57 protein-coding genes and 1 tRNA gene (1 of these 58 running past the window's edge) are annotated in these 55,103 nt (G+C 62.7%); 25 read left to right on the top strand and 33 right to left on the bottom strand.

All coding sequences use genetic code 11. From position 1 onward, the window contains the following. The 5 genes from IAE40_RS20790 to acs all read right to left on the bottom strand — a co-directional run. Positions 1-407: the 5' portion of an ABC transporter ATP-binding protein gene (locus IAE40_RS20790; protein WP_054891932.1), read on the bottom strand. 358 nt of this gene lie to the left of the window's left edge; 407 of the gene's 765 nt are visible here — the first part of the coding sequence; the start codon lies at positions 405-407; its stop codon lies beyond the left edge, outside the window. Positions 408-429: 22 nt separating this feature from the next. Beyond that, positions 430-1,128 carry an ABC transporter permease gene (locus tag IAE40_RS20785; protein WP_054891933.1) on the bottom strand — a complete coding sequence of 233 codons (699 nt, stop codon included), beginning with the start codon at positions 1,126-1,128 and terminating at the stop codon, positions 430-432. After that, positions 1,125-1,814 (bottom strand): ABC transporter permease, encoded by a 690-nt coding sequence (locus tag IAE40_RS20780; protein WP_054891934.1) that lies wholly within the window; start codon positions 1,812-1,814, stop codon positions 1,125-1,127. The genes IAE40_RS20785 and IAE40_RS20780 overlap by 4 nt, the downstream gene beginning before the upstream one ends. Before the next feature lie 91 nt (positions 1,815-1,905). Then, positions 1,906-2,691, bottom strand: a complete 786-nt coding sequence (locus IAE40_RS20775; protein WP_054891935.1) for an ABC transporter substrate-binding protein — start codon at positions 2,689-2,691, stop codon at positions 1,906-1,908. Between the two features lie 507 nt (positions 2,692-3,198). Then, the gene (gene acs / locus IAE40_RS20770; RefSeq protein WP_054891936.1) at positions 3,199-5,160 is read right to left on the bottom strand and encodes an acetate--CoA ligase; all 1,962 of its coding nucleotides are present in this window, start codon (positions 5,158-5,160) and stop codon (positions 3,199-3,201) included. A gap of 415 nt (positions 5,161-5,575) precedes the next feature. Here acs and IAE40_RS20765 point away from each other — a divergent pair, with 415 nt between their 5' ends. After that, positions 5,576-5,833: a DUF2790 domain-containing protein gene (locus IAE40_RS20765; protein WP_054891937.1), complete on the top strand. Its 258-nt coding sequence runs from the start codon at positions 5,576-5,578 to the stop codon at positions 5,831-5,833. Positions 5,834-5,935: 102 nt separating this feature from the next. Here the strand turns inward: IAE40_RS20765 and IAE40_RS20760 are convergent, their stop codons facing one another. After that, the gene (locus IAE40_RS20760; protein ID WP_151925555.1) at positions 5,936-7,495 is read right to left on the bottom strand and encodes a sigma-54-dependent transcriptional regulator; all 1,560 of its coding nucleotides are present in this window, start codon (positions 7,493-7,495) and stop codon (positions 5,936-5,938) included. A gap of 254 nt (positions 7,496-7,749) precedes the next feature. Here IAE40_RS20760 and phhA point away from each other — a divergent pair, with 254 nt between their 5' ends. The 4 genes from phhA (at position 7,750) to IAE40_RS20745 (ending at position 10,638) form a co-directional block, all read left to right on the top strand. After that, the gene (gene phhA / locus IAE40_RS20755) at positions 7,750-8,535 is read left to right on the top strand and encodes a phenylalanine 4-monooxygenase (RefSeq protein WP_054891939.1); all 786 of its coding nucleotides are present in this window, start codon (positions 7,750-7,752) and stop codon (positions 8,533-8,535) included. 39 nt (positions 8,536-8,574) lie between these two features. After that, positions 8,575-8,931 (top strand): 4a-hydroxytetrahydrobiopterin dehydratase, encoded by a 357-nt coding sequence (locus tag IAE40_RS20750; RefSeq protein WP_054891940.1) that lies wholly within the window; start codon positions 8,575-8,577, stop codon positions 8,929-8,931. 292 nt (positions 8,932-9,223) lie between these two features. After that, entirely contained in the window at positions 9,224-9,352 is a 129-nt protein-coding gene (locus IAE40_RS25840) for a hypothetical protein (protein ID WP_256216352.1), read from the top strand. A gap of 92 nt (positions 9,353-9,444) precedes the next feature. Then, a complete protein-coding gene (locus tag IAE40_RS20745; RefSeq protein WP_197892939.1) occupies positions 9,445-10,638 on the top strand; it encodes an MFS transporter in 1,194 nt (397 codons plus the stop codon). A gap of 48 nt (positions 10,639-10,686) precedes the next feature. Here the strand turns inward: IAE40_RS20745 and ydiJ are convergent, their stop codons facing one another. Then, entirely contained in the window at positions 10,687-13,707 is a 3,021-nt protein-coding gene (gene ydiJ, locus IAE40_RS20740) for a D-2-hydroxyglutarate dehydrogenase YdiJ (RefSeq protein WP_200603782.1), read from the bottom strand. Between the two features lie 173 nt (positions 13,708-13,880). On the opposite strand from ydiJ, the gene IAE40_RS20735 reads away from it, so the two are divergent. Next, entirely contained in the window at positions 13,881-14,765 is an 885-nt protein-coding gene (locus tag IAE40_RS20735; protein ID WP_197892935.1) for a LysR substrate-binding domain-containing protein, read from the top strand. Between the two features lie 114 nt (positions 14,766-14,879). On the opposite strand, the gene IAE40_RS20730 is transcribed toward IAE40_RS20735, so the two are convergent. From IAE40_RS20730 to IAE40_RS20705, 6 genes are all read right to left on the bottom strand, one after another. Beyond that, positions 14,880-16,301, bottom strand: coding sequence for an amino acid permease (locus IAE40_RS20730; RefSeq protein WP_054891944.1), 1,422 nt, complete (start codon positions 16,299-16,301; stop codon positions 14,880-14,882). A gap of 648 nt (positions 16,302-16,949) precedes the next feature. Continuing rightward, positions 16,950-18,032 (bottom strand): 23S rRNA pseudouridine(2605) synthase RluB, encoded by a 1,083-nt coding sequence (gene rluB, locus IAE40_RS20725; RefSeq protein WP_065862088.1) that lies wholly within the window; start codon positions 18,030-18,032, stop codon positions 16,950-16,952. Positions 18,033-18,183: 151 nt separating this feature from the next. Next, the gene (gene scpB / locus IAE40_RS20720) at positions 18,184-18,951 is read right to left on the bottom strand and encodes an SMC-Scp complex subunit ScpB (RefSeq protein ID WP_153774616.1); all 768 of its coding nucleotides are present in this window, start codon (positions 18,949-18,951) and stop codon (positions 18,184-18,186) included. 15 nt (positions 18,952-18,966) lie between these two features. Then, positions 18,967-19,665 carry a segregation and condensation protein A gene (locus tag IAE40_RS20715; RefSeq protein ID WP_200603786.1) on the bottom strand — a complete coding sequence of 233 codons (699 nt, stop codon included), beginning with the start codon at positions 19,663-19,665 and terminating at the stop codon, positions 18,967-18,969. 125 nt (positions 19,666-19,790) lie between these two features. Beyond that, positions 19,791-20,420 carry an L-threonylcarbamoyladenylate synthase gene (locus IAE40_RS20710; protein WP_081255296.1) on the bottom strand — a complete coding sequence of 210 codons (630 nt, stop codon included), beginning with the start codon at positions 20,418-20,420 and terminating at the stop codon, positions 19,791-19,793. A 13-nt stretch (positions 20,421-20,433) separates the two neighbouring features. Then, complete coding sequence (locus IAE40_RS20705; protein ID WP_153774618.1) at positions 20,434-21,294, bottom strand: PHP domain-containing protein; 861 nt, start codon at positions 21,292-21,294, stop codon at positions 20,434-20,436. Between the two features lie 67 nt (positions 21,295-21,361). On the opposite strand from IAE40_RS20705, the gene IAE40_RS20700 reads away from it, so the two are divergent. The 4 genes from IAE40_RS20700 to IAE40_RS20685 all read left to right on the top strand — a co-directional run bounded on the left by IAE40_RS20700 (position 21,362) and on the right by IAE40_RS20685 (position 23,466). Then, positions 21,362-21,958, top strand: a complete 597-nt coding sequence (locus IAE40_RS20700; protein WP_200603781.1) for a septation protein A — start codon at positions 21,362-21,364, stop codon at positions 21,956-21,958. A gap of 1 nt (position 21,959) precedes the next feature. Beyond that, positions 21,960-22,259, top strand: a complete 300-nt coding sequence (locus IAE40_RS20695) for a YciI family protein (protein WP_050706755.1) — start codon at positions 21,960-21,962, stop codon at positions 22,257-22,259. Positions 22,260-22,391: 132 nt separating this feature from the next. After that, a complete protein-coding gene (locus IAE40_RS20690) occupies positions 22,392-22,781 on the top strand; it encodes a translation initiation factor 2 (RefSeq protein WP_153774619.1) in 390 nt (129 codons plus the stop codon). Between the two features lie 7 nt (positions 22,782-22,788). Then, entirely contained in the window at positions 22,789-23,466 is a 678-nt protein-coding gene (locus IAE40_RS20685; RefSeq protein ID WP_054891952.1) for a response regulator transcription factor, read from the top strand. 35 nt (positions 23,467-23,501) lie between these two features. Here IAE40_RS20685 and IAE40_RS20680 read toward each other — a convergent pair whose 3' ends face one another. Then, positions 23,502-23,717, bottom strand: coding sequence for a DUF1127 domain-containing protein (locus tag IAE40_RS20680; RefSeq protein WP_054891953.1), 216 nt, complete (start codon positions 23,715-23,717; stop codon positions 23,502-23,504). Positions 23,718-23,813: 96 nt separating this feature from the next. On the opposite strand from IAE40_RS20680, the gene IAE40_RS20675 reads away from it, so the two are divergent. Further along, positions 23,814-24,665: a LysR substrate-binding domain-containing protein gene (locus tag IAE40_RS20675; protein ID WP_153774620.1), complete on the top strand. Its 852-nt coding sequence runs from the start codon at positions 23,814-23,816 to the stop codon at positions 24,663-24,665. A gap of 6 nt (positions 24,666-24,671) precedes the next feature. Here IAE40_RS20675 and IAE40_RS20670 read toward each other — a convergent pair whose 3' ends face one another. Then, positions 24,672-25,421: a sulfite exporter TauE/SafE family protein gene (locus tag IAE40_RS20670; protein WP_063546849.1), complete on the bottom strand. Its 750-nt coding sequence runs from the start codon at positions 25,419-25,421 to the stop codon at positions 24,672-24,674. 116 nt (positions 25,422-25,537) lie between these two features. Between IAE40_RS20670 and IAE40_RS20665 the strand changes: the two genes are divergently transcribed. The 3 genes from IAE40_RS20665 (at position 25,538) to IAE40_RS20655 (ending at position 27,560) form a co-directional block, all read left to right on the top strand. After that, a complete protein-coding gene (locus IAE40_RS20665) occupies positions 25,538-26,491 on the top strand; it encodes a LysR family transcriptional regulator (RefSeq protein ID WP_054891955.1) in 954 nt (317 codons plus the stop codon). Between the two features lie 57 nt (positions 26,492-26,548). Then, the gene (locus tag IAE40_RS20660) at positions 26,549-27,004 is read left to right on the top strand and encodes a MarR family winged helix-turn-helix transcriptional regulator (protein ID WP_125931696.1); all 456 of its coding nucleotides are present in this window, start codon (positions 26,549-26,551) and stop codon (positions 27,002-27,004) included. A gap of 127 nt (positions 27,005-27,131) precedes the next feature. Next, on the top strand, positions 27,132-27,560 hold the full coding sequence (locus IAE40_RS20655; RefSeq protein ID WP_011532840.1) for an organic hydroperoxide resistance protein: 429 nt from the start codon (positions 27,132-27,134) through the stop codon (positions 27,558-27,560). Positions 27,561-27,620: 60 nt separating this feature from the next. Here IAE40_RS20655 and efp read toward each other — a convergent pair whose 3' ends face one another. Then, entirely contained in the window at positions 27,621-28,190 is a 570-nt protein-coding gene (gene efp, locus IAE40_RS20650) for an elongation factor P (RefSeq protein ID WP_054891957.1), read from the bottom strand. A 48-nt stretch (positions 28,191-28,238) separates the two neighbouring features. After that, positions 28,239-29,369: an elongation factor P maturation arginine rhamnosyltransferase EarP gene (gene earP, locus IAE40_RS20645; RefSeq protein ID WP_200603780.1), complete on the bottom strand. Its 1,131-nt coding sequence runs from the start codon at positions 29,367-29,369 to the stop codon at positions 28,239-28,241. Between the two features lie 143 nt (positions 29,370-29,512). On the opposite strand from earP, the gene IAE40_RS20640 reads away from it, so the two are divergent. Then, a complete protein-coding gene (locus tag IAE40_RS20640; RefSeq protein ID WP_200603779.1) occupies positions 29,513-29,899 on the top strand; it encodes a hypothetical protein in 387 nt (128 codons plus the stop codon). Between the two features lie 2 nt (positions 29,900-29,901). After that, positions 29,902-30,384, top strand: coding sequence for a GreA/GreB family elongation factor (locus tag IAE40_RS20635; protein WP_200603778.1), 483 nt, complete (start codon positions 29,902-29,904; stop codon positions 30,382-30,384). Between the two features lie 9 nt (positions 30,385-30,393). On the opposite strand, the gene IAE40_RS20630 is transcribed toward IAE40_RS20635, so the two are convergent. Then, entirely contained in the window at positions 30,394-31,332 is a 939-nt protein-coding gene (locus IAE40_RS20630; RefSeq protein ID WP_200603777.1) for a LysR family transcriptional regulator, read from the bottom strand. 116 nt (positions 31,333-31,448) lie between these two features. Here IAE40_RS20630 and IAE40_RS20625 point away from each other — a divergent pair, with 116 nt between their 5' ends. Beyond that, positions 31,449-32,198 carry a 3-oxoacyl-ACP reductase family protein gene (locus IAE40_RS20625; protein ID WP_200603776.1) on the top strand — a complete coding sequence of 250 codons (750 nt, stop codon included), beginning with the start codon at positions 31,449-31,451 and terminating at the stop codon, positions 32,196-32,198. Positions 32,199-32,232: 34 nt separating this feature from the next. Here IAE40_RS20625 and IAE40_RS20620 read toward each other — a convergent pair whose 3' ends face one another. From IAE40_RS20620 to IAE40_RS20600, 5 genes are all read right to left on the bottom strand, one after another. After that, positions 32,233-33,579 (bottom strand): TolC family outer membrane protein, encoded by a 1,347-nt coding sequence (locus IAE40_RS20620; RefSeq protein ID WP_200603775.1) that lies wholly within the window; start codon positions 33,577-33,579, stop codon positions 32,233-32,235. Between the two features lie 10 nt (positions 33,580-33,589). Continuing rightward, positions 33,590-34,882 (bottom strand): HlyD family type I secretion periplasmic adaptor subunit, encoded by a 1,293-nt coding sequence (locus tag IAE40_RS20615; protein ID WP_197892907.1) that lies wholly within the window; start codon positions 34,880-34,882, stop codon positions 33,590-33,592. Then, positions 34,879-36,600, bottom strand: a complete 1,722-nt coding sequence (locus tag IAE40_RS20610) for a type I secretion system permease/ATPase (protein ID WP_200603774.1) — start codon at positions 36,598-36,600, stop codon at positions 34,879-34,881. The genes IAE40_RS20615 and IAE40_RS20610 overlap by 4 nt, the downstream gene beginning before the upstream one ends. Positions 36,601-36,780: 180 nt before the next feature. Continuing rightward, positions 36,781-37,092 carry an AprI/Inh family metalloprotease inhibitor gene (locus IAE40_RS20605; protein ID WP_234465198.1) on the bottom strand — a complete coding sequence of 104 codons (312 nt, stop codon included), beginning with the start codon at positions 37,090-37,092 and terminating at the stop codon, positions 36,781-36,783. A gap of 136 nt (positions 37,093-37,228) precedes the next feature. Beyond that, positions 37,229-38,686 (bottom strand): serralysin family metalloprotease, encoded by a 1,458-nt coding sequence (locus IAE40_RS20600; RefSeq protein WP_054891967.1) that lies wholly within the window; start codon positions 38,684-38,686, stop codon positions 37,229-37,231. A 442-nt stretch (positions 38,687-39,128) separates the two neighbouring features. On the opposite strand from IAE40_RS20600, the gene IAE40_RS20595 reads away from it, so the two are divergent. Beyond that, on the top strand, positions 39,129-39,503 hold the full coding sequence (locus IAE40_RS20595; protein ID WP_054891968.1) for a hypothetical protein: 375 nt from the start codon (positions 39,129-39,131) through the stop codon (positions 39,501-39,503). Positions 39,504-39,738: 235 nt separating this feature from the next. Continuing rightward, positions 39,739-41,871, top strand: coding sequence for a TonB-dependent siderophore receptor (locus tag IAE40_RS20590; RefSeq protein WP_200603773.1), 2,133 nt, complete (start codon positions 39,739-39,741; stop codon positions 41,869-41,871). Between the two features lie 120 nt (positions 41,872-41,991). Here IAE40_RS20590 and IAE40_RS20585 read toward each other — a convergent pair. Next, positions 41,992-42,081: transfer RNA gene (locus IAE40_RS20585), tRNA-Ser, on the bottom strand. Positions 42,082-42,370: 289 nt separating this feature from the next. Here IAE40_RS20585 and IAE40_RS20580 point away from each other — a divergent pair. The 3 genes from IAE40_RS20580 to IAE40_RS20570 all read left to right on the top strand — a co-directional run bounded on the left by IAE40_RS20580 (position 42,371) and on the right by IAE40_RS20570 (position 44,951). Continuing rightward, positions 42,371-43,060 (top strand): crotonase/enoyl-CoA hydratase family protein, encoded by a 690-nt coding sequence (locus IAE40_RS20580; RefSeq protein ID WP_200603772.1) that lies wholly within the window; start codon positions 42,371-42,373, stop codon positions 43,058-43,060. Positions 43,061-43,189: 129 nt separating this feature from the next. After that, the gene (locus tag IAE40_RS20575; protein WP_200603771.1) at positions 43,190-43,909 is read left to right on the top strand and encodes a lysophospholipid acyltransferase family protein; all 720 of its coding nucleotides are present in this window, start codon (positions 43,190-43,192) and stop codon (positions 43,907-43,909) included. Between the two features lie 70 nt (positions 43,910-43,979). Next, positions 43,980-44,951 (top strand): magnesium and cobalt transport protein CorA, encoded by a 972-nt coding sequence (locus IAE40_RS20570; RefSeq protein ID WP_153774630.1) that lies wholly within the window; start codon positions 43,980-43,982, stop codon positions 44,949-44,951. A 74-nt stretch (positions 44,952-45,025) separates the two neighbouring features. Here the strand turns inward: IAE40_RS20570 and IAE40_RS20565 are convergent, their stop codons facing one another. After that, positions 45,026-45,760, bottom strand: coding sequence for an amidotransferase (locus IAE40_RS20565; RefSeq protein ID WP_200603770.1), 735 nt, complete (start codon positions 45,758-45,760; stop codon positions 45,026-45,028). Positions 45,761-46,286: 526 nt separating this feature from the next. Here IAE40_RS20565 and IAE40_RS20560 point away from each other — a divergent pair. Then, positions 46,287-47,087 carry a cytochrome c gene (locus IAE40_RS20560; protein WP_200603769.1) on the top strand — a complete coding sequence of 267 codons (801 nt, stop codon included), beginning with the start codon at positions 46,287-46,289 and terminating at the stop codon, positions 47,085-47,087. A 37-nt stretch (positions 47,088-47,124) separates the two neighbouring features. Here the strand turns inward: IAE40_RS20560 and IAE40_RS20555 are convergent, their stop codons facing one another. From IAE40_RS20555 to IAE40_RS20540, 4 genes are all read right to left on the bottom strand, one after another. Next, the gene (locus IAE40_RS20555; RefSeq protein ID WP_151925532.1) at positions 47,125-47,457 is read right to left on the bottom strand and encodes a ribonuclease E inhibitor RraB; all 333 of its coding nucleotides are present in this window, start codon (positions 47,455-47,457) and stop codon (positions 47,125-47,127) included. 183 nt (positions 47,458-47,640) lie between these two features. Then, positions 47,641-47,877, bottom strand: coding sequence for a hypothetical protein (locus tag IAE40_RS20550; RefSeq protein WP_125931685.1), 237 nt, complete (start codon positions 47,875-47,877; stop codon positions 47,641-47,643). Between the two features lie 178 nt (positions 47,878-48,055). Beyond that, positions 48,056-50,134 carry an LTA synthase family protein gene (locus IAE40_RS20545; protein WP_112898903.1) on the bottom strand — a complete coding sequence of 693 codons (2,079 nt, stop codon included), beginning with the start codon at positions 50,132-50,134 and terminating at the stop codon, positions 48,056-48,058. Positions 50,135-50,285: 151 nt separating this feature from the next. Continuing rightward, on the bottom strand, positions 50,286-50,477 hold the full coding sequence (locus tag IAE40_RS20540; protein WP_054891979.1) for a PLDc N-terminal domain-containing protein: 192 nt from the start codon (positions 50,475-50,477) through the stop codon (positions 50,286-50,288). 128 nt (positions 50,478-50,605) lie between these two features. Here IAE40_RS20540 and IAE40_RS20535 point away from each other — a divergent pair, with 128 nt between their 5' ends. Then, the gene (locus tag IAE40_RS20535; RefSeq protein WP_125931683.1) at positions 50,606-51,544 is read left to right on the top strand and encodes a ZIP family metal transporter; all 939 of its coding nucleotides are present in this window, start codon (positions 50,606-50,608) and stop codon (positions 51,542-51,544) included. Between the two features lie 57 nt (positions 51,545-51,601). On the opposite strand, the gene IAE40_RS20530 is transcribed toward IAE40_RS20535, so the two are convergent. Both IAE40_RS20530 and IAE40_RS20525 read right to left on the bottom strand, forming a co-directional pair. Continuing rightward, on the bottom strand, positions 51,602-52,132 hold the full coding sequence (locus IAE40_RS20530) for a hypothetical protein (RefSeq protein ID WP_054891981.1): 531 nt from the start codon (positions 52,130-52,132) through the stop codon (positions 51,602-51,604). 55 nt (positions 52,133-52,187) lie between these two features. Then, positions 52,188-52,709 carry an ankyrin repeat domain-containing protein gene (locus IAE40_RS20525; RefSeq protein ID WP_153774633.1) on the bottom strand — a complete coding sequence of 174 codons (522 nt, stop codon included), beginning with the start codon at positions 52,707-52,709 and terminating at the stop codon, positions 52,188-52,190. 268 nt (positions 52,710-52,977) lie between these two features. Between IAE40_RS20525 and IAE40_RS20520 the strand changes: the two genes are divergently transcribed. Beyond that, entirely contained in the window at positions 52,978-53,250 is a 273-nt protein-coding gene (locus tag IAE40_RS20520; RefSeq protein ID WP_054891983.1) for a DUF3509 domain-containing protein, read from the top strand. A gap of 75 nt (positions 53,251-53,325) precedes the next feature. On the opposite strand, the gene IAE40_RS20515 is transcribed toward IAE40_RS20520, so the two are convergent. Further along, complete coding sequence (locus IAE40_RS20515; protein WP_151925530.1) at positions 53,326-53,856, bottom strand: oxidase; 531 nt, start codon at positions 53,854-53,856, stop codon at positions 53,326-53,328. Next, positions 53,856-55,010 (bottom strand): MFS transporter, encoded by a 1,155-nt coding sequence (locus tag IAE40_RS20510; RefSeq protein ID WP_197893494.1) that lies wholly within the window; start codon positions 55,008-55,010, stop codon positions 53,856-53,858. The genes IAE40_RS20515 and IAE40_RS20510 overlap by 1 nt, the downstream gene beginning before the upstream one ends. Positions 55,011-55,103 lie beyond the last annotated feature (93 nt).

The following is a 55,103-nucleotide window of genomic DNA, read 5'->3' as shown; positions in this document are numbered from 1 at the left end:
TTGGCCAGGTAGTGCTCGGCCTTTTCCAGCGCCTCCTTCTTGTTCATGCCCAGCACATGCACCGGCGCCTCGATGATGTTCTCGAGTGCAGTCATGTGCGCCCACAGGTTGAAATGCTGGAACACCATCGACAGGCGCGAACGCATGCGCTGCAGCTGCTTGGGGTCGGCAGCCTTGAGCGCGCCGTCCTTGCCGGCGACCAGCTTGAGCTCCTCGTTGTTGAGGAGGATCTTGCCGGCATGCGGCTGCTCAAGCAGGTTGATGCAGCGCAAGAAGGTGGATTTGCCCGAACCGCTCGAGCCGATGATGCTGATCACATCGCCTGCCTTGGCTTCGAGCGAGACGCCCTTGAGCACCTCGTGGCTGCCGTAGCGCTTGTGCAGGTCTTGGACTTGGAGTTTGTACATGCTGTCGATTCTCACAGAGCGGTCAGTGCTTGCGCGGCGCCAGGTAGCTGAGCCAGCGACGTTCGGCCATCTTGAACAGGCGCACGAGGATGAAGGTCAGGCACAGGTAGAACACGCCCGCCGTGATGTAGGCCTCGAAAGGCAGGTAGTACTGGGCATTGACCGTGCGCGCAGCACCGGTGATGTCGATCAGGGTCACGATCGACGCCAGGCTGGTGGTCTGCAGCATCATGATCACTTCGTTGCTGTACTGCGGCAGCGCCCGGCGCATGGCCGAAGGCAGCAGGATGCGGCGGTACATCTTGAAGCGCGACATGCCCATGGCCTTGGCTGCCTCGATCTCGCCATGAGGCGTGGCCTTGAGGCTGCCGGCGATGATTTCGGCGGTGTAGGCGCTGGTGTTGATGGCGAACGCCAGGCAGGCGCAGAAGGTCGCACTCGACAGCCACGGCCAGAAGATGCTCTCGCGCACCGCCTCGAACTGGGCCAGGCCGTAGTAGATCAGGAACAGTTGCACCAGCATCGGCGTGCCACGGATCACATAGGTGTAGAGCCACGCGATCAGGTTTACCAGCGGCTGCTTCGACACCCGCATCAACCCCAGCGGAATGGCCGCCAGCAGGCCGAAGAACAGCGACAGCGCCAGCAGCTTGAGGGTGGTCAGCAAACCGCCGATGTACAGCGGCATGGCCTCCCAGATGACGTTGTAGTCGAAGATCATAGTTCAGCCGCCTTTACGCCCACCGAGTAGCGCTTCTCGAGATACTTCAACGCCAGCAGCGAAACGCTGGTCAGCACCAGGTACAGCGCCGCCACCGCCAGGAAGAAGGTGAAGGGTTCGCGGGTGGCATCCGCCGCCTGCTTGGCCTTGAACATCATGTCCTGCAGACCGACCACGGAAATCAGCGCAGTGGCCTTGGTCAGCACCAGCCAGTTGTTGGTGAAGCCGGGAATGGCCAGGCGGATCATCTGCGGCACCATGATGCGGAAGAATACCTGGCGGCTGCTCATGCCATAGGCCGCGCCCGCTTCGGCCTGCCCCTTGGGAATGCCGAGGAAGGCGCCGCGGAAGGTTTCCGACAGGTAGGCACCAAAGATGAAGCCCAGCGTGCCGATACCGGCGATCATCGGGTTCAGGTCGATGTAGTCATCGTAGCCGACCAGTGGCGCGACCCGGTTGATGATGTCCTGGCCGCCGTAGAAGATCAGCAGGATGAGCACCAGGTCCGGAATGCCACGGATCACCGTGGAGTACAGGTCGCCCAGCCAGGCCAGCCAGCGCACCGGCGACAGCCGCAAGGCCACGCCGATCAGGCCCAGAACGATGGCCAGGGCCATCGACGACAGGGCGAGCTGCAACGTCAGCCACGCCCCCTCGAGGATGACTGCCCCGTAGCCTTTCAACATGATTGGGATTCCTCAGGACTTGGGAATGAAAAATGGTGCAAACCTCAGAGATTCTGCTGTTTGCACCATTGCACAGGTGAAACTCGACGATTTAGTTCGACTCTGGGCCGTAGATGTCGAAGTTGAAGTACTTCTTCTCGATCTCTTTGTACTTGCCGTTGGCGCGGATGGCGTCGATGGCAGCGTTGATGCGATCGGCGTTGGCCTTGTCGCCCTTGCGCACGGCAATGCCGACGCCGTCACCGAAGTACTTCACGTCGGTGAACGACGGGCCGACGAAGGCGAAGCCCTTGCCGGCGTCGGTTTTCAGGAAGCCGTCTTCGAGCAGAGTGGCATCGGCCACGGTGCCATCGAGGCGACCGGCGGCGACATCCAGGTAGATTTCGTTCTGGGTGCCGTAAGGCACGACGGTGGCGCCCTTAGGTGCCAGCACTTCCTTGGCGAAGCGGTCGTGGATAGAGCCGCGCTGTACACCGATCTTCTTGCCCTTGAGCTCGTCGAGGCTGTCGCTGACGGTGGAGCCTTCCTTCATCACCAGACGGGCTGGAGTCAGGTAGTAGCGCTTGGTGAAGTCGACGGACTTCTTGCGATCATCGGTGATCGACATCGACGACAGGATGGCGTCGATCTTGCGCACCTTCAGCGCCGGGATCAGGCCATCGAACTCCTGCTCGACCCAGGTGCACTTGGCTTTCATCTCTTCGCACAGGGCGTTGCCGATGTCGTAGTCGAAACCGGCGATGCTGCCATCAGGCTGCTTGAAGGCGAAGGGTGGGTAAGCGGCTTCGATACCGATCTTCAACGGCTTCTCGTCGGCCTGCGAGACCAGGGAAAACACAGACAGCGCCAGGGCGCCAAGCAGTGCAAGCTTCTTCATCAGGTAACTCCATCGGTACGGGGCAATACCAGGCAGGGACACGATTGCCGGATATGCGAATGAGTACAACGCGAGCCGCGCAGGGTTCGACCAAGGTCGCAGACCACGAGCGAGTGAGTGGCATTTTAACGACAGCCCGGTAGTCGATATTTCTTCAAAGCGACAACTACGTACAGAAGCGCCTGAAGCTGCGGGCGGCGATATTGACAGCTCTTGCGAAACATGCAAGCGCAAAAGGAAAACAACCTTTAGACGAAGCAATAAGCGGGCCTATTATTGGCAAAGCCTTGTAATCCGGCAAGTGCAGGGTGCAAGGCTGCAAAAAACGGCTACAGGATCGCACCCTGAAGGCACAGAAATGTTTCCCTTGGCCCCGTTTGAGTGCAATCACGGTGACAGCAGCGGGTTACCGATGAATGTCGGGTAACAGAATGCAAAAACCCCGCCGATTACCGGCGGGGTCTGGTTGCAAGGCGCGGGGCAAGGCAGCCTACCCCCAAAGCATCATCACGCGGTCGCCAGGTTCATGGCCTTGTGCGTGTCGATCAGGTGCTGCACCACACCCGGGTCGGCGAGCGTGGAGATATCGCCCAGCGCATCGTACTCACCCGTGGCGATCTTGCGCAGGATACGCCGCATGATCTTGCCCGAGCGAGTCTTGGGCAAGCCTGGCGCCCACTGGATGACATCCGGCGAGGCGATCGGGCCGATCTCCTTGCGCACCCAGTTCTTCAGCTCCTGGCGCAATTGCTCACTGGACTCCTCGCCGGCATTGAGGGTGACGTAGACATAGATGCCCTGCCCCTTGATGTCGTGCGGCACACCTACCACCGCGGCCTCGGCGACCTTGGAGTGGGCGACCATCGCGCTTTCGATCTCGGCCGTCCCCATGCGGTGCCCCGAAACGTTGAGCACATCGTCCACCCGACCGGTGATCCAGTAGTAGCCATCTTCGTCGCGGCGCGCACCGTCTCCGGTGAAATACATGCCACGGAAGGTCTTGAAGTAGGTGTCGACGAAGCGGTCGTGATCGCCATACAGCGAGCGCGACTGGCCCGGCCACGAGTCGAGGATCACCAGGTTGCCCTCGGCCGCGCCCTCGATCAGGTTACCCAGGTTGTCCACCAGTGCCGGTACCACGCCGAAGAACGGACGGGTTGCCGAGCCCGGCTTGAGGCCGGTGGCGCCCGGCAGCGGGCTGATCAGGATGCCGCCGGTCTCGGTCTGCCACCAGGTGTCGACGATCGGGCAGCGCTCCTTGCCGACGGTCTTGTAGTACCAGTTCCATGCCTCGGGGTTGATCGGCTCACCCACCGAACCGAGCAGGCGCAGGCTCGAGCCATCGGCACCGGCGACCGCCGCCTGACCTTCGGCCATCATCGCGCGGATGGCGGTTGGCGCGGTGTAGAGAATGTTGACCTTGTGCTTGTCGACGATTTTCGACACGCGGGTGATGTCCGGGTAGTTCGGCACGCCCTCGAACAGCAGGGTGGTCGCGCCATTGGCCAGCGGGCCATAGACGATATAGCTGTGACCGGTGACCCAGCCCACGTCGGCGGTGCACCAGTAGACCTCGCCCTGACGGTAGTCGAACACGCGCTCGTGGGTGAGCGCGGCATAGACCAGATAGCCGCCCGTGGTGTGCAGCACGCCTTTGGGCTTGCCGGTGGAGCCGGAGGTATAGAGGATGAACAGTGCTTCCTCGGCCCCCATCTCTTTGGGGGCGCAATGGCTGGAGGCGACCTTCATCAGGTCTTCGTACCAGATGTCGCGATGCTGGTGCCAGGCGATGTCACCACCGGTGCGCTTGCACACGATGATCTTCTGCACACTGTTGGTTTCAGGGTTGGTCAGCGCCAGATCGACGTTGGCCTTGAGCGGCGTGCGGCGGCCGCCACGCAGGCCTTCGTCGGCGGTGATGACGACCTTGGACTTGCAGTCGATGATGCGCCCGGCCAGCGCTTCAGGAGAGAAGCCGCCGAATACCACGGAGTGGATGGCACCGATGCGGGCACAGGCCAGCATCGCCACCACGGCTTCCGGGATCATCGGCATGTAGATGGTCACCACATCGCCACGGTGCACGTCCTGGCCACGCAGGGCGTTGGCGAACTTGCAGACCTGCTCGTGCAGCTCGCGATAGGTGATGTTGCGGTGTTCGGAAGGGTCATCGCCTTCCCAGATGATCGCCAGTTGGTCGCCGCGCTCTTCGAGGTGACGATCCAGGCAGTTGTAGGAAACGTTGAGAGTGCCGTCGGCGAACCATTTGATATCGACATGGTGGTCGTCGAACGAGGTCTGCTTGACCTTGGTGAAGGGCTTGATCCAGTCCAGGCGCTGGGCCTGCTCGCGCCAGAAACCGTCCGGGTTGATCACCGATTGCTGGTACATGGCCTTGTAGGTGGCCTCGTCGGTCAGGGTGTTTGCCGCAACCTCGGGACGAACGGGATACAGTGGAGCCGCACTCATCTGTGTTACCTCGGTGTAATAGTTGTTTTTGTATGAGACGGTTTTAACTGTACCAGAGCGACCATGACCATTCGACGTTGGTAGTAACGAACAGCATGCGCCGCGGCGAAATTTCATCAAGGCGCTCTAGCCCGCGGAGCCCCAGGCCATCACTGAAGAATTCGGTACGTTCGTACCCGTGATTGTTACCGATTCTGTCAAAAGCCCGAAAAACTTTATCAAAACCAGATCTTTTTCAATTCGAAGCACACTCCTAGAATTCATCTCGCCAGCAACGGCAAGGCGATTAACTTCTTGTAACAGCCCCCACGAAGGCACGTTAATCCCGCTCTAATTCAACAGTAAAATTCTGGATGTACTCGCGGCGCCATAAGTGCCGCGTGCCCCTTCACGACCTTAGACAGGTAAATTGAAAATGAAAGCTTTACTGGTATTGGTACTTGGCAGTGTTTGCAGCGCGGCAATGGCCGACGATGTTGCAACGAACGCCGAGCAGATTCCGGTTGAACAGTACAGTTACTCGCAACACCTGGACATCGCCAAGGTGCTGTCCATGAGCGAAGTCCCGAATGTCTGCGAAGTGGTGCCGGCACGCATGACCTACGAAGACTCCAAGGGCCAGAAGCACATTCTCGAATACCGCGTGATGGGCAACGGTTGCTCCAACGGCTAACGCCACGGCCCGCTCCCTTCGTCCGCTCTCGACATCTCCGTGGGAGCGGGCTTGCCCGCGAAAACAACACCGCCGATTAAATATTCTTTACCTGAACCTTCATCAATCCACCGACTTGCCCAACGCATACTCCCGCAACTTGTTGGCAATCGTGGTATGGGAAACACCCAGCCTTTTCCCCAGTGCCCGACTACTTGGAAACTCCGCCATCAAACTTTCCAATACCGCTTTTTCAAAGCGACCGACGATCTGCGCAAGTTCCCCTTCCAGCGAAAATTCACCCAAGGGTTGTCGCGCACCATAATCCGGCAAACGAATATGTTCGCCCTTGACCACACCGCCCTCGCATAACGACACGGCCTGGAACAATACGTTTTCCAGTTGCCGGACATTGCCCGGCCAGTGATATTGACTCAACTTGTCCATCGCCGCCGGCGCCAGGCGAGGCAATGCACAACCGATCTGCCGACTGGCCTGGTCGAGGAAGTGCTGCGCCAGCCCCTCCAGCCCATCCATGCACTCACGCAGTGGCGGAATGTGCAACGACAGCACGTTGAGCCGGTGATAGAGGTCCTGGCGGAACTCGCCCCGCGCGCACAGCTCCGACAGGTCGACCTGGGTGGCGCAGATCACCCGCACATCGAGATAGACCTCCTCGTCGCTGCCGACCCGGCGAAAGCAGCCGTCCTGCAGAAAGCGCAGCAGCTTGACCTGCAGGCGCGGGCTCATCTCCCCTACCCCATCCAGAAACAGCGTGCCGCCCGCGGTCAACTCCAGCAGCCCGAGCTTGCCCTCGGCCCGCGCGCCCTCGAACGCACCCGGGCCGTAGCCGAACAGCTCGGTCTCGGCCATTGACTCCGGCAACCCCGCGCAGTTGAGCGCCATCAGCGGTGCCTGGCCACGCGGGCTGGCCAGGTGACAGGCACGGGCCAGCAATTCCTTGCCAGTGCCGGTTTCGCCCTCGATCAGCAACGGCGCATCCAGCGGCGCCATGCGCCGCGCCTCGCGCACGACCGAGGCCATCACCCGTGAACTCTGGAAGATGCTGTCGAAACCACGCAGCTCCTGCTTGCGAACGTTGTAGATACGCTCGCCGATGCGATCGGCGCGATGCAGGGTCAGCACCGCGCCGGCCAGGGCTTCGCTGTCGTCATGTTCGGACTGCAAGGGCGCGATATCGGCCAGGAACACATCACCCTTGACCTTGATGCGCAACCCGTTGATCCGCGACTGGTTGGCCCGCACCAGTTCCGGAAGGTCGAAATCCTCGACATAGCGCGCCAGCGGCAACCCCGGCACCTCGTCGACCCGTACCCCGAGCAACTGCGCCGCGGCACGGTTGGCTGCAACGATGCTGCCTCCCATGTCGACCGACAACACCGGAAACTCCAGCGCCCCTAGCAACGCATTGAGTTCCATGTGCCGCCGCTCGCTGGGCATCAAGCCGACGCGCTTGACCCCGAATACCCCGGCGATGGCTTCGAATTTTGGACGCAAGGCCTGGAACTGCAGGTTGATCAGGTTCGGGCAATGCAAATAGATGGCGTTGCCGTGATCGCCGCCGACCTCGCCACGCAACACGTTGATACCGTACTCCACCAACAGGTTGAGGATGTCGCGCAGGATGCCGATGCGGTTCTGGCAGTGGACTTTGATACGCATGAAAGGCCCCGAGGCAACCGACTTTATTCATCGGCGCGCAGAAAATTCGTAAAGATAAGCTGACAAAAATACCTTAACTGCCAGCCTGATACCCTTGATTTTTCGGGGCAACCCTCTATTTGTAAAATTATCGTTACAGGAACACCCCATTCCTTCCTTGTCACCCCGCAGATCGACCCGTGCAAAACCGCCTGCGTAAGGCTATTCCTAGGGCAAGTCCCACATAACAAGAAAGCCCTCACCAGGAGAGCTCCATGAAACAGACGCAATACGTGGCCCGCGAGCCCGATGCGCAGGGTTTTATCGACTACCCGCAGCAAGAGCATGCGGTGTGGAACACCCTGATCACCCGCCAGTTGAAAGTGATCGAGGGCCGCGCATGCCAGGAGTACCTGGACGGCATCGACCAGCTCAAGCTGCCCCATGACCGCATTCCGCAACTGGGCGAAGTCAACAAGGTGCTGGGCGCCACCACAGGCTGGCAGGTCGCTCGCGTGCCGGCGCTGATCCCCTTCCAGACCTTCTTCGAACTGCTGGCCAGCAAGCGCTTCCCGGTCGCCACTTTCATCCGCACCCCGGAAGAACTGGACTACCTGCAGGAACCGGACATCTTCCACGAGATCTTCGGCCACTGCCCGCTGCTGACCAACCCTTGGTTCGCCGAATTCACCCATACCTATGGCAAGCTCGGCCTGGCGGCGACCAAGGAACAACGGGTGTACCTGGCGCGCCTGTACTGGATGACCATCGAGTTCGGCCTCATGGAAACCGCCCAGGGCCGCAAGATCTATGGCGGCGGCATCCTCTCCTCGCCCAAGGAGACGGTCTACAGCCTGTCCAGCGAACCCGAACACCAAACCTTCGATCCGATCGAAGCCATGCGTACGCCCTACCGTATCGATATCCTGCAGCCGGTGTACTTCGTCCTGCCGAACATGAAGCGCCTGTTCGATCTGGCCCACGAGGACATCATGGGCATGGTCCAGCACGCCATGCAGTTGGGCCTGCACGCGCCGAAATTCCCACCCAAGGCGGCCTGAGCCGTCTTGCCGACAACAACTCGAAAGCGGAAAACCTCCATGAATGCCTTGAACCAAGCCCACTGCGAAGCCTGCCGTGCTGACGCGCCGAAGGTCAGCGACCAAGAGCTGGCCGAACTGATTCGCGAGATCCCGGACTGGAGCGTGGAAGTGCGCGACGGCCACATGGAACTGGAGCGCGTGTTCCTGTTCAAGAACTTCAAGCACGCCCTGGCCTTCACCAACGCCGTCGGCGAAATCGCCGAAGCCGAAGGGCATCACCCCGGCCTGCTCACCGAGTGGGGCAAGGTCACCGTGACCTGGTGGAGCCACTCGATCAAAGGGCTGCACCGCAACGACTTCATCATGTGTGCACGCACCGACAAGGTCGCTGAGACGGCTGAAGGGCGTAAATAACGCCAGCTGGATCGCGTCGTTCTCTTCGCGGCGGCTCCACGCTCCAACAAGCCCGCGCCTACAGGAATAGTGACCTGCCTGCAGGTGCGAGTTTATCGGGGCGCTGGACCGCCGCGAATGCATTCACAGCAAAACCGAGGCGCACACCGTCCGCTATTCGCCCGCAAAACCGACAAGCGAGAGGGAAAAATCTCAAACTGTCATCCAGACTGCTGTATCCTGCCCCAGCTTTTAAAAAGCTTCCAACGCGCCAAGCGCTGCCCTTTCACTCACACTTGCGAGGAACGACGAGATGCATGAAATCCCGAATCTTCCCTTCCCAAGCCTGAACCCCGAAGAGCAAACCGTCACCGCCCACGCCGCCGAGCCGGCACCTGCTTCGCAGGACAGTGACGATCAATCCAGCGCCGATCAGGAATAACCGCGCATCCCCACCGACCGTGTGAAAACGGCTGACCTGCGGGTTATCCCCGTCATCACGTTTTCACACAGTCCAGAACCTTGAAGGCCCCCATGCCCGACTCACCGCGTCCTCTTGCGGTTACCCTGCAAGTCGTCTCCATCGTTCTCTTCACCTTCATCGGCTACCTGAACATCGGCATCCCCCTCGCCGTGCTGCCCGGCTATGTGCACAACGACCTGGGTTTCAGTGCCGTACTCGCGGGCCTGGTGATCAGCGTCCAGTACCTGGCAACCCTGCTCAGCCGCCCGACCGCCAGCCGTATCATCGACAACCTCGGCAGCAAGAAGGCGGTGATGTGGGGCCTGTTCGGCTGCGGCCTGAGCGGGGTGTTCATGCTGGCCTGCAGCTTCCTCACCCACTTGCCCTGGCTGAGCCTCAGTTGTCTGCTCATCGGGCGCCTGGTGCTGGGCAGCGCGGAGAGCCTCGTGGGCTCGGGCTCGATCGGCTGGGGCATCGGCCGCGTCGGCGCCGAACACACCGCCAAGGTCATCTCCTGGAACGGCATCGCCAGTTATGGCGCGCTGGCCGTCGGCGCGCCGCTAGGGGTGCTGATGGTCAAGGGCCTGGGGCTGTGGAGCATGGGCGTGAGCGTCATCCTGCTGGGTATTCTGGGCCTGGCACTGGCCTGGCCCAAGCAGGCAGCACCAGTGGTGGCGGGCAAGCGCCTGCCCTTCCTGCAGGTGCTGGGCAAGGTATTCCCGCATGGTTCGGGGCTGGCGCTGGGGTCGATCGGTTTCGGCACCATCGCGACCTTCATCACCCTCTACTACGCCAGCCGCAACTGGCCGAACGCTGCACTGACCCTGAGCCTGTTCGGCGCCAGCTTCATCTGTGCACGCCTGCTGTTCGGCAATCTGATCAACCGCATCGGCGGCTTTCGCGTGGCCATCGCCTGCCTGTCGGTGGAAACCCTGGGGCTGCTGATGCTATGGCTGGCACCCAACGCCGAGCTGGCCCTGGTCGGCGCCGCGCTGAGCGGATTCGGCTTCTCGCTGGTCTTCCCGGCACTGGGAGTGGAAGCCGTGAACCAGGTTTCGGCAGCCAACCGCGGGGCTGCGGTCGGGGCGTATTCGCTGTTCATCGATCTGTCGCTGGGGATCACCGGGCCGCTGGTCGGTGCGGTGGCCTCAGGCTTCGGCTTCAGGTCGATCTTTCTGTTCGCCGCAGGTGCGGCGGTTTGCGGGCTGGTGCTGAGCCTGTATCTGTACCGCCAGGCACGGCTGGGGCGAGAGCTGCACAGTTGAAGGCTGCGCTGGCCTCTTCGCGGGCATCCCCGCGAAGAGGCCGTAAGATCAGTGCACCAGGTACTGCAACACCACCTCCAGCGGATGGCGAAGCTGTTTCTCGGCCATGCGCTTGACCTGGCTACGGCACGAATAACCCGTCGCCAACGCCTCGCCTTCCTTGTCCAGCTTGGTCGCCCACGACTGCTCGAAGATGGTCTTCGAAGCCTGCTGATTACGCGCCTCGTGCCCGTAGGTGCCCGACATCCCGCAGCAACCGGTGGCCTCGGTGGCAAGCTTGAGCCCCATCCGCGCAAACACCTGCTCCCACTGCCGGGTGCTGGCCGGAACGTTGGTCTTCTCCGTGCAATGCGCCATCAGGCGGAAGCTGCCGCCCTTCCCTGCTGCCTGTTCGGGCAACGCATCCATCAGCCACTCCTGCGGCAACAGCACTGCCGGACAACCCTCCAGGCCGTCGACCTTCTGGTATTCCTGGCGATAGACCAGGGTCATCGCCGGATCCAGCCCCACCAACTGCACACCGCAATCAGCCAGGGCCTTGAGCTGCCGGCCATTGCGAATCGCCGCCTTGGCGAAGGCACCGAGGAAGCCCTGCACATGCAGCGGCTTGCCGTTGGCGCTGTAGGGCGCCAGGAACACCTTGTAGCCCAGCCGGTGGGCCAGTTCGATGAACGAAGCCAGCAGCGGCGTCTCGAAGTACCGTGTGAAAGCGTCCTGCACCAGCACGATGCTGCGCTCGCGCTGGGCCGGGGTCAGCTCGCGCAGCGCCGGCACACTGGCCACTCCCACGCGGCAGCGGGTCAGGGTGGACTGGAAGTTGAAGCGGCTGATCAATGGGCTGTCGACCATGCCGACTTTGTCGGCCAGCAGGCGGCTGACCCACTTCGACCCCATCACCGCGTTATACAAGCCCGGCGCATGGGCCAGGTACGGAATGGTGAACTCCAGCGAGCCGATCAGATAGTCACGCAGCGGGCGCTGGTAGCGACCGTGGTAGAGCTCGAGGAAACGTGAACGGAAGTCCGGTACGTTGACCTTGATCGGGCATTGCCCCGCGCACGACTTGCACGCCAGGCAGCCGGCCATGGCGTCGTACACCTCGTGGGAAAAGTCCTCCTGGCCCTGACGCTGGGCCCGCAGGTTGGCCAGGCGCTTGGGCAGGCCCTTGATCCACGACGCCTTGCGCTGGGCCGAGGCGAGCACATCGATATTGGCCTCGCCCTGCAGGCGCAGCCATTCACGGATCAGCGAGGCGCGCCCCTTGGGTGAATGGCGACGCTCGCGGGTGGCCTTCCACGACGGGCACATGGCGTCGTTGGGGTCATAGTTGTAGCAGGCGCCGTTGCCGTTGCAGTGCACGGCGCTGCCGAAGCTCTGCCACACGCGCTCGTCGATGTTACGGTCCAGGTCGCCACGCAGGGTGACACCATCGACCGGCGTCAGGCCCTCGGCGCTGTCGGGTGGCGTGCAGATCTTGCCCGGGTTGAGCTGGTTGTAAGGGTCGAATGCGCCTTTGAGCCGCTGCAGGGCCGGGTACAGTTCACCGAAGTATTCCGGCACGTATTCCGAGCGCAGCCCCTTGCCATGCTCGCCCCAGAGCAAGCCGCCATAGCGCTTGGTCAGCGCCGCCACCGCATCGGAGATCGGCTTGACCAACGCGGCCTGGGCCGGATCTTTCATGTCCAGCGCCGGACGCACGTGCAGCACGCCAGCATCGACGTGACCGAACATGCCATAGGCCAGGCCATGGCCATCGAGCAGCGCACGTAATTCGGCGATGTAGTCGGCCAACTGCTCCGGCGGTACCGCGGTATCTTCCACGAACGGCTGCGGCCGCACCTCGCCCTCGACGTTGCCGAGCAGCCCCACCGAACGCTTGCGCATGGTGTAGACGCGCGTCACTGCCTCGGCGCCCTCGGCGAGGGTGTGGCCCAACCGCTCGACGCTGGTATCGCTGCGCAGGTGTTCGACGAAGGCCTCGACGCGGGCATTGACCTCGTCCGGCTCGTCGCCGCAGAACTCGACCAGGTTGATACCCAAGGTCGGGCGCTCGGCGTCGGCAGGGAAGTATTCGGCGACGCTGTGCCAGACGATATCTTTCATCGCCAGCATCAGTACCTTGGAATCGACGGTCTCGATCGACAGCGGCTTGTGCGCCATCAGCGCATTGGCGTCGCGCAGGGCGTCCATGAAACTGGTGTAGCGCACGTTGACCAGCACCGCGTATTTCGGGATCGGCAGCACGTTGAGCTTGGCCTCGACCACATAGCCCAGCGAGCCTTCGGCGCCGCACAGCACGCTATTGAGGTTGAACAGGCCCTGCTCGTCGCGCAGATGCGCCAGGTCGTAACCGGTCAGGCAACGGTTGAGCTTGGGGAAGGTGGCCTCGATCAGCTCGCCTTGGGTCTGCTGGATCTCACGCGCCATGCGATAGACCTCGCCGACCCGGCCAGGTGCGGCGCAGGCCTGCTCCAGCGCAGCGTCGTCGATCGGCAGGCTGTGCAGTCGCTCGCCCCCGAGCAGCACGCTGTGCAGCTCGAGCACGTGGTCACGGGTCTTGCCGTAGGTGCAACTGCCCTGGCCACTGGCATCGGTGTTGATCATGCCGCCGACCGTGGCGCGGTTGGAGGTCGACAGCTCAGGGGCGAAGAACAGCCCGTGCGGTTTGAGCGCAGCGTTGAGCTGATCCTTCACCACACCAGCCTGCACCCGCACCCAACGCTCCTGGGTGTTGATTTCGAGGATGGTGTTCATGTGCCGCGACAGGTCGACGACGATGCCGTCGGTCAGCGACTGGCCGTTGGTCCCCGTACCGCCGCCGCGCGGGGTCAGCTTGATCTGCCGAAAACGCGGCTCGGCCATCAGCGTGGCGACGCGCGCCACGTCGTCGGCATCGAGCGGAAAGACGGCCGCCTGGGGCAGGCGCTGATAGATCGAGTTGTCGGTGGCCAGCACCGTACGGGTGCCGTAGTCGGCGCTGATCTGGCCGCGGAAGCCGCTGGCACTCAGGGCTTCGAGGAATTCGGGGTAGCCGGCGGCAGGCGCACGGACGGGCAACTGGGCGATCATCGAAGGATGGCCTCTTGTATGGGCAGGTTCACGGTCTGGCATCACCGGCAGGCGACGCTCTGTTGCTCATCCGGCATGAATAACTGCGGGCCGGATGACGGATAGGCCAATGTTCCTGTACTTTCCAGCCGAGGGCAAACGGATAATCCTGCCGCTATCGATGAGTTTCATGAATGAATTACCGCCACCTGACCCCATCGATGTCCTTGCTGCTGGCCTTCGAGGCCGCTGCCCGGCATGAAAGCTACACCCGCGCGGCCGTCGAGCTGTCGCTGACCCAGAGCGCAGTCAGCCGCCAGGTCCAGGCTCTGGAGCAGCAACTGGGCCTGACCTTGTTCCGCCGCGAAGGGCGCCAGGTGCAATTGACCGATGTCGGGCGCCTGTACCAGCGTGAATTGAGCGAAGCCCTTGGGCGTATTCGCAGTGCCACGCTGCAGGCACTCGCCTACCAGTCCGGGGTCGGCACCCTGCGCCTGGCGACACTGCCCACCTTCGGTTCGAAATGGCTGCTGCCGCGCCTGAACGCGTTCTACAGCGCGCATCCCGGGATGCTGGTGCACATTCATTCACGCATCGAGGCGATCAACTTCGACACCAGCGAAATCGATGCCGCCATCGGTGTGGCCAGCCACGACTTGCCGGGCCTGATCTGCCACCGGCTGCATGCCGAGGAACTGGTGGTGATCCTGCCGCCGCAGGCGGTGGGTGCTGCCGACACATGGACGCCAGCGCGCATCAGCGAAGAGTTGCTGCTCAATGTCGCCAACAATCCGCATGCCTGGGGCGAATGGTTTTCCCATCATGAACTGGCGCATCGCGCCATGCGCCTGGGGCCGAGCTTCGAGCTGACATCGCATCTGATCCAGGCGGTACGCGCCGGGATCGGCATCGGCCTGGTACCAAGGATTCTGGTGGCCGAAGAACTGGCCAAGGGCGAGCTGTTCAGCCCGGGCGAGGCGTTTGCAAGCCAGCGCAGCTACTACCTGATCTATCCGCCGCGCAACGAGGCGCTGCCGTCGCTCAGGGCGTTTCGCGGATGGTTGTTGGAGCAGATTTAGCGGTTGCCTGGTTGGGCGCTTTCGCGGGCAAGCCCGACCCCACAGGGCCCGATCAGACAACAAAAAACCCGGCGCCAGCCCCTGGCACCGGGTTTCCCGAATCAAGCTACCGGCTTACTTGGCCACGCTACCCGCCGCAGTGCCCGCCTGCGCCATGCGCTTGCTCTTGATCACATAGAACACATACATCACCACCAGCCACACCGGAATCGCATAGACCGAAATCTGGATCCCTGGAATCTGCAGCATGATGCCCAGGATCAGCACCACGAAGGCCAGGCACAGGTAGTTGCCGTACGGGTACCACAGCGCCTTGAACAGCGGTTTCTGGCCGGTACGGTCAAGGTGCTGGCGGAACTTCAGGTGCGAGTAGCTGATCATCGCCCAGTTGATCACCAGCGCCGCGACCACCAGCGACATCAGCAACTCCAGGGCATGCTGCGGCATGAAGTAGTTGAGCAGTACGGCAATCAGGGTGAACGCTGCCGACGCCAGGATCGCCCGCACCGGCACGCCACGACGGTCGATCTTCGCCAGGCCCGCCGGCGCATCGCCCTGCTCGGCCATGCCGTAGAGCATGCGCGCATTGCAGTAGGTGCCGCTGTTGTACACCGACAGTGCCGCGGTCAGTACCACGAAGTTCAGCAGATGCGCCGCCACGTCACTGCCCAGCAGCGAGAACACCTGGACGAACGGGCTGCTGCCGTAGCTGCCGCCGGAAGCATCGATGCTGGCCACCAGGCTGTCCCACGGGGTCAGCGACAGCAGCACCACCAGGGCACCGATATAGAAGATCAGGATGCGGTAGATGACCTGGTTGATCGCCTTCGGAATCACGGTCTTGGGCTTGTCGGCTTCGGCGGCAGTGAAGCCGAGCATTTCCAGGCCACCGAAGGAGAACATGATGATCGCCAGCGCCATCACCAACCCGCTCACGCCATTGGGGAAGAAGCCACCATGGCTCCACAGGTTGGTCACCGAGGCGTCCGGTCCGCCGCTGCCGCTGGTGAGCAGATATGCGCCCAAGGCGATCATGCCGACGATGGCGGCCACCTTGATGATCGCGAACCAGAACTCGGCCTCGCCGAACACCTTGACGTTCATCAGGTTGATCGCGTTGATCAGCAGGAAGAAGCCCGCTGCAGTGACCCAGGTCGGGATCTCCGGCCACCAGTAGTGGACGTACTTGCCGACTGCGGAGAGCTCCGACATACCCACCAGGATGTACAGCACCCAGCAGTTCCAGCCCGACAGGAAGCCCGCGAAGCCGCCCCAGTACTTGTGAGCGAAATGGCTGAAGGAGCCGGCCACAGGCTCTTCGACGATCATCTCGCCGAGCTGGCGCATGATCATGAAGGCGATGAAGCCACAGATGGCGTAGCCAAGGATCATCGAGGGGCCGGCGGATTTCATCACCCCGGCCGAACCGAGGAACAGGCCGGTACCAATGGCGCCGCCCAGGGCGATCAGCTGGATATGGCGGTTCTTCAAGCCACGCTTGAGTTCGCCTGACGACTGCGAATTGTGTCCACTCATGAACGAAGTCACCTGCTTGTTTTTATCTGTGACGGAATCGGACCCGCCGCGCTCGTGGCACAGCGGAATGAGGCAAGGTGATTACCTTGGGTTCCCGGACCCTGGCGTCGCGCCTGGCACGGAGCCTGAGGCGGATCAGCCGGGAGTCGGCGAGAATGCGTGGTACGCGAGGGGGTCACAGGTAAAACGCGGCGCATTGTATACCCCTGCGAGCGCGCAGGCGTCAACGCGTTGCGTCGTTTCCTCGGGAAAAAACGCAGCGGTCCTGTGGCAAGGGCCATCAATGGCGTAGTGATCGGCGTACATGGCGCCTCCATTTGTTGTTGTGTAGGCCCGACTGCAGTGGTGGGCTGATGCACGTGGCAATGCCCGTCATATCAGCGCGAGGCGGGGCTTTGGGCAAGAGCACGAATGACCGGCGCAAGGCCCTACAGCGCGGCATGCGGCAAGATCTGTTTACACCAACTTGCAAAGCAGGAAACCGAACGGCAATTCCGGCAGACTTCGTATAAATTTCGTTACAAGGTGGTTCAAAAACTTTCCAGCGTGACGAAAAATGCTTCGTACTCAGGGGCTTGAGGACGCTCAGTTTTCGACCAGGCACAAAAAAGCCAGCCCGAAGGCTGGCCTTTTCACCGCAGGATGCGATCACCCACGCGGCTTGCCACGACCACGGCCAACCGGCTTGTCGCCTTCGGCACGTGCAGGACGCTTGCGCATCTCGCTAGGGCGTTCGGCAACGGTGCTGCCACGGCCACCCTTGCGCGGCGCTTCTTCACGAGCCGGACGCGCCGGACGCTCACTGGCCGCGCGCGGTTGACGCTCGCCGGCATCCTTGGCTGGGCGCAAGTCACGTACGCGCTCGCCACGCCCCATGGGGCGCGTGGACTTGCGCTGCAAGCGCTCGAGCTTGTCCTTGGCCTTGAGGTTGAGGGTCGGCAGCGCCACCGGCTGCAGCCCGACTTCGGCGGCCAGGATGTCGATCTCGCCCTGGCTCATTTCACGCCAACGGCCCATCGGCAGGTCGGAGTTGAGGAACACCGGGCCGAAGCGCACACGCTTCAGGCGGCTGACCACCATGCCCTGGGACTCCCACAGGCGACGCACCTCACGGTTGCGGCCTTCCATCACCACGCAGTGGTACCAGTGGTTGAAGCCTTCACCGCCCGGCGCCTTCTGGATATCGGTGAACTTGGCCGGGCCATCCTCGAGCATCACGCCCGCCTTGAGGCGTTCGATCATCTCGTCGTCGACCTCGCCACGGACACGCACCGCGTACTCGCGGTCCATCTCGTAGGAAGGGTGCATCAGGCGGTTGGCCAGTTCACCGTCGGTGGTGAACAGCAGCAAGCCAGTGGTGTTGATGTCGAGACGACCGATATTGATCCAGCGGCCTTCTTTCGGGCGCGGCAGGCGGTCGAACACGGTCGGACGGCCTTCAGGGTCGTCACGGGTGCAGATCTCGCCGTCGGGCTTGTTGTACATGATGACGCGGCGGGTCGCCTCGGCGGCTTCCTCGCGCTTGATCAGCTTGCCGTCGACAGCGATGGCATCGTGCAGGTCGACGCGCTGGCCGAGGGTAGCCTCGACGCCATTGACCTTGATGCGGCCTTGGCTGATCCAGGCTTCGACGTCACGGCGTGAACCCACACCGATGCGTGCCAGCACTTTCTGCAGCTTTTCGCCGGACGGCGGGGTGATCTGGGTTTCTTGCAGGTCTTTGTCACTCATCTGGGCACCTCCCGGTGTACGGTGTAGTGAAAGCGGTTTGGCGGCGGATGCGCCAAGGGGGCGCGTATTGTACGTGGTTCATTGGGCTGGCGCATCGGGATGAGAAAGTTTTTCTGCCCGGCGGTTAGCCCGTGAAAAGGGCCAGCGCAGATCAGGACTTGTCCTCGTCCTCGACCACACCCGCTTCCTCGCGCAAATCCTCGAAGTCGGTCTTGAGCCCCTCTTCCATGGCATCCAGCTCCACCAGCAGGCTGCGGAAGCTGGTCTCCTCCTTCGGTTCACCCTCGTCTTCCGGCCCATCCTCGCCCAGGCTGGCATCGGCCAACGCCTGCAGGTGCGCGGGCACCGGCGCATCGTCCAGGTCGTCGAGCACAGGTTCTGGCTCCATCTCGCGCAACTCGGCCAGGGGCGGCAACTCATCGAGGCTCTTGAGGTTGAAATGATCGAGAAACGCCTTGGTGGTGGCGAACATGGCCGGGCGGCCAGGCACTTCGCGGTAGCCGACGATGCGGATCCACTCGCGTTCCATCAGGGTCTTGATGATGTTGCTGTTGACTGCCACCCCACGCACATCTTCGATCTCGCCACGGGTGATCGGCTGACGGTAGGCAATCAAGGCCATCGTCTCGAGCAGCGCGCGAGAATAGCGCTGCGGGCGCTCCTCCCACAGGCGACCGACCCAGGGTGCGAAGTCCTCACGAATCTGCAAACGGTAGCCGCTGGCCACTTCCTTGAGCTCGAAGGCGCGACCATTGCAGGACTTGCCAAGCACCTCCAGGGCCTTCTTGAACACGGCCGGCGCCGGTCGCTCTGCCTCCTCGAACAATTCGAAGAGACGCTCCAGGGACTGTGGCTTGCCTGAGGCCAGCAAAAAGGCCTCGATCAACGACGCAAGGTCGCGGGGTTCGTTCAGGTTCATCGGCGCTCTTTACTGTCACTCGGCCCGGGCACGGACATGGATCGGGGTGAAAGGCTCATTCTGCACCAGTTCGATCAGCGATTCCTTCACCAGCTCGAGAATCGCCATGAAGGTGACCACCACACCAAGCTTGCCCTCCTCGACGCTGAACAGCTCGATGAAGGGTACGAAGCCTCCGCCCTTCAGACGCTCGAGCACCTCGCTCATGCGCTCGCGGGTCGACAAGGTCTCACGGGTGATCTGGTGGCTTTCGAACAAGTCGTTGCGGCGCACGACTTCGGCCATCGACAGCAGGATTTCTTCCAGCGCGACGTCGGGTAGCAACTTGCGCACCTTGGCCTGCGGCGCCTCCAGTTGTGGCACCAGCACCTCGCGCCCGATCCGCGGCAACTCGTCGATACCCTCGGCGGCCGCCTTGAAGCGTTCGTACTCCTGCAGACGGCGGATCAGTTCAGCGCGCGGATCGCCCTCTTCTTCCTCGATTTCACTGGAGCGCGGCAGCAGCATGCGCGACTTGATCTCGGCCAGCATGGCAGCCATCACCAGGTATTCGGCAGCCAGCTCCAGGCGCACCGACTTCATCAGCTCGACGTAGCCCATGTACTGCCGGGTGATCTCGGCCACGGGGATGTCGAGAATATCGATGTTCTGCTTGCGGATCAGGTACAGCAGCAGGTCCAGCGGGCCCTCGAAGGCTTCGAGGAAGACTTCCAGGGCATCCGGGGGAATGTACAGATCAACCGGCATTTCGGTGAGGGCTTCACCGTAGACCAGCGCCAACTGCAGTTGCTGCGGCGCCTCGGTTTCGACCGTCGGCGCCTCGGGGGCCTGCACCTGGTTCACGCGTTGACCAGGAAGGGCGTGGGGTCGCCGCAGCCTTCGCGGATCAGCTGTGGCTCGTCACCGGACAGGTCGATGATGGTGGACGCCTTCAGATCGCCGAAGCCGCCGTCGATGACCAGATCGACGTGGTGCTCCAGGCGTTCGCGGATTTCGTAGGGATCGGTCATCGGCTCATCGTCGCCGGGCAGGATCAGGCTGACGCTCATCAACGGCTCGCCCAGTTCCGCGAGCAGCGCCAGGGTGATGCCATGGTCCGGCACGCGCAGGCCGATGGTACGGCGTTTTTCATGCAGCAACAGGCGCGGCACCTCGCGGGTCCCGTTGAGAATGAAGGTGTAAGGGCCGGGTATATGGGCCTTGAGCAGGCGGAAGGTGCCGGTATCGACCTTGGCATACAACCCCAGCTGCGACATGTCGCAGCACATCAAGGTGAAATTGTGCGTTTTATTCAGGCCGCGCAGGCGCCGGACCCGCTCGATCGCCGCCTTGTCGCCGATCTGACAACCCAGGGCGTATGCCGAGTCGGTCGGATAGACCACTACCCCGCCCTTGCGGATAATCTCCACGGCCTGCTTGATCAGGCGCGCTTGCGGGTTCTCCGCATGAATCTGGAAGAATTGACTCACGTAATCGTCCTGTTCATACCGCCATAGGCTGTTCATGGCTGAATCGGCGCCACAGAGGTGGCAGGTCCTCGGGCAATGGCCGGTAGGCACCGATCTCGCCCCAGGTGCCGGGGCCGTGGAAGTCACTGCCAGCGCTTGCCAGCAGGCCGAACTCACGGGTGAGGATGGACATCGTGCCCACTTGCTCGGGCGGCATCATGCCATTGACCACTTCAAGTGCCTGCCCTCCCGCTTGAATATAGTCGGCGATCAGGCGTCTGCGCTTGCTACGAGTCAGTTCGTAATGCATGGGATGGGCCAGGCTCACCCAAGCATTGGACTGACGAAGGGTCGCGACAGTTTCCTCGAGTGTCGGCCAATGCAGCTTGACGTCACCCAGCTTGCCGGCGCCCAGCCATTTGCGGAACGCCTCACCGCGGTCCTTGACGTGCCCCGCACGCACCAGGAATTCGGCAAAGTGCGGGCGCGCCGGCGCGTTGCCGCTGTCGCCCAGTTCCTGCTGCACGGCGCGCGCGCCCTCGAGCGCATCGGGCATGCCCTTGCCCGCCAGACGCTTGGCGATATCCTCGGCGCGCAGCCAGCGACCACGGTGCAATTGCTCGATGGCCTCCAACAGTGGCGGGGCATCGAGGGGGAAGTTGTAACCCAGCACATGGATGGTCGCACCGCCCCAGGTGCATGACAGCTCAACTCCGCTGACCCATTGCATGCCCAGGTCAAGACACGCCTGGCGCGCCTCGGGGAGCCCTTCGAGGGTATCGTGATCGGTCAGCGCCAGCGTGCGCACCCCGTGCTCGTGGGCGCGGGCGACCAGTGCCGTGGGCGACAGGGCGCCGTCGGAGGCCGTGCTGTGACAGTGCAGATCAACATTCATGGAGGAGCGCTTTCGCCGGAATCGATGTTTGTTATTATGCCGTCACATCCCGCTTCTGGCTGCCATTGTGAAACAATTCATCGATTTCATCCCGCTGCTGCTGTTCTTCATCGTCTACAAGCTGGACCCACGCCCGGTCGAATTCGCCGGCCAGAACTTTGAGTTCGGCGGCACCTACAGTGCCACGGCGATGCTCATCATCAGCTCCGTGGTGGTCTACGGCGCGCTGTTCCTGCGCCATCGCAAGCTCGAAAAGGGTCAGTTGCTGACGCTGGTGGCCTGCCTTGTGTTCGGCGGCCTCACCCTGGCCTTCCACAGCGAAACCTTCCTCAAGTGGAAAGCGCCGGTGGTCAACTGGCTGTTCGCGCTGGCCTTCGCCGGCAGCCACTTCATCGGCGATCGGGTATTGATCAAACGCATCATGGGCCATGCCCTGACACTCCCGGAAACAATCTGGACCCGCCTGAACCTGGCCTGGATCCTGTTCTTCCTGGTCTGCGGCGCAGCCAACCTTTTCGTCGCCTTCACGTTCCAGGAGTTCTGGGTCGACTTCAAGGTCTTCGGCAGCCTGGGCATGACCGTGATCTTCCTGGTGGCCCAGGGCGTGTACCTGTCGCGCCACCTGCACGACACCGACCCTTCCACCCCTAAGCCCAAGGATTGACATGCTCTACGCCATCATCGCCAGCGACGTCGAAAACTCCCTGGAAAAACGCCTGGCTGCACGCCCTGCGCACATCGAGCGCCTGCAGCAGCTCAAGGCCGAAGGCCGTGTAGTCCTGGCCGGGCCGCATCCGGCCATCGACAGCAACGATCCCGGCGCGGCCGGCTTCAGCGGTAGCCTGATCGTCGCGGAATTCGACTCCCTTGCCGCCGCACAGGCCTGGGCCGACGCCGACCCGTACATCGCGGCAGGCGTGTACGAGAAGGTGGTGGTCAAACCGTTCAAGCAAGTGCTGCCCTGAGCCTGATCGAGCCTGTTCGCGGGCAAGCCTTCACGACGACTTGCACGCGCACAGGCCCAGGCAATCCCCGGATTCATCTATTGCGACCCACTGCCGACAACCTTCTGAATCGAACAAGAATCAGGAGTTCCGATGCGCCAAGGTCCGATGTCCCTGCTGCTTTTCTGCCTGTTGCTGCTCTCTCCCCTCGCCCTCGCCGAACAGCCTCTGTCGTTGGAAGCCGGTGCGCGCATCACCGAGCTGCAGCAACGTCTGGAGGAAAGCGAGAAACAGCGCGCTGCACTGAGCAAACAGCTGCAAAATGCCGACAGCGCCCGGCAAAGCACCCAACTCGAACGCCTGCGCCAGGACAACCAGCGCCTGCAGGCTACGGTGGAAAAACTGCAGACCACCAGCCCCCTACGCCTGCTTACCGACCAGCAGCAGTGGTTCCTGATCGGATCGGTCGTTGCACTGTTGTCGGCAGTCTGCGGTATCTTAGCCAGCGGCGGACACAGAAGACGCCGACAATGGTTGAATTGAGTGAGTCATGAGCGAGCTGTTACTGATTGATGATGACCAGGAGTTGTGCGAGCTGCTCGGTAGCTGGCTGACTCAGGAGGGCTTTGCGGTCCGCGCCTGCCACGACGGCGAGAGCGCGCGCCAGGCCCTGGCCGCCCACGCCCCGGCGGCGGTGGTGCTGGATGTGATGCTGCCCGATGGCAGCGGCCTGGAGCTGCTCAAGCAACTGCGCAGCGACCACGCCGAACTGCCGGTATTGATGCTGTCGGCCCGTGGCGAACCCCTGGACCGTATCCTGGGCCTGGAGCTGGGTGCCGACGATTACCTGGCCAAACCCTGCGACCCGCGTGAGCTGACGGCTCGCTTGCGTGCCGTGCTGCGCCGCAGTCATCCGGCGGCGCCCAGCACCCAGATCGAGATCGGCGACCTGGCCTTCAGCCCCGTGCGCGGGGTAGTCAGCATCGATCAGCGCGAGATGAGCCTGACACTCTCCGAGAGCCGCATCCTCGAAGCCCTGCTGCGCCAACCCGGCGAGCCATTGGACAAGCAGGAACTGGCGCAGATCGGCCTGGGCCGCAAACTGACGCTCTATGACCGCAGCCTGGACATGCACGTCAGCAACCTGCGCAAGAAGATCGGCCCCCACGCCGATGGCCGTCCACGCATCGTTGCCCTGCGCAGCCGCGGCTACTACTACAGCCTGTAAACGCCGCGGGGCGGCCATGCCCCGCAGCGACACCATTACTTGCGCAACGGATCGTCCCAGAACGGACGCTCCACCTCCTGCAGGGTATCTGCCCGACTCAACCCCAGATCGTGCAGCGCATCGTCGCTGAGGCTGGCCAATTGCCGACGCTGGCGGTACAGCTGCTGCCAGCGCAACAGTCGCTCAAGCGCCTGTGCAAGCAGTTGGCCCAAGGAGAAGGAAGTGTGGGTAAAACCGACATGACCTTTCATCGTGAAGCCCTCCGTGTGAGTGGCTTCAGTCTCGCGCCGAGCTTAGGATCAATCCAACGAATGTTTCTTATGTCTTGCATCTGGAGGATTGATGCAATGTCCACCTACCAGAGCCTCGACGCCGACGTCTTGCGCACCTTCGTTGCCATCGCCGAACAAGGTGGTTTCACCCGTGCCGGGGAGGTCGTCAACCGAACCCAGTCGGCCGTGAGCATGCAGATGAAACGCCTGGAGGAAGACATCCTCCAGCGCCAGTTGTTCGAGCGCGACGGACGCCAGGTGCGCCTGACCGCCGAGGGCCAGGTGCTGCTCGGTTATGCCCGGCGCATCCTCAAGCTGCACGGCGAGGTGTTTAACACCTTGCGCATGCCACACATGGTCGGCGTAGTGCGCATCGGTACACCGGACGACTACGCCATGCGCTTTCTGCCGGCGATACTCACCAGCTTTGCCAGCAGCTATCCACTGATCCAGGTAGAGGTGCATTGCGAGCCATCGAAGCAATTGATGCTGCGCCAGGACCTTGACCTGACGATCATCACCCGCGAGCCAGGTGCCGAGGTGGGCCAACTGCTGCGCCAGGAACGCCTGGTATGGGCCGCTGCCAAGGGCTTCTGCCCCCACGAACAGCGCCCGATACCCCTGGCGATGTTCAACACCGACTGTTTCTGCCGCTCCTGGGCCTGCAACGCCCTCGAACATCAGGGGATCGATTACCGCATCGCCTACACAAGTCCGAGCCTGGCTGCGATCTTTGCCATCGTCGGCGCGGGTTTGGCGGTTACGGCCCAGTTGCAGAGCCTGATCGGCGACTCGCTGTGCATTCTCGGCGAAGACCAGGGCCTGCCGCAGTTGCCGATGGCCAATGTGATGCTGCTGCGCAACGCGCAAAGCCATTCGCCGATCACCGACTGCATGGCCGACTATGTGATCGACGGTTTCAGGTAAAGGTTGTCAGAGCTCCAGGCCCAGCATCACCGCACAGACGATCAGGAACACGCAGAACAGCGTACGCAGCACTTTCTCGGGCAGCGCATGGGCCAGCTTCACGCCCCAACTGATGCTGAGCAATCCGCCTACCGCCAGCGGAATACCGACATGCCAGTCAACGCTGCCATGAACGCCATAGGTGAGCAGCGTCACCATGGTGCTCGGCGCCGCAAGCGCCAGCGACAGGCCCTGAGCCACCACCTGGGTGGTGCCGAACACGCTGGTCAGGATCGGCGTGGCCACTACCGCGCCACCAACGCCGAACAACCCGCCCATGCTACCGGCGAAACAGCCCAGCACACCCAGCCACGGCCAGGGATAACGCAGCTGGCTGCTCGGCGGGCTGGCTTTCATGAACATGCGTGCCACGTTCCACACCGCCAGCGCCACCAGGAACGCGACGAAGCCCAGGCGCATGGAGTGTGCATCGAGCCCTACCGCCCAGATCGAGCCCAGCCAGGCAAAGATGAAGCTGCACAGCGAAAGCGGCACGGCATGGCGCAGCTCGATGCGGTTGCGCTGATGATAGCGCCACAGCGCCAGCAGCACGTTGGGCACCACCATCACCAACGCCGTACCCTGGGCCAGCTGCTGGTCGAGACCGAACAGCACTCCCAGTGCAGGAATCGCAATCAACCCACCGCCGATCCCGAACAGGCCGCCCATGGTGCCCAGCGCCGCGCCCAAAACGATGTACATCAACCACTCGATCATCAGTGCCTCATTCGACTGCATTCTCAATCCAGGCATGCTACCCAGTGGAGGCTGGCAGGGAAACGCACAGCAGCGCACAATGGCTTTGCGTTTTACGCACAAGCATGGGAAGGGTCATGAGTCCAGATATCCTCACCGAACAACTGAGTCTGTTTCTCGATGTACTCGAAACCGGCAGCTTCTCGGCGGCCGCGCGCCGTCACCCCTTGACGCCTTCGGCAGTCGCCCGACGCATCGACAACCTGGAAAACGCCGTGGGCAGCCGCCTGTTCGTGCGCAGCACCCATGCCGTGCGCCCGACTCCGGCAGGCAATGCCTTCGCCGAGCGCGCCCGGCGCATCATCGAGGAACTGCGCCTGGCACGGGCCGAAGCGGTATCCCTGAGCAATGCCCCGGAAGGCCTGATCCGCATGGATGCCCCTGCAGCCTTCGGCCGCCGCCACCTGGCGCCAGCGATCGCGGACTTCCTGGTGGCTTACCCCGGGCTCGATGTGCAACTGCGCCTGATCGACAGTTTCGTCGACATGCACGGCAGCCACCTGGGCGAGGTCGACCTGGTGCTGCGCGCAGGCACTCTGGCCGACACACGTCTGGTCGCCACTCCGCTGGCCTACATGGTGCGCATCGCCTGCGCCAGCCCCGCGTACCTGGCCGCCAGAGGCGTGCCCACCTGTCCCAGCGAACTGCCGCAGCACGACGGCCTGGACTGGGATGGCCTGGCACCACCGTTCGCCTGGCGCTTCGCCGTCGACGGCCAGGTGCGCCTGTACCGCCCGGCACGCCTGCGCATGACCGCCAACAATGCCGAAACCCTGCTGTTCGGCGCCCTCGCCGGCCTCGGCATCGCCCATCTGCCCACCTGGCTGGTCAGCGAATACCTGCTGCGCGGTGAACTGCTGCCGCTGTTCTGCGAAAACGGCCTGCCCGAACCGGAAACGACCGGTATCTATGCACTACGACTCGAACATGAAACGAACTCTCGCAGCCGCTTGCTGCTCGAATTCCTCAAGAGCCGCTTCAGTCCTGTCCCTCCCTGGGACCTGGCGCTACGCAGTGGACTGCGTGGTTGATGAGCGCGCTAACGATCAGCGTGCTAGATTCTTAACCGAACTCATTCAAGGACCTGCATGAACGCCGACACCAAAGCCCCCTGCGACGAGCTGCTGCTGGACAATCAGGTGTGCTTCGCCCTGCACTCCACCTCGTTGCTGATGACCAAGGTCTACAAACCCTTGTTGCAGGCCCTGGGCCTCACCTACCCGCAATACCTGGCCATGCTCGTGCTGTGGGAGCAGGACGGCCTGACCGTAGGCGAAATCAGCCAGCGCCTGTTGACCGACCCCGGTTCGCTCACCCCGCTGCTCAAGCGCCTGGAAAGCGAAGGCCTGCTCAAGCGCACCCGCAGCCGCGAGGATGAGCGCGTGGTGCTGGTGCAACTGACCGACAAGGGCCGTGATTTGCGCGACGAGGCCAGCAAGGTGCCGCACTGCATCCTGGAAGCCTCCGGGCGCACGGTGGAACGCTTGCAGAAGCTGCAGGCCGAACTGCTCGACCTGCGCAACAGCCTGCAAAAAAGCCTCTGAGGGCTATGCTGTGAAAGCCTGTCGGACGAATGGTCGAAAATTTATCTTGCGCACTAAATGATTGCGCGCTAATTTAAACCCATACCCACCCAGCGCCAAGGCGCACAGCACACAAGCGAGGCTCAAGATGCAAAAGGTCACTCCCCTGTACATCGCAGAAGCAACCTCCACTGGTGGTCGCGACGGCAAATCCCGCTCCAGCGACGGCAAGCTCGAAGTCAAGCTGAGCACCCCTAAAGAACTGGGCGGCGCTGGCGGTGAAGGCACCAACCCCGAGCAGATGTTCGCTGCCGGCTACTCGGCCTGCTTCATCGGCGCACTGAAGTTCGTCGCCGGTCAGGAGAAGAAAGCCCTGCCTGCCGACGCCTCGATCACCGCCAAGGTCGGTATCGGCCAGATCCCCGGTGGTTTCGGCCTGGACATCGACCTGCACATCAACCTGCCGGGCCTGGCCCAGGCAGATGCCGAAGGCCTGGTGGAGAAGGCGCACAAAGTCTGCCCGTACTCCAACGCCACCCGCGGCAACGTCGATGTGCGCCTGCACGTGACGGTCTGAGTAAACGCCAGACACAAAAAAACCCGGCCAAGGCCGGGTTTTTTGTGGGCGCCAGAAGGATTACTTCTTGGTACGGCCCTTGAAGCTGTTGTCGCGGGTATCGATATCGATCCACTCGTCGATTTCGATGAAATCGGCGACCTGGATTTCAGTACCGTTGGCCAGCTTGGCAGGTTTCATGACCTTGCCGGAAGTGTCGCCACGAGCAGCGTTCTCGGTGTAGACGACTTTGCGGCTGATGGTGGTCGGCAGTTCTACCGATACCAGACGGCCTTCGAAGAAGACGGCTTCGCAGACATCTTCCATGCCTTCTTCGATGTACGGCAGAACGGCGTCGATGTCTTCTGCGTTCAGCTCGTACATGGTGTAGTCGGTGGTGTCCATGAAGGTGTATTCATCACCGTTGATGAACGACAGGGTCGCTTCTTTGCGATCCAGGATCACGTCGTCCAGCTTGTCATCGGCGAAGTAGACGGTTTCGGTCTTGTAGCCGGTCAGCAGGTTCTTCAGCTTGGTCTTCATGATCGCGCTGTTACGGCCCGACTTGGTGAATTCCGCTTTCTGGACCAGCCACGGGTCGTTGTCGATCCGCAGTACGGTACCGGGTTTCAGCTCTTTACCAGTTTTCATTACGAAGTATCCGAATCTGGATGGATTTATAAAAATCGAGGCCGCATATCATATCCAATTTCGGTAAAACTGTACCAGCGCTGTGGCAAGGTCCGGCCGAGTGGCCTGTTCCAGACACCATTGCCGGGCGTGCGTCTGCAGTTGCGGCCAGTGTTTCAGCACCCCGCGCCAGGCCTCGCCCATGTCACGATCCATGTTCCAGGCACGCCACAACGCCACCAGTGCATCTGCGGCATCGTCCGACAGACCCTGTCGATAGATCTTGAGAAAAGCCTCGAGTTTTTCCCAGTGAGCGTTCTCTTCCTGCACGTAGATGTGCCACAGCAGAGGGCGCCCGGCCCATTGGGCACGCACGAAGGAGTCCTCGCCGCGCACGGCATTGAAGTCGCAACACCAGAGGATACGGTCGTAGTCGTCCTGGCTGACGAATGGCAGCACCTGCAAGGTCAGCGCCCCGCGCTGGCGCACCTCGCCCACGGCCAGTCGTTCACCCAGCCACGCATGCAGGTCGGACAGGATTCGACCTTCGGGGACCAGCAGGTGGGTGGGCTGATCATCTGCCGCCAGGGCTTCCAGCCAATGACCCAACTGCGCGTTCTCGTAGGCGAACAACGACATCAGTCGCGCCTCGGGCGCAGGTTTCACGCCGAGGCCGGCAAGGAATGCCTTGCGCGCGGCAGCATCCTGCTCGAACGCAGCACGCTTGCCCAGCAGTTCGCCTTCACGCAGCAAGCCGCCGGTATTGGCGGTGAAACCCGGGAAGAAAAACACTTTGCGCAGGCCATTGGGTTGTGGCGAAGGCAGCCCATGACAACCCTCGACCCAGTCTTCGGCGCTCAGGTATTCGAGGTTCAGCCACAACGCTGGTGTCGAGCGCTCGGCCAGGGCTTCGACATAGGCCGCCGGCAGTCGGCAACCGAAGGCACCGATCACCACCTCGGCGGTTTCGCATGCGGGCCAATCGACCGGCCAATGGCATACCTCGACGCCCTGCTGATATTGCCGCGCGGCCTGTGGATCAGCCTCCGGGCACAGGCGTGCAAACGCGTGCAGGTCGTCCACCCAAAGGCGCACGGTCAACGCATGCTCATTGGCGAGCTGGCGCGCCAGGCGCCAGGTGACGCCAATATCGCCGTAGTTGTCGACGACCGTGCAGAAAATGTCCCAGGTGGCTTTCACGACCACTCCCCTCGCAGCGCAGAAAACCATGGATTGTGCGGATAAACCGGCACCGACAAAAGCGCTACCCGCACCCGGCAATAAAACAAATCGCACAGCCATGCGACAATGGCCCCTCGATCGACCCCTGCCAGGAGGCCACGATGCCCCGTCGCCGCGAACTGAAGATCACCCTGAACCCTTTGCAGTTGATTGTCTGCGTGGCCTTCGGCCTGTGGCTCGGCGCCGTCGCCATCGCTTCAAGCCTGTGGCTGGCCTGGCAGCTGTGGCCACAGCAGGTCGAGCCACTGGCCCAGGCAGTGGCACCGGCACGCAGCGCCCTCGCCCCAGTTGCCCCGCCGCAACCGGCCGACGCGCAGCAGGCGATGTTCGAGCGCTACAAGGAAATCCTCAACACGCAGCAAGCCCAACAGGCCATCGAGGCCAACCCGCGCAACCTGAACAACCCCAAATGCCAGTTCTGGCTGCAGCAGAACCGCAATGCACCGACCGACAAGAGCCAGGCCAACGTGCTGGAGTTCTGCCACTGACCATGGACAAGCCAACCCTGCTCGCGCGCATCATCGACACCCTCGAGCACGACATGGAGGTGCTGCGCCGCGCCGCCCAGACCGCCTACGAAACCGCCACCGCCGAAGAGAACATCGCCGAGAACAAGTACGACACCCTGGGGCTCGAGGCCTCCTACCTCGCCACCGGCCAGGCGCGTCGTACCGCCGAAATCCGCCAGGCGCTGCTGAGCTACCAGCAGTTGCTGCTGCGCGACTACGATCCAGCGCGTGGCATCCAGCTGAGCAATCGGGTAACGCTTGAAGATGAGCAAGGTCGCCAGCAGTTGCTGTTTCTCGGCCCCGAGGGCGCCGGACTGAAAATCGGCGAAGGCCCTGGACTGGTGACCGTGATCACCCCGCGCTCGCCGCTGGGCAAGCAGTTGATCGGCAAGAAACTCGATGACGAAGTGAGCCTGGTGCTCGCCGGAGTGGCGCAGGTGCAATTCGTTGTCGAAGTCGACTGACGGCAGGACTCAAAAGCCTGCCATCGCATCGAACTGCTTCGCCAACCCCTGCGCCTCGAAACACGCCAACAGATAGTCGATGAACGCGCGGGTCTTGCCCGGCAGCAGCTTGCGTTCGGCGTAGTAGACGCTGACGCTGCCATCGTCCACATACCAGTCCGGCAACACCCGGCACAGCCGTTTGCTGGCGAAGTACGGCACGGCGAACGGCATGCTCACCAAGGCAATGCCCAGCCCTTGCTCCGCCGCAGCACAGGCTGCATCCGAGTCGCTCATGGTCATCGCCTGGCGCAGTTGCAGCGGGCGCTGCTCCTGGCTGCGGCTGGTCAGCGGCCAGGAGCGCACTCGCCCGGTCTGCGGCGAACGGATCAGGATGCCGTCGTGCTGGGGTAATTGCTCCGGCATCTGGATCGGCGCGTGCCGCTGCAGGTATTCAGGCGCGGCTACCAAGACCCGGTGTGCAGGCGCCAGCTTGCGCGCAACGACACCCGGCGGCAGGTCGAAGCCGCCGCCAATCGCCGCATCGAACCCTTGGCCGATGAGGTCGACCTGGCGGTTGTCGAAATGCCAATCCGGGGTGATCGCCGGGTATCTGCGCAAGAACTCTCCCAACAACGGCAGCACGTACAACCGACCGAACACGATGCCCATGCTGACCCGCAGCACCCCGGCCGGTTGACCTTCGCTACTGGCCAGGTTGGCCACGGCGTACTGGATGCTGCGAAAACTCTCGCTCACTTCACCGAGAAAGCGTTGCCCGGCCTCGGTCAGGGTCAGTTTGCGCGTACTACGCTGGAACAGGCGCACACCCAGGCGAGATTCCAACTGGGCGACGTTCTTGCCCACCGCCGCAGGCGTGATGGACAGACGTCGGGCGGCCTCGGCGAAGCTGCCGACCTCGGCACTGGTGATGAAGCACTCGAGGCTGCTGAAGGATTCCATTAGCAATTCCCAACCAGAAGTTCACTCTGATGATAGTGATTGCCATCTTATCAGCAGGTAATCCTCAGCCGATACTGGCCCCATCCAAGGCAAACCCGCCTTGCTCGCTTCAGGAGAGCAACATGTCCCACGTATCGAACCTCGAAGGCAAAGTCGCCCTGGTCCAGGGCGGTTCCCGCGGCATCGGCGCCGCCATCGTCCGGCGCTTGGCCCGCGAAGGCGCACAGGTCGCCTTTACCTATGTCAGCTCTGCTGCTCCCGCACAGGCCCTGGCTGAAGCTATCAACGCCGAGGGTGGTCGCGCCCTGGCCCTACGCGCCGACAGCGCTGATGCCAGTGCGGTACAGCAAGCGGTGCAAGACACCGTCAAAGCCTTCGGCCGCCTCGACATCCTGGTCAACAACGCCGGCGTATTGACCGTGGCGCCAGTGACCGAATTCGATCTCGGCGACTTCGACCGCATGCTGGCGATCAACGTGCGCAGCGTGTTCGTCGCGAGCCAGGCGGCGGCCCGACACATGGGCCAGGGGGGCCGGATCATCAACATCGGCAGCACCAACGCCGAACGCATGCCGTTTGCAGGCGGCGCGCCCTACGCCATGAGCAAGTCGGCGCTGGTCGGCCTGACCCGCGGCATGGCCCGTGACCTCGGCCCCCAGGGCATCACCGTCAACAATGTGCAGCCTGGCCCGGTAGACACAGATATGAATCCGGCCAGCGGCGAGTTCGCCGACAGCCTGATCCCGTTGATGGCGATCGGACGCTACGGACATGCCGATGAAATCGCCAGCTTCGTCGCCTATCTGGCCGGCCCGGAAGCTGGCTACATCACCGGCGCCAGCCTGCTGGCCGATGGCGGGTTCGCCGCCTGAGCCATTGCGACAGGGAGCGGCCCTCTGGCCGCCCCTATCCGCCAGCCGCCACGAAAGCTTCGTCCACCCGCGCCAACTGCGCTTCGCTCAAGGTCCCCGCCTGGTAATGCAGCTTGATCCAGGCCAGCAGGTAGTCGTAGCGCGCCCGCGCCAGATCACGCCGAGTAGTCGCCAGTTGCTGTTCGGCATTGAGCACATCCAGATTGACCCGCTCGCCTCCCTGCACACTCTTGCGCGTCGACACCACCAGCGCCTCGGCCGCCTGCAGCGCCCGCTCATAGGCACGCAAGCGACTGGCGCCGGACTCGCAGGCGTTGTATTGCTTGCGCAGTTCGATAAGCGTGTTGCGCGTATTGCCATCCAGTTCGTACTCGGCCTGCTCCAGATGCCGGCTGGCCTGGCGCGTCGAAGCGCTGACGCCACCACCGGCAAACAGCGGCACGCTGATCTCGATACCGACGGTGTTGGTGTCGTAGCGCTGATTGTAGGTGTTACCACTGTCCGACTCCTGGCGCCGCGAAGTGGCGAAGGCGCTGACCTTGGGCAGGTGCCCGGCGCGATTACGCTCGACTTCGTAGCGCGCCACTTCCAGCGCATGGCGCTGCGAGCCGAGTTGCGGGTTGCTGGCCAGCGCCAGCGATTGCCAGGCCTCATAGCTGGTCGGCGTAACCTGCGGGAAGGCGAAGCCACTGCGCAGCGGCGCCAGCTCATCGATACGCACAGCCGGCTCGCCGATCAGCGCACCGAGCTCGCGCAATGCGGCATCCTCGTCGTTACGTGCCTGGATTTCCTCGGCATCAGCCAACTCGAAACGTGCCTGGGCCTCGAGGATGTCGGTGCGCGTCCCCTCGCCGGCCTGGAACAGACGCTGGTTCTGCTGAAACTGCTGGCGGTAAGCCTGCTTGCTGGCCACGCTGATAGCGATCTGATCCCGGGCATACAGGGCCTGGGTGTAGCTGGTCATCACCCGCACCAGCAACTGTTGGCTCTGGTCGCGGAAGCTCTCGTCGGCAAACAGCGCCTGGGCCACCCCCTTGCGGTAGGCGGCATAGGCTTCATAGTCAAACAGCGGTTGCTGGAGGATGAAAGTCGAGCCATAGCTGTCATAGCGCCTGTCTTCGCTCGAACGACGCGAATCACCGAGGTAGCTGGCTTTCGAATCGTTGCGACCCTTGTTGTAGCTGTAGGAAAGATTGGGTAGCAGGCCCGCACGGCCGATGGCGCGGTACTCCTGGCCTGCCTCGCGGGCCTTGAAGGCGGCGAGGTAGGTTGGATCGCGGCGCAAGGCCTGTTCGTAGACCTGAAACGGCCCCATGCCGGCCTGGGCCAGTGTCGGCAGCAGCACGCAGGCCGCCAGCAGACCGGTTGCAGATGATTTCATCGCAACGTCCTTATTGTTCGGTCAAGGCGCTGCCTGCACGGTCGAGCAGGGGCTTGAACAGGTAGTTGAGCAGCGAGCGCTCGCCAGTGCGCACGAACAGTTCGGCGGGCATGCCCGGACGGATCGACAAGCCCTGCAAACGCGCCAGCGCCTCTTCGCTGACGGTGCTGCGCAGCACGTAGTACGGCTGGCCGCTGCGCTCGTCGAGCAACTGGTCGGCCGAAATCAGCGCCACCTCGCCGGTGACCCGTGGCGTGCTGTTCTGGTTGAAGGCCGTGAACAGGATATCGACCGGCAACTGCGGCGCGACCTTGTCCACCAGGTTCACCGGCAAGCGCCCCTCCACCTCCAGCGCTGCGCCTTGCGGCACGATCTCCAGCAACGTGTCGCCCGCCCGCACCACTGCACCCTCGGTGTGTACGCCCAGGTTGACGGCGATGCCGTCGGCGGGTGCGAGGATCTCGCTGTGACGCAACTCGAAGCGTGCCGAGTTGAGCTGCTGCTCCAGCGTCGCGGCCTTGACCTGGGCCTCGGCCAGTTGGGTGCGCACCTCTTTCTGGTATTCCTCGCGGCGCTGCTGCAGGTTGAGCCGGGCCTCGACGATGCCTTGCTCCAGGCGCGCGCTGTCGCCCGCGTTCTGCGCCAGGTCACGTTGCACCTGGGACAATTGCCGCTGGTATTCGAGCACCCGATTGCGCGGGATGTAGCCCTCGCCGGCCAGCGGGCGCAGATTGTCCAACTGCTCGCGCAGGGAGTCAGCCTGGGCCTGCAGGTCGCCCCGTGCCCGGCGCATGCCGGCCAGTTGGGCCTGGGAGCCTTCGATGCTGGCCGACACCGCGCCCTGTTCACGGGCCAGGGCCTGGCGACGGCTATCGAACAGCTGGCGCTGACCTTCAACAACCAGGCCGAGTTGCGCATCGGACTCATCCATCAGCTCCGCAGGAAACTGCACCTGCCCCACGTTGTCCCGTTCACCGCGCCAACGCGCAAGGCTGGCCTGGGTCATGCGGTACTGGGCCTGCAGCGCCTCGACATCTGCTTGTACCTGGGTACGATCGAGGCGGAACAGCGGCTCCCCCTGACGCACCATCTGCCCTTCGCTGACCAGAATCCGGCTGACCACCCCGGCAGCCATCGACTGCACTGCCTTGCGCTTGCCCGACACCACCACGGTGCCCTGCACCGCCACGCCCTGATCCAGCGGCGCAAGGCTGGCCCAGGCCATGAATCCGCCAAAGCCCAGCAGGGTCAGCAGCCAGCCAAGGCGCACGTAGAAGCGTGCATCGCTCGTCACGCGGCTCATGCACCACCTCCGGCTTGCAGCGGCCGCTGTGCGGTGCCCTGGCCCAGCGCCTGGAGAATATCCCGCGCAGGGCCAAACGCCTGCACGCGCCCGTCATTCATTACCAGCAGTTTGTCAGCCTGGGCCAGCGCCGCGCTGCGATGGGTCACCAGCACCACCGTGCGCCCCAGAGCCTTCAACTGGACGATGGCATTGGCCAACGCCGCCTCGCCAAGGCTGTCGAGGTTGGAGTTGGGTTCGTCGAGCACGATCAGACACGGGCTGCCATAGAGCGCGCGTGCCAGGGCAATGCGTTGCTTCTGGCCGCCAGAGAGGTCGCCACCGCCCTCGCCCAGGCGCGTGTCGTACCCCTGCGGCAAGCGCAGGATCAATTCATGCACCCCCGCCAGACGCGCAGCCTCCACCACCTTCTGGCCGTCGAGCTCGCCGAATCGGGCGATATTCTCGGCAATGCTGCCACGCAGCAGCTCGATACTTTGCGGCAGATAGCCGATATGCGGACCGAGCGCATCGCGGTCCCACTGGGAAAGCTCGGCGCCATCCAGGCGCACATGCCCCGCCAGCGGTTGCCAGACACCCACCAGCAACCTGGCCAGGGTCGACTTGCCGGACCCCGAAGCCCCCAGCACCCCCAGCACCTCACCGGGCGCCAGGGCAAAACTGACCTGCTGCACGGTGGCGACCCTGCGCCCCGGTGGCCCGCCGCTGACCTGCTCGATGGACAACTGACCGTCAGGCGCTGGCAGCGACATTGGCACTGGTGGTTCAGGATGCTCCTGCAGCAAGGTTTCCAGGCGCTTGTAGGCCAAGTGGGCACCGCTCCACTGCTTCCACACCGCGATGAGCTGGTCGATCGGCGCGAGCACCCGGCCCATGAGAATGGAGCCGGCGATCATCATGCCCGGCGTCATCTGGCCCTCGATCACCAGCAGCGCACCCAGGCCCAGCACCAGCGACTGCAAACACAGGCGCAGGGACTTGCTGGTGGCAGTGATCACTGCCGACGTGTCGCTGGCCCGGTTCTGCAACTCGAGAAAGCGCCCGTGCAAGGCGAACCAGCGCTGGCGCAGCGCGCCGAGCATGCCCATGGCCTGGATGCTTTCGGCGTTGAGCAGTTGGCTGCCGGCCAGGCTGCTCGACTGCTGCTGCAGGCTGCTCGCTTCGGCCAGCGGGCGCTGGGTCAGGCGCTCGTTGAGCACGGCCAGCAGTACCAACAGCAAGGCTCCGGCACTGGCGAGCACACCCAGCCAGACGTTGAACAGAAAAATCACCGCCAGGTACACCGGAAACCAGGGGGCATCGAAGAAGGCGAACAACGCAGGGCCGGTGACGAACTGGCGCACCTGGGTCATGTCGTTCAAGGCCTGGCCAGCGGCGCCATCACCCTGGCGCAAGTTACGTTCGAACGCGGCGCGATAGATGTTCAGGTTTAAGCGCTGTTCCAGTCGATGGCCGACGCGAATGACAATGAAACTGCGCACCGCTTCCAGCACGCCCATATATACGAAGAAACCCACCACCATCAGGGTCAACATCCACAAGGTGGTTTCATTCTGCGAAGTCAGTACACGGTCGTACACTTGCAGCATATAAATCGACGGCACGAGCATGAGAATGTTGATCAGCGCAGTAAAACAACCGACGCTGATCAACGTCGATTTGAATTCGCCAAGTGCCGCCCACAAAAGTGCGCCGGGCCTGTTGCTCGGAAGTTTCATGTTTCGCCCTTAATGCCGTTATAACTTGGCCGGATAGTTAGGCTCTGTACGAAAAGCTTTGATACTCGGTGATGCTGCGTTGAAAACAGCCTCGGAATGCTCATTTACAACCCGTAAACTCCGCTTCCTCGGCTGTTTTCGCCTTGCCTGACCTTCGTCTCAAAACTTTTCATACAGACCCTAGTTGTCCACACGCTCCAGCACCACTGCACTGCCGGCGGCTGAAGTCCAGGTATAGCGACCGGCGCCCTGTCGGCTGAAATGCACCACCGTGCTGCCGTCGCCGCCCACCAGTGCCAGGGTGTCGGGTGTCACCAGCCAACTGCCCGGACGAATCCCGAGCAAGCGCTCGGCGCAGGCCAGGTCGCCGTCAAGCGCGCCCTCGCTGGCCGACAGGCGCAGGGTGCAGGCATTGGCCTGCTGCTGCTGCGGATAAAGCGCCCAGCGCCCGGCCAGTTGCGCGGCGTTGGGGAGTAGCAGGCTGCTCGCCATACCTACCTCGGTCATAGACATCAAGGGAATCGCGCCCAGCGCGATCATTCGTTTGATTGCTCGCATCCATCCACCTCGCGTGGTCCATGTGGCTGGGAGCGACCCGCGCAGCGCTACGCGGGCCGCTCCCGGCCCGTCAGACCACGATATCCGTGGCGACGGCCTGACCTACGGTGGTCACCAGGAAGTCAGCCAGACTATTGCCGGTGAAGTCGATGGACAGGCTGCCCAGGTTGGTCGCCTGGTCGTAGCTGAGGACGGCCTCGCCGGCATGTCCGGTGAAAGCACTGACGAACTCTAGCGGTAGCTTGCCCTGGGAAAACGCCGAGATGGCTGACAGATCAATCTTGTCCTGACCGCTGACAAAATCCATGATCCGGTCCGGCGCCTTGGCTGTAGAATCGCTGATGGCCCCATAGACGAAGGTGTCCGCACCGCTTCCCCCCCAGAGGGTGTCAGCCCCGCCACCGCCGTAGATGATGTCGTTGCCGGCACCACCCTTGAGCACGTTGGCCACCGCGTTGCCGATCAACAGGTCGTTGCCCGAACCGCCGATGGCGTTTTCCACGGTCACGCCCTTGGCGATCGAGACGTTCCCGATCATGCCGCCAACATCGGAGAACGAAGCCTCGTTGAGGTTGATCTTCTGGTTCTGGGTGAACCCGGAGAAGTCCAGAGTATCGTTGCCGCCGCCATCCCACACGCTGAACACCACCTTCGACGAAGCCGAGGTGGCCGAGTAGAAGTCGCGATCAGCCGTGGAGTTGAAGCCATACACGGTATCGCCCGAACGCGTGGCGTAGTTGGCGCCGTAGAGTTTCTGGATCGCCGCGATGTCGTCCATCAGCGGGGCCGACGCGTAGTACTGCCCGCCGCCCTTGACGAAGTTCTGCGCGGTGTTGCTTTCGCTCCAGTAGCTCATGACGCTGTAGCCGCGGGTGTCCTGTGCATACGAAGCGTCACGGTAGCTCGGGTTGCCCTCGCCGGCGTTGTAGTCACCGGGGTGGGACAGGCCGAGCACGTGGCCGATCTCGTGGGTCAGGGTCTGGCGACCGTAGTTGCCAGTGTCGGGATTGATGTTCACCTGATAACCGCTATTGATCAGGTACCACGACTCACCTTTGTGCGAACCCCATCCGTCGAACGGCAGGTAGGCGAACGCCGCGCCACCGTTGCTGGCGCTGAAGTTGCCGAAGGTCATGTGACCGTCGCCGCCCGAAGCTGCCTCGGTGAAGCTCAGCTTGGCCACGTCGGCCCAGGACTCCATGGCCAGCTTGGCCTGGGCTTTCTGCTGGTTGTTGAACTGGCTGAAGCTGCCCAGGCCACGACTGACGAAGTCCGCCGGCGCTTTGGTCAGGAAGGTGTAGGTGAGGCTGATGGTGCCGTCCTTGTTCAGGTCCTTCCAGGACGCCCCGTCGCGCAGCAGCTGGGTGGCTGCCTGATCGACGGTGAACGAAGGTTTGCCATTGATGTTCGCACCACCGCGATCGTACTGGTGGGCGAAACTGTTGATCAGCCCGAAGGCCGAACTCGGCCCGTTCGGTTGCAACACCGAGGCAGCGGAAACAACAGCATTTGCTTTGACTTTCGACATGCAGACACTTCCTTGTTTGCGGAAAAGTTGATGTTCGACAGGAACGCTCAAACTTTCGGCGAGAGCATCCTGTCACTCGCCCTTGTGAGGCGCAAAAAAACTGACACATTCAGAAACTTTCTGTCCAGTGTTTTTTGACGCCAATCTTCCGAACGGAGAAATAAGCCGTGTGCCGCTGTTATTTGCGCAAACTGTTATGCATCAGGTGTATTGAGGAGTACCCATACTCCAGATAATGACTGACCGGTTTATTATTCAAGGCCGGGAAGTTTTATTATGAAAAAGCGACGTCCTGCTGATGATTCAAGACCGTTGTTCGTTAATGGCATCTGGCCTCGCGACAACCGGTCGCACGACCCTCCGTCGCCTGCTCGTTGACTTGCCGAGGGGCGCGGCGCTCAGTAGGTGCTGGTCACAGCCCCTCCACTGACAGGACGACACAATGACAAGACTCACGGTGCAATCCGGCGATTTCTTGCAAGGTGAAGGCGAGTATCGCAACGGATCGCTCACACTCAAGACCCCACGCAGCCAGGCCGGTGAGCGTATCTCTCTGGCCCGTATCAAGGACCTCCGGCTCGCCAGCCTGGAATCGAACCGCAACCTGGGCGCCACCCTAGGCTGGGGTGTAGCCGGCGCCCTGGTGGCCGGGCCGGTCGGCATGCTCGCCGGATTGTGGCTTGGCGGCAAAGAGGAGGAAGCCACCTTTCTCGCCACTTTCAAGGATGGCCGCAAGCTGCTGGCCATTACCGATGGCAAGACCTGGTCGAAGATCGACGACACCTGGCGCCAGCGTCAGCGCTCGGGCGCCAGGTAAAACGATCGGGTTCGAGTTCGTCTGCATGATCGAGGTGTTCCTTTCGCGGGCAAGCCCGCTCCCACGGGTACCCCACTGAACGCAAGAGCAGTGTGATACCCGTGGGAGCGGGCTTGCCCGCGAAAAGAACACCGCACAGCCCCTGACACCCCTGCTACCATTGCGCCCCCTTTGCCAACCGCCCCACCGAATGCCGCCGGAGCAACCGGCGCGTCCGCCTTCCAAGGAGCCTTGCATGACCTCGCTTCGCCCCCGCCTGCCCTTTGGCCTGCTTGGCCTGGGCCTTGCGCTGCATGCTGGCCAGGGTCTGGCCGATGAACGCGTGACCCTCGCCCCCTTGCAGGTCACCGAACGCAGCGGCGATGACGGCTATCAACCTCGCGAAGCCCAGGTCGGCGGCTGGCATGCCGCACCGCTGCTCGACACCCCGGCCTCGGTCAGCGTGTTCAGTCGCCAACTGCTCGATGATCGCCAGGTACGCCTGCTCAGCGAGGTGCTGCAAAGCGATGCCTCGGTCGGCGAAAGCTACGCGCCGATCGGCTACTACGAGAACTTCAACGTGCGCGGCTTCGAACTGAATGCCGCCAGCAGCTACCGGATCAATGGCCAGACCATCGCCGGCGAGCAGAACGTGGCGCTGGAGAACAAGCAACAGGTCGAATTGCTCAAGGGATTATCGGGCCTGCAGAGCGGCGTGTCCGAACCCGGCGGGCTGGTCAACTATGTGACCAAGCGCGCCGAGGATGTGCGCAGTGTCACCGTCTCGACCAACGAGCAGGGCGAACGCTACCTGGCCACCGACCTCGGCGGCTGGTTCGGCAGCGAGAAACAGTTCGGCCTGCGCGCCAACCTCGCCCATGAAGACATCCGTTCCTACGTCGACCATGCCGACGGCAAGCGCGACTTCGCCTCGCTGGCATTCGACTGGCAGATCAACCCCGACGCCACCCTGCAACTCGATGTCGAGTATCAGCACCGCGAACAGCGCTCGGTGCCCGGCTACCAGTTGCTGGGCGGCACCCAGGTGCCCCACGGCATCGACCCGGACGACCGCCTGGCCTACCAGCATTGGGCCAAGCCTGTGACGAACGACTCGTTGAACCTGGGCGGACGCTTCGAGTACCGCTTCAACGAAGCCTGGACCGGCACGCTCAGCGCTTCGCGCAGCAAGGTTGTGATTGACGACTACAGTGCGTTCGCCTGGGGCTCCGGCGACGACGCGTTCTTCTCCGGCAACGGCGACTACGGCATCTACGACTTCCGCAGCCCCGACGACATCCGGCGCACCGACGAACTCCAGGCCACCCTCGAGGGACGTTTCCAAGCCTTGGGCCTGCAGCATGAACTGACTGTCGGCAGCAGCGCCCAGCGCCGGACCCTTGATCAGCGTCCGTATTACAACGAGTGGCTCGGCAGCGGAAACATCTACACCGGCGCGCCCGCTCTGGCGCCGTCCGAAAAACCGATCGGACATAGCGAACGCCGCCTGGACAGCCGCCAGTACGGCCTGTTCGTCAGCGACCGCATCAGCTTCAACGAGCAATGGCAGACCGTACTCGGCGCCCGCGAAGTGCGCCTGGACGAAAAGACCTGGGACGAAACCGGTGCTGCTGGCCGCCATACCCGCCAGTACCAGTTGCTGCCCAACGCCGCCCTGATCTACAAACCGCAAGCGGACACCACGCTGTACGCCAGCTGGTCCAAAGGCCTGTCGGCGGGCGGTACCGCGCCTTGGTTCGCCAGCAACGCTGCCGAGATCCTCGCCCCGGCCCTGTCGCGCCAACTGGAAGTAGGCATCAAGCGCGACTGGAAAGGCATGAGCCTGAGCGCAGCGCTGTTCCAGATCCGCCAGGCCTACCAGTACGCCCGCCCGCAGGAGGGTACGGCCCCGATCTATGTGCAACAAGGCCAGCAGAAGAACACCGGCCTGGAGCTCGGCGCCAGCGGCTGGGTGACATCCAACCTGCAGTTGCACGCCAGCGCCGCCGCAATCCGCGCCCGGGTGAAGAACAGCGGCACCGACGCCTACGAGGGCCACCAGGCGATCAACGTGCCTCGTCTGCGCGCGGCGCTGCAAGCCGAATACAACCTCCCGGTGCCGGGCCTGGCACTGCTCGGCGGTGCACGCTACAGCGCCAGCAAGTACGCGAGCCAGGCAGGCAACGTCGAGGTCGGCGGCTACACGGTATTCGATATCGGCAGCCGCTACCGCATCCGCATCGGTGACTACGACACCGTGCTGCGCCTGACGGTCGATAACCTCTTCAACAAGCGCTACTGGCGCGATGTGGGGGATTACCTGGGCGACAACTATCTGTTCCAGGGCGCGCCGCGCACGGCAAGACTGTCGGCGTCGGTCAGTTTCTGAATATATCGCGTCCCCCGCGGCCACCGGCTTGGTCGGTGTTCGCGGGCGAGCCCGCCAAGCCGGATTTCACGCAAACAAAAAACCCCTGAACCTTTCGATTCAGGGGTTTCTTGTGGAATGTGGCGGTGAAGAAGGGATTTGAACCCTTGATACGATTTCTCGTATACACACTTTCCAGGCGTGCTCCTTCGACCACTCGGACACTTCACCGGATCTCTTCAAGCCATTCAGCCTGTCGAGGCGCGCTAATTTAGTAGAAGACCTTTCCTTTGGCAAGCATTTTTTTCAGAATTTTCATGCGCTTAAGCCTCGCCCCGGAAAAGGCTGGCCAGCCAGGGCGATGCTGCCAATCTGGCCTGCGCTTTTTCCGCATTCCGGACACCTGCCCCGACGCCACACGGGGTAGCTGGCCAAGGCTGACCGGCCAGTCAGCCTTGGCGCTTTACCTGGCCTGCGCTGCTGGGTAACGTCATCGCCACGCCACCCAAAGGACTCTGTCATGAGCGAGCTGATTACCTACCACGCCGAAGACGGCATCGCCACCCTGACCCTGAACAACGGCAAGGTCAACGCGATCTCGCCGGACGTCATCACCGCCTTCAACGCAGCACTGGACCGCGCCGAGGAAGAACGTGCCGTGGTGATCATCACCGGCCAGCCAGGCATTCTTTCCGGCGGCTACGATCTCAAGGTGATGACCGCCGGCCCCAAAGAGGCGATCGACCTGGTCACCGCCGGCTCCACCCTGGCCCGCCGCCTGCTCTCGCACCCCTTCCCGGTGATCGTCGCCTGCCCCGGCAATGCCGTGGCCAAAGGCGCGTTCCTGCTGCTGTCGGCCGACTACCGTATCGGTGTCGAAGGCCCGTACAAGATCTGCCTGAACGAGGTCCAGATCGGCATGACCATGCACCATGCCGGGATCGAGCTGGCCCGCGACCGCCTGACCCGCTCCACCTTCCAACGCTCGGTGAACAATGCCGAGGTCTTCGACCCGCACGGGGCGATGGTGGCCGGGTTTCTCGACAAGGTAGTACCCGCCGAGCAACTCCAGGAAACGGCGCTGAGCGCGGCGCGGGAACTGAAGAAACTGAACATGCTGGCGCACAAGAACACCAAGCGCAAAGTGCGCAAGGCGCTGCTGGAGACGCTCGACAAGGCGATCGAAGCCGACAAGGGCCACATGGGCTGAAACCAGGCTTGCTGGAGTCGCCGCGTGCCGCTCCAGCAAGCCAGGACGCGACCGGGCTCCGTTCGCCGGTTTGCCCTGACCAGTGCACGGTCGTACACTGCGCCGCGACTGTCTGGTGTGAGCCGTATCATGCTCTATATGCTTCGCATGCTCCTTCTGGCGCTGCACTTCCTGCTGGTCGGCGCCGTCGGCCTGGTCATCGGCCTGTGCCGCCCCTTCAACCCCGATAACAGCCGCTTGTTCGCCTGCCTCTACAGCGTGCCGGCAGCCTGGCTCATGCGCATCCGGGTCAAGGCTGAAGTCGGCCCCTTGTGGGACCAGCCGCCCGGCTGCGTGATCGTCGCCAATCATCAATCCAACTACGACCTGTTCATCCTCGGCCAGGTGGTTCCGCGGCGTACGGTCGCCATCGGCAAGAAGAGCCTGGGCTGGATTCCGTTGTTCGGCCAATTGTTCTGGCTCGGCGGCAACGTACTGGTGGACCGCAAGAATGCCTACCAGGCGCGCAAGGCGATGCGACTGACCACGCGGATCCTGCGCGACGACACCTCGATCTGGATCTTCCCCGAAGGCACACGCAACCCGACTGAACACCTGCTGGCGTTCAAGAAAGGCGCGTTCCACATGGCGGTCGAGGCCGGCGTACCGATCGTGCCGGTATGCGTCAGCCGCTACTCCAAGCGCCTGAGCCTCAACAGTTGGCGACAGCGCACGGTGATCGTCCGCTCCTTGCCACCGATCGCCACCCATGGCCTGGGACAGCAGGACGTGCCGGCGCTGATGGAGCAATGCCGACTGCAGATGCAGCAGTGCATCGATCGTATGGAGCGGGAGTTGCCGCAGGCCTGAGCCGCCAGCTTGCTCTACGCCGCAGCACGGCCCAAGCTGTCGGGGTGTCCAACCGAAGAAGCAGGCAACCATGGGTCGAGTCGTCGCAGCGGCGGTGTACAGCGCCGGGAGAAAGGTCACCAACATCAGCCTCGACGAGGGCAGCGAATGGGCACGCAAGCCTGGGCACTTCGTCTGGATAGGCCTGGAGGAGCCCAACGCCCAGGAGCTGGCCAACCTGCAGCGCCAGTTCGGCCTGCACGAACTGGCCATCGAGGACGCGCTGGAGAAGCACAGCCGCCCCAAGCTCGAAACCTTCGGCGACGCGCTGTTCATCGTCACCTATTCGCCGGTGCGCCATGAGGGCAAGCTGGAGTTCATCGAGACCCACATCTTTGCGGGCAACGGCTACATCATCACCTGCCGCAACGGCCATTCGAAATCCTACGCCCTGGTACGTCAGCGCTGCGAAGCGCGGCCGCTGCTGCTCGAGCATGGCGAGGACTTCGTGCTCTACGCCCTGCTCGACTTCGTCACCGAAAACTACCAGCCCGTCAGCGAGGCGATCCATGGCGAGATCGAGGAGCTGGAGCAAAGCGTGCTCAGCGGCTCGCTGCAAGAGCAGGACATCCGCCGCCTGCACAGCTTGCGGCGCGACATCCTGCGCTTGCGCCGCTACGTGGCGCCGATGGTGGAGATCGGCGAAGAGCTGCAGCGCCTGAGCTTTCCTTTCATCGACAAGAACATGCGCCCATACTTTCGCGACGTGCAGATCCACGTCACGCGGCAGATGGAGGACCTTGTCGGCATCCGCGACATCGCCAGCCAGACCATCGAGATCGGCATGCTACTGGAGTCGTCACGCCAGAGCATCGTGCAGCGCAAGTTCGCTGCCTGGGCGGCAATACTCGCCTTCCCCACGGCCATTGCCGGGATCTACGGGATGAACTTCCAGAACATGCCGGAGCTGAGCTGGCACTATGGGTACTTTGCGGTGCTGGGCGTGATCGGGGCGGGATGTGCAGGGCTGTATGCGAGCTTCAAGCGCTCGGGATGGTTGTAACGGGCTAGCTAGCGAGTCGTTCTTTTCGCGGCGGCGCCATACAAGCCCGCGAAAAGAACGACGCAGCGGCAGGCTCAGGCCGCGCTCTGCTTGCCCTTGCGCGGTTGCTGGACGAACCGCAGCATCCACTCGCCCACCAGATCGCCCTGGTGCTCGGTGGCCAGGCTCGCCACCGCCTGGTGATACACCTCATCCCCCAGAACGTCCTGGCGCGCATCGAGCAGCGCACGGGAATAGTCGTGGACAAACTCCGGATGCCCCTGGAAGCACAGCACCTGGTCACCCACGTGATAGGCCGCATTCGGGCAGAAATCGCTGGAGGCGATCAGGGTTGCGCCTTCAGGCAACGCGGTCACCTGGTCCTGATGGCTGATCAGCAGGGTCAGTTCGGTCACCTCAGGGTCCATCCATGGCGCGTGGGCAGCCAGGCTGTAGCGGTGGATACCCAGACCCCAGCCGCGATCGGCGCGCTCAGCCTTGCCGCCCAGCACCAGCGCCAGCACCTGGTGACCAAAACAGACCCCCAGCAGCTTCTCGCCCCGCTCATAAAGCTTGAGCAGGTAGGCCTTGAGGGTCTGGATCCAGGGATCGGTACCGAACGAGTCGGCCTTGCTGCCGGTTACAAGGTAGGCATCGAAGGTTTCACCTTCGGGCGGATACTCGCCGTTCATCACGTTGAAGACGCGAAACTCGGCGGCGATCGGCTGACGCGAGAACAGCTGCTCGAACATCCTTCCGTAGCCCTGGTACTGCGCGGTCAACTCCGGTCGCAGGACATCGGTTTCAAGGATGCAGATGCGTAACGACATAGGGATAGTCCTGAACGACATGTAGTGGAATCTGATGTAGAGACTGACGCGAAAGACACGTACAAGCAAGAGGTGTGCACTGACGAACGGTCACCTGGCAGGCCCTGCCCCTACAGCATCCTCAATGTGTCTAGTCAGAGCATGCCAGCTAAATGGCCAATGGCCTCATAACGTTCGGAAATGCCTGTTGACACGCTTAGAACAAAGGGTTCTCAAACAAGGCCGGTGTTCGCCCTACTGTTGGGGTAGGCATCCACGCAAGAGGCACGCAAGGCCTGCGTTTCATACGCCATAGTGATCGACCCGACGCAAGACAAGGAAGCCAAAGGCTATTCAGGAATAACAACAAGAAGGCGGTCCGCCATGTTCAGACAATCGAAAGTACGCCAAGCCGGACTCATACTCTTCGCCACCACGTTGCTGCTGATCCTGCCGAACCTGACACGCTTGTTCGGCTGAAGGCAGCGGTGGCATTCGCACGCCGCGCAAGGGTAATCTGCCGACCTTTCCGGGTTGGAGATCGCTCATGCGCCATTGCCTGAGTTTGCTGTTGCTGTTGGTCAGCCTGCCACTGGCGGCTGCGCAATTGACACTGGAGCTGTGCAACGGTCAACGCCAATGGCAGTCCGAGCAATTGCTCGAGCACCCGCAGGCGCGTGCTATCGACATCCCTCAGGACGTCGCCTACAAACGCCCCATGCATTACCGTGCGGTGCCGCTGGCGACCCTGCTCGAAGGGGTGAAGCCCGGCGATCACCTGCAAGCGGTGGCACTGGATGGTTTTGCCGCGGAGATGCCCGCTGCGCAGCTGCTGCAGGAAGGCCCGGCCCGGGCCTGGGTGGCCGTCGAAGATCCGCGCCAGCCATGGCCAGCGCTGGCCCAGGACAAGCCCGGCGCCGGCCCGTTCTACCTGGTCTGGACCAACCCGCAGGCAAGTGGCATCCGCCCCGAACAATGGCCCTACCAGATCGCCAGCATCCGTCGCCTGGCGCCGGTCGCCGAGCGCTTCCCTGCCCTGCTGCCTGCGCCCGAGCTTCCCGCGCAAGACCCGGTACGCCAGGGTTTTGCGTTGTTCCAGCAGAACTGCCTGGCCTGTCATCGCCTCAACGGTGCGGGGGATGCCCAGTTCGGGCCGGACCTGAACCTGCCGCACAACCCCACCGAATACTTCCAGCCGGGTTACCTGCGCCTGTACATTCGCGATCCGCAGAGCCTCAGGCAGTGGCCGCAGGCACGCATGCCGGGGTTCTCGAAGGATGTGTTGAGCGAGCAGGAGCTCGATGCGCTGATCGCCTACCTCGGGCACATGGCCAAGCGGCGACCTTGAGAGGAATGCGCGGGGCCGCAGCGCAGCCCCGAACGCGTCAGGCGATGGGTCTTTCCTGTTTGACGCCCCAACCCTCGACCTCGCCTCCCAGCGGCGAAATCACCGCCTCGAAGGCCTCCTCGAAAGCCCCGATCCCTCGGTAGGTGGCGTACATGACCTTGCTCAGCTCCAGGTGCCAGGCGCCGTCATCGCGCTCGTGTACCTGGGCATTGATCGACTCTCCGCGGAATTGCCCCGCGGCCCGGCGTGCCCCGACTTCGTCTGGAAAAGTGGCATAGAACTCGATGGGATGGATCTGGGTGAAGTCGAAACCACCCGCTTTCATCTGGCGAAGCACGCTGCTGCTGATGTCTTCGTTCTGGCTGCTCATGAAACGTCCTCCTGAAAAACCCAAGGGATAGACTTTCCGTGCACTACGCACCTGCCGGCAGCCCGCAAGGGGCCTGGCAGTTCGAGCTGATGCAAGACGCGAATGAAAACGGCGTAGACCCGCAGAAGACCGACGCCTCTGTCCAGCGTAGTGCGGATGACGGCACCTTGCCAGGTGCCCCGTTCAGGGCGCTTCGTGGATGGTGGTGATGATCACGCCGTTCTGCTCCTTGAGCCACAGCGCGGTAGGGGAAGGTTTTCGGTCCTGGAAATCGTTGAGGTCCAGTTCATCCATGAGCGGAAACAGCTTGGAGCGGATGGCCCGCGCCGCATCCTCTTCACTGGGCAGGTGCTCGCTTTTGAGCAGCAGGGACTGCGGTACACCTTTCTGATCAGCAAAGATGACTTCCCACTCTTTCATTGATCGACCCTCTTGGAAGCACAACGGTGAGTGATATCCGTACTTAGCTGACCATACACAAAGGCTGATGTTCAGAGTGGCTGAGGGATGGAGATGAAGATTTCTTCAGCAAGCGATGACAGATGCCGTAAATGAAAAAGCCCGCCATCATCGGCGGGCTTCTGCTTACGGGCAAGCGTTACTCAGGCTTGCCGTGAACCACGCCGGCGGTGTTGTCCAGCAGGCTCTTGGTCGCGGTCTGGATATAGGCCTCGAGCTTCTTGAGCATCTCAGGCTGATCCGGGCTCTCGATCAATTCGGCCTTGAACTCACGCCCCAGCTGGTAGCGATACATCCGCGGCGTCATGTCCTTGGACTCGATGAGGATGTGATCCCCCTGCACCAGGCCAACGATCTGCTCGCTGCCCGATGGCTTGATCATGCCCACGCCCTGGTCACCGGCAGGCAGGTTCAGCAGATCACGGCCCCAGCACTGGTGACGGGTGTCGCCACCCAGGCGACCCATGATGGTCGGCACGATATCGACCTGGGTGCCGACGGTGTGGTTGACCGCACCGAACTTGTCCTGGATACCCGGTGCGATGAGCAGCAGCGGCACGTTGAAACGACCCAGGTCCAGCTCGGTAACCTGCTGGTGGTTGCCAAAACCATGGTCGCCGACGATCACGAACAGGGTCTCCTTGAAGTAGGGCTCCTTGCGCGCCTTCTCGAAGAACTGGCCCAAAGCCCAGTCGGAGTAGCGCATGGCAGTCAGGTGCTCGTCCAGGCGGCCCTGCCCTGTGACCTTCTCTACCGGCAGGTCCTTGGGCAAGGCGTACGGGGTGTGGTTGGAGAGCGTCTGCAGCAAGGCGTAGAACGGTTTCTTGCCGTAGTTGTGGGCCAGCTCCTGGTTGGCACGGTCGAACATGTCCTGGTCCGAAACGCCCCAGGTCGGGTCGGAGAACACCGGATTGACGAAGTCGTTGCGGCCGATGAAGGTGGTCATGCCCTGGTTGCCGAAGAACCCGGACTGGTTGTCCCAGGCGAAGTCGCCGTTGTAGACGTAGACATCGTCGTAGTCACGGGCGCTGAGCAGCGCCGGCAGGCCCGAGAGCTTGTGCCCGCCCTCGGGAGTCTGCATCAGGTACTCGAAGCCCGGCAGGTTGGGGAAGCACGCCATGGTGGCGAACATGCCCTGGTGAGTGTGGGTGCCGTTGGAGAAGAAGCGATCGAACAACAGCCCTTCCTTGGCCAGCTTGTCGAAGTACGGGGTGATGTTGTTCGGACTCCCCAGGGCGCCCACCGAGTGACCGGCGAAGCTCTCCATGAGGATCACCACCACGTTCTTGATCGGCAGGGTGTTGCCGGCCGGCGGCACGAAGTCGCGACGGATGGCCGCCTGGTCGGCATCGACCAGCGTGTCGTTGGGGGTCAGCAGCAGGTCACGCACACTTTGCTGGGCGACTCCGGTTTCCAGCACCGGCTTCCAGATATTCGCACGGTCTTCGCCGAAACGGCTCTTGGCGGCGTCGATCAGCGTCAAGGTGCCGTTCAGGCCCAGCTGGTTGACGAAGTTGGAGTCGGTGGTGAAGGCGTCACCCCAGCGCATGGGTGGGCCCTGGCGCAGGGTGCCACGGGCGGCGACCACTGCCACCAGCAGGATGACCATGAACACCGCCAGGCGGCCGTACCAGGGTGCGACACGGCGCTGAGCGACGATCTGGCCGCTGCCCTGGCCACCACGAGTCAAACGGTCGATGCCCTTGAACAGCAGGCTCAGCAGCCAGGTGCCGAACAGCCACGCCAGCAGGTAGCGAACCACCGGGAAACCGTACCAGAGCATGCTCATGACGGTCTTGGGGTCTTCCTGGATGTACTGGAAGACCAGGCCGTTCAGGCGCTGGTGGAATTCACGGTAGAAATCCAGTTCCATCAGGCCAAGGAACATCACGACGCTGGAGCTGACGGTCAACCAGAAACGGAAAAAGCCGCGCCGCGCCATGGCCCAGGGGCTGTTAAGGGCCAGCAGTAGCGGGATGCTCAGGTACACCACCACCCGCAGGTCGAAGCGCAGGCCGTTGAGGAAGCCTTCGGCCACCGTGGAGTACGGGGTGTCGCCGATCATGTCGCTGTTGTAGATCAGCAGCGCCAGGCGCACCAGGCTGAGCATCAGCATGATCAGCAATCCGCTGAGCAAGGTGTAGGCGAGGTGCGATTTGAGGGTCGGCGAGAACGGTGCCGACGCGGCCCGTTGCTTCAAGGCATCCGTGTTAGCCATGAATGGGAAGATCCTAGGATTTCGGGTTGGGAAAGGCGCTGGACGCAGCCTCGCAGTCCTGTGCCGGACAATCGCCGGCAAGGGCCCATACATTAAATGTGCGGCGCGGAGTTTGGTTAATGCCGTGTGAAAATTTTGTCACGATGAACGGTCAGAGCCGAACGTTGCCCCGCGGACCGGCAATTGCCCAGATGATCAGGCCCAGCACCGGCAACAGCAGGATGAGCAGAATCCACAGGATCTTGATCCCTGTCTCGCTGCCGCTTTTCAGCACGTTGATGATCGCCCAGATATCCAGGGCCAGAATGACCAGCCCGACCAGGCTGTTGAAGGTAGACCCCATGCTGCAACTCCTGCGTGAACCTTCCTGTGGCTGAGCATAGCCTGCTATCGGCGCGATAGAAGGGAATCCTTGGCCGGGCTCGCAGGTCACTGGATAAACTGCTGTCATCCATCGCTTTCGAGGTTCCCATGCCACCCGCCCACAGCCACAGCGCCGCCACCCCTTCTCTCATCGATGCCTGGCGCCAGCAAGCGCTGAGTACCCCCTGGCTCAGTGCAGGCCTTGGGCTGAGCCTGCTGGCGATCGTACTCCTGCTGCTGGCCAGCCTGTGGAATGCCGTCAACGGCGATCACTCACAGAACCTGCACCTGGCGGCGCTGGGCGGGCTATCGGGTTTTGGCGCCACGGCCTTGGGCGCGGTGCTGGCCGTTGTGCTGCGCGATGTCAGTGCTCGCAGCCAGGATGTGATGCTGGGTTTTGCTGCCGGCATGATGCTCGCCGCCAGTTCGTTCTCGCTGATTCTGCCGGGTCTGGATGCGGCACGGGAAATCACCGGCAACGGCCCCGCCGCTGCGGGCGTCGTCGTACTGGGTATGGGCCTGGGGGTATTGCTGATGCTCGGCCTGGACCGATTCACCCCACACGAGCACGAGAGCACAGGCCCTTGTGGGCCCGACGCCGAACGAATCAGCCGGGTGTGGCTGTTCGTGCTCGCCATTACCCTGCACAACCTGCCCGAGGGCATGGCCATCGGCGTGAGTTTCACCAACGGTGACATGAGCATCGGCCTGCCGCTGACCAGCGCCATCGCGATCCAGGACATTCCCGAAGGCCTGGCCGTGGCCATGGCCCTGCGCGCCACAGGGTTGTCGAACTTCAAGGCCGCGCTGGTGGCGATTGGCTCTGGCCTGATGGAGCCGCTGGGGGCAGTGATCGGCCTGGGCATCTCTACTGGCTTCGCCCTCGCCTACCCGATCAGCATGGGCCTGGCAGCGGGCGCGATGATCTTCGTGGTGTCGCACGAGGTGATTCCGGAAACTCACCGCAACGGCCACCAGACCTCGGCAACGCTGGGCCTGATGGGCGGCTTTGCGGTGATGATGTTTTTGGATACTGCGCTGGGCTGATCTGCGGGAACCCCATGAGGGCGGCGCTCGCCGCCCCTGCAACAGGCAATCGCCGCGTCAGACGTGCACCGCGACCTTCAAGGCCTCCAACGCCGGCTCCACCTTGATGCCCAACTCGGCGCCCAGCTCCAGCACGCGCGCCAGGTCCTGCTGACCGACCATCACCATCTGCAGCTCGTCATCGAGCAACTGGCTGAAGTTCAGCAGCACATAGCCGCCCGCTTCCTTGTTCAGTGCACCCATCTGCACCTGGATGCGGTTGAGCGCGGTCAGCGGCTCGGTACGTGCCAACTGCTTGGGCTTGAGGGTGAAGGGCACGCTCTTGTCGAACGAATCGCTGATCGCCTGGAACAGGTCCTGGTAGCTGTCGGCCTGGAACACCACGGTGTCCGGCAGACTGCCGAGCACCACCCATTCGCCCAGCGGGATCGGGAAACTGTCGTCGTAGTTGATGTCGGGATTGGCCGCAAGAAAAGCGGCAGGGTCGGCGTAGGCCTGGGCGGCCTCGTCGGCGATACGCTCGATGTCCGCCTCGCGCAGGCAACCGGCGCCGATGAGGCTGATGAATTCGAGCAACTGGTTTTTCATGGGGGGCCCTGCTTGGCGAATGGCGAAAAAGGCGCCAAGGATACCCCCCGAGGTGTCAGCCGACCAGCGCCTGCAGGCGAGCGGCCGCTTCGCTGGCACCCATGGTCTGCGCCGCGACCAGCGCGGTAGCGCCACGCGCATCCTGGCGGGCCGGGTCGGCGCCCTGGGCCAGGAGATAGTCGAGGATTTCGCTGCGGTTGAACATCGCTGCCAGCATCAATGCCGTGCGGCCATCGACGGCTGCCGCGTCCACCGGCACCCCGTGCTCGATGAACAGCCGGATCATCGCCAGGTCGCCCTTGAAGGCAGCACCAGCAATCGGTAATTGGCCATTGTCGTTGGCGATCAAGGGATCTGCGCCATGGGCCAGCAGCACCTTCACCGCCTCATGATGACCGTGATAGCTCGCCAGCATCAGCAAGGTGTCGCCCTTGTGATTGCGCAGGTTAGCCGGCAGGCCACCGTCAAGCAGGCGCTCGAGCATGGCGGCATCGCCTCGGCGGGCACGCTCGAATACTTCTTCAGCGAAGGCGGCGGATTCTTCTTCGGTCATCGCGGTGGGCTGTTGGTCGGACATCTGGAACCTCCTGACAAGTGTGTTGGCCCAATTTTGTGTCAGGCCGTCGCCGGGCAGCAAAGGTTCAGATTCTATGGGACCGAGAGGCAGGCTCTATGACCTTGCAAAATGCACTGTGCAAAATGCACGACCATGCACAATGCCCGGCAGTCAATCCCGCGAATCAAATTAACTAATTGTTTTTAAAGGAATTTATTTTATATCAAAGCCTGGCACGGTCACTGCAACCATCAACTCACGTCTGCAAACCTACACGTCAGGAGTTGATATGGACCTCATCCAGGAAAAATTCGTTTCGGTCTTCCCGGCCTATCAGGTCGACACCAAGTCCCGTCCGGACGGCGGCATCCTGCTGACCCTGCGCGCCGCCGACGGCACGGTGACTCGTCGTGTGCTTTCCTATGCGCAACTGCACAGCGCCGAGCAACTGTCCTGGGCCATCAGTGCCATTCGCCGCGACCTGGCCGAGCAAGCCAGCGAACTGCCTGTTATCTCCATGCTGCAAAGCCAGCAACGTTTCGCCCTGCCGACCTATCGTTGACAGTGCCGCCCGTTTCGCGGGGCAATCCTCCTTCCACGAAGGGATTCTGTGGGAAGAGGATTGCCCCGCGATCTATTACAGCTCGCTCATCCCTGCAAACTGTCGTGCCTGCTCGTCGCCGGTCATGCGGATGCCCTGCTCGTTGCCAAACAAGCGCACGGCCAGGCAGAACGGTGTATCGCCCAGATCGATCCAGCGTCGAGTCTGCGCAGGCACTACCAGCACATCGCCCTTCTCGCACAGCAGCGCAAATACCTGCTCACCCAGACGCAGGCTGATTTGGCCTCGCCCGCTCACCATCGCGAATACCTCGACGGCGTCATGCACGTGCTCATCACGCAGGTCGACTTCGGTCGGCTGATCGCCGTCTCGGTTCAGCAGCATCAGGGTCTGGCAACCGTGCGTGGTCATCAACATGTCGATCAGGCCACCGGCCTCCTCGCGCACCTGGGCCTCGGCGCTGCCTGGGCGAATGCGCAGGCCGTGGTCGTGCCGTGCAAATTGCACGCCCTGCTCGGCCAGGGTGGCGGCAATGTCTTCATGGTGGGTCAGCACCTTGTTCGCCAGCTGCGGGCTGCTGGAATGAAAAACGCTGAGAATGCTCATCAGGGGCTGTTCCTGGTCTGTTGCGAACGAAGGGCAATGATAACGGCTGCAGCCAGCGCTGCGACGCTGGCCATACCAAAGGTGAACTGCGGGCCGAGCAGTTTCCAGCTGTAGCCCGAATAAAGCGCACCCAGCGCGCCACCGGTGCCGGACAGCGCCGCATACAGCGCCTGGCCCTGCCCCTGCTGGCGAGCGCCAAAGCTGGACTGGACGAAGGCGATGGAGGCCGCGTGGAAGCAGCCGAAGGTGGCTGCGTGCAGCAACTGGGCAAGGATCAGCACCGCCGGAATATCGGCAAGGCTGCCCAGCAGCAGCCAGCGCAACGAGGCCAGCAAGAAACTCGCCAGCAACACGCTGCGCACCGGGAAGCGCGCAAAGATCCGACTCATCAGCATGAACATCAGCACCTCGGCGACCACCCCGAGCGCCCAGAGCAGGCCAATGGCGCCGCGGCTGTAGCCCAGGTGTTCCAGGTGCAAGGTGAGGAAGGTGTAGTACGGGCCGTGGCTGAGCTGCATCAGCGCCACGCAGATATAGAACGCCAGCACGCCCGGAGCCGCCAGTTGCTTGAGAAAGCCCTCTGCGCCGCGCCGTTCGGCGTGCTCGACCGGTTGGGCATTGGGCACCCACAGGCTGGCGATGACGATGCCGGCCATGATGCTGACCATCGCCAGCGGGTAGATGTCCAGGCTCAACCATTCGAACAACCGCCCCAACCCGACCACGGTGAGGATGAAACCGATCGAGCCCCATAACCGGACCTGGCTGTAGCGCGAGGTCTGCCCATGCAGATGCGCCAGGGTGATCACTTCGAACTGCGGCAGCACTGCATGCCAGAAGAACGCGTGAAGGGCCATGACCAGCGCCAGCCAGGCGTAGCTCTTGGCGAAGAAGATCAGGGAAAAGGTCGCCAGCGTACACAGCGCCCCCAGGCGCACGATCAGCAGGCGCCGACCGCTGCGGTCACCCAGCCAGCCCCACAGGTTGGGGGCGATGCAGCGCATGAGCATGGGGATCGCCACCAGCTCGCCGATGCGTGCCGGGGAAAAGCCGAGGTGGTCGAAGTACAGGGCCAGGAAAGGTGCGGTGGCACCGAGCAAGGCGAAGTAGCAGAGGTAGAAGCTGGACAGACGCCAGTATGGGATGGGGTGCATGGATGGGCCTTGTGGGGACCTGTACAGGCCTCTTCGCGAGCAAGTCGGAGCGGCGGGTAGGCGCGGCCCCCTGACCGCGAAGAGGCCGTGCCG

This window comes from Pseudomonas sp. S44, assembly GCF_016624805.1.
GTDB lineage: Bacteria > Pseudomonadota > Gammaproteobacteria > Pseudomonadales > Pseudomonadaceae > Aquipseudomonas > Aquipseudomonas machongensis.
The sequence above is the reverse complement of the archived record's forward strand: the minus strand, read 5'-3'. Positions and strand labels throughout refer to the sequence as shown.

Bases quoted from the DNA above. Each gene is read 5' to 3' on its own strand.
- IAE40_RS20640 (WP_200603779.1), top strand. From the start codon at position 29,513: ATGCCCCGTCGCCGCGAACTGAAGATCACCCTGAACCCTTTGCAGTTG.
- IAE40_RS20600 (WP_054891967.1), bottom strand. From the start codon at position 38,686: ATGTCGAAAGTCAAAGCAAATGCTGTTGTTTCCGCTGCCTCGGTGTTG.
- IAE40_RS20735 (WP_197892935.1), top strand. From the start codon at position 13,881: ATGAATTACCGCCACCTGACCCCATCGATGTCCTTGCTGCTGGCCTTC.
- IAE40_RS20620 (WP_200603775.1), bottom strand. From the start codon at position 33,579: ATGAAATCATCTGCAACCGGTCTGCTGGCGGCCTGCGTGCTGCTGCCG.
- IAE40_RS20665 (WP_054891955.1), top strand. From the start codon at position 25,538: ATGAGTCCAGATATCCTCACCGAACAACTGAGTCTGTTTCTCGATGTA.
- IAE40_RS20550 (WP_125931685.1), bottom strand. From the start codon at position 47,877: ATGAAAGAGTGGGAAGTCATCTTTGCTGATCAGAAAGGTGTACCGCAG.
- IAE40_RS20605 (WP_234465198.1), bottom strand. From the start codon at position 37,092: ATGGCGAGCAGCCTGCTACTCCCCAACGCCGCGCAACTGGCCGGGCGC.
- IAE40_RS20580 (WP_200603772.1), top strand. From the start codon at position 42,371: ATGAGCGAGCTGATTACCTACCACGCCGAAGACGGCATCGCCACCCTG.
- IAE40_RS20590 (WP_200603773.1), top strand. From the start codon at position 39,739: ATGACCTCGCTTCGCCCCCGCCTGCCCTTTGGCCTGCTTGGCCTGGGC.
- IAE40_RS20655 (WP_011532840.1), top strand. From the start codon at position 27,132: ATGCAAAAGGTCACTCCCCTGTACATCGCAGAAGCAACCTCCACTGGT.
- IAE40_RS20760 (WP_151925555.1), bottom strand. From the start codon at position 7,495: ATGCGTATCAAAGTCCACTGCCAGAACCGCATCGGCATCCTGCGCGAC.
- IAE40_RS20565 (WP_200603770.1), bottom strand. From the start codon at position 45,760: ATGTCGTTACGCATCTGCATCCTTGAAACCGATGTCCTGCGACCGGAG.
- IAE40_RS20545 (WP_112898903.1), bottom strand. From the start codon at position 50,134: ATGGCTAACACGGATGCCTTGAAGCAACGGGCCGCGTCGGCACCGTTC.
- IAE40_RS20670 (WP_063546849.1), bottom strand. From the start codon at position 25,421: ATGATCGAGTGGTTGATGTACATCGTTTTGGGCGCGGCGCTGGGCACC.
- IAE40_RS20660 (WP_125931696.1), top strand. From the start codon at position 26,549: ATGAACGCCGACACCAAAGCCCCCTGCGACGAGCTGCTGCTGGACAAT.
- IAE40_RS20540 (WP_054891979.1), bottom strand. From the start codon at position 50,477: ATGGGGTCTACCTTCAACAGCCTGGTCGGGCTGGTCATTCTGGCCCTG.
- IAE40_RS20685 (WP_054891952.1), top strand. From the start codon at position 22,789: ATGAGCGAGCTGTTACTGATTGATGATGACCAGGAGTTGTGCGAGCTG.
- IAE40_RS20525 (WP_153774633.1), bottom strand. From the start codon at position 52,709: ATGTCCGACCAACAGCCCACCGCGATGACCGAAGAAGAATCCGCCGCC.
- IAE40_RS20570 (WP_153774630.1), top strand. From the start codon at position 43,980: ATGGGTCGAGTCGTCGCAGCGGCGGTGTACAGCGCCGGGAGAAAGGTC.
- IAE40_RS20535 (WP_125931683.1), top strand. From the start codon at position 50,606: ATGCCACCCGCCCACAGCCACAGCGCCGCCACCCCTTCTCTCATCGAT.
- IAE40_RS20695 (WP_050706755.1), top strand. From the start codon at position 21,960: ATGCTCTACGCCATCATCGCCAGCGACGTCGAAAACTCCCTGGAAAAA.
- IAE40_RS20530 (WP_054891981.1), bottom strand. From the start codon at position 52,132: ATGAAAAACCAGTTGCTCGAATTCATCAGCCTCATCGGCGCCGGTTGC.
- IAE40_RS20510 (WP_197893494.1), bottom strand. From the start codon at position 55,010: ATGCACCCCATCCCATACTGGCGTCTGTCCAGCTTCTACCTCTGCTAC.
- acs (WP_054891936.1), bottom strand. From the start codon at position 5,160: ATGAGTGCGGCTCCACTGTATCCCGTTCGTCCCGAGGTTGCGGCAAAC.
- IAE40_RS20780 (WP_054891934.1), bottom strand. From the start codon at position 1,814: ATGTTGAAAGGCTACGGGGCAGTCATCCTCGAGGGGGCGTGGCTGACG.
- scpB (WP_153774616.1), bottom strand. From the start codon at position 18,951: ATGAACCTGAACGAACCCCGCGACCTTGCGTCGTTGATCGAGGCCTTT.
- IAE40_RS25840 (WP_256216352.1), top strand. From the start codon at position 9,224: ATGCATGAAATCCCGAATCTTCCCTTCCCAAGCCTGAACCCCGAAGAG.
- IAE40_RS20745 (WP_197892939.1), top strand. From the start codon at position 9,445: ATGCCCGACTCACCGCGTCCTCTTGCGGTTACCCTGCAAGTCGTCTCC.
- IAE40_RS20625 (WP_200603776.1), top strand. From the start codon at position 31,449: ATGTCCCACGTATCGAACCTCGAAGGCAAAGTCGCCCTGGTCCAGGGC.
- phhA (WP_054891939.1), top strand. From the start codon at position 7,750: ATGAAACAGACGCAATACGTGGCCCGCGAGCCCGATGCGCAGGGTTTT.
- IAE40_RS20750 (WP_054891940.1), top strand. From the start codon at position 8,575: ATGAATGCCTTGAACCAAGCCCACTGCGAAGCCTGCCGTGCTGACGCG.
- rluB (WP_065862088.1), bottom strand. From the start codon at position 18,032: ATGAGTGACAAAGACCTGCAAGAAACCCAGATCACCCCGCCGTCCGGC.
- IAE40_RS20515 (WP_151925530.1), bottom strand. From the start codon at position 53,856: ATGAGCATTCTCAGCGTTTTTCATTCCAGCAGCCCGCAGCTGGCGAAC.
- IAE40_RS20680 (WP_054891953.1), bottom strand. From the start codon at position 23,717: ATGAAAGGTCATGTCGGTTTTACCCACACTTCCTTCTCCTTGGGCCAA.
- IAE40_RS20730 (WP_054891944.1), bottom strand. From the start codon at position 16,301: ATGAGTGGACACAATTCGCAGTCGTCAGGCGAACTCAAGCGTGGCTTG.
- IAE40_RS20615 (WP_197892907.1), bottom strand. From the start codon at position 34,882: ATGAGCCGCGTGACGAGCGATGCACGCTTCTACGTGCGCCTTGGCTGG.
- ydiJ (WP_200603782.1), bottom strand. From the start codon at position 13,707: ATGATCGCCCAGTTGCCCGTCCGTGCGCCTGCCGCCGGCTACCCCGAA.
- IAE40_RS20555 (WP_151925532.1), bottom strand. From the start codon at position 47,457: ATGAGCAGCCAGAACGAAGACATCAGCAGCAGCGTGCTTCGCCAGATG.
- IAE40_RS20610 (WP_200603774.1), bottom strand. From the start codon at position 36,600: ATGAAACTTCCGAGCAACAGGCCCGGCGCACTTTTGTGGGCGGCACTT.
- IAE40_RS20765 (WP_054891937.1), top strand. From the start codon at position 5,576: ATGAAAGCTTTACTGGTATTGGTACTTGGCAGTGTTTGCAGCGCGGCA.
- IAE40_RS20775 (WP_054891935.1), bottom strand. From the start codon at position 2,691: ATGAAGAAGCTTGCACTGCTTGGCGCCCTGGCGCTGTCTGTGTTTTCC.
- IAE40_RS20635 (WP_200603778.1), top strand. From the start codon at position 29,902: ATGGACAAGCCAACCCTGCTCGCGCGCATCATCGACACCCTCGAGCAC.
- IAE40_RS20785 (WP_054891933.1), bottom strand. From the start codon at position 1,128: ATGATCTTCGACTACAACGTCATCTGGGAGGCCATGCCGCTGTACATC.
- IAE40_RS20690 (WP_153774619.1), top strand. From the start codon at position 22,392: ATGCGCCAAGGTCCGATGTCCCTGCTGCTTTTCTGCCTGTTGCTGCTC.
- IAE40_RS20705 (WP_153774618.1), bottom strand. From the start codon at position 21,294: ATGAATGTTGATCTGCACTGTCACAGCACGGCCTCCGACGGCGCCCTG.
- IAE40_RS20675 (WP_153774620.1), top strand. From the start codon at position 23,814: ATGTCCACCTACCAGAGCCTCGACGCCGACGTCTTGCGCACCTTCGTT.
- IAE40_RS20575 (WP_200603771.1), top strand. From the start codon at position 43,190: ATGCTCTATATGCTTCGCATGCTCCTTCTGGCGCTGCACTTCCTGCTG.
- IAE40_RS20595 (WP_054891968.1), top strand. From the start codon at position 39,129: ATGACAAGACTCACGGTGCAATCCGGCGATTTCTTGCAAGGTGAAGGC.
- IAE40_RS20520 (WP_054891983.1), top strand. From the start codon at position 52,978: ATGGACCTCATCCAGGAAAAATTCGTTTCGGTCTTCCCGGCCTATCAG.
- IAE40_RS20560 (WP_200603769.1), top strand. From the start codon at position 46,287: ATGCGCCATTGCCTGAGTTTGCTGTTGCTGTTGGTCAGCCTGCCACTG.
- efp (WP_054891957.1), bottom strand. From the start codon at position 28,190: ATGAAAACTGGTAAAGAGCTGAAACCCGGTACCGTACTGCGGATCGAC.